At 70.5% G+C, this 54,802-nt stretch carries 62 protein-coding genes and 1 pseudogene (2 of these 63 only partly in view); 33 read left to right on the top strand and 30 right to left on the bottom strand.

All coding sequences use genetic code 11. The features are described 5' to 3' along the window. Positions 1–253 carry the start of a LysR family transcriptional regulator gene (locus AB0M56_RS28555; protein ID WP_364181423.1) on the bottom strand. The gene continues 602 nt to the left of window position 1, outside the view, so the window shows 253 of its 855 coding nt (coding positions 1–253); the start codon lies at positions 251–253; the stop codon falls past the left edge of the window. A 128-nt stretch (positions 254–381) separates the two neighbouring features. Here AB0M56_RS28555 and AB0M56_RS28560 point away from each other — a divergent pair, with 128 nt between their 5' ends. Both AB0M56_RS28560 and AB0M56_RS28565 read left to right on the top strand, forming a co-directional pair. Beyond that, positions 382–1,086 carry an SDR family oxidoreductase gene (locus AB0M56_RS28560; RefSeq protein WP_364181218.1) on the top strand — a complete coding sequence of 235 codons (705 nt, stop codon included), beginning with the start codon at positions 382–384 and terminating at the stop codon, positions 1,084–1,086. 63 nt (positions 1,087–1,149) lie between these two features. Then, positions 1,150–1,986 (top strand): alpha/beta hydrolase, encoded by an 837-nt coding sequence (locus AB0M56_RS28565; RefSeq protein ID WP_364181221.1) that lies wholly within the window; start codon positions 1,150–1,152, stop codon positions 1,984–1,986. Here AB0M56_RS28565 and AB0M56_RS28570 read toward each other — a convergent pair. From AB0M56_RS28570 to AB0M56_RS28580, 3 genes are all read right to left on the bottom strand, one after another. Further along, on the bottom strand, positions 1,973–2,452 hold the full coding sequence (locus AB0M56_RS28570) for a hypothetical protein (RefSeq protein WP_364181223.1): 480 nt from the start codon (positions 2,450–2,452) through the stop codon (positions 1,973–1,975). The two genes, AB0M56_RS28565 and AB0M56_RS28570, sit on opposite strands and share 14 nt — an antisense overlap. 84 nt (positions 2,453–2,536) lie before the next feature. Further along, complete coding sequence (locus AB0M56_RS28575) at positions 2,537–3,241, bottom strand: GNAT family N-acetyltransferase (RefSeq protein ID WP_364181226.1); 705 nt, start codon at positions 3,239–3,241, stop codon at positions 2,537–2,539. A 101-nt stretch (positions 3,242–3,342) separates the two neighbouring features. Further along, a complete protein-coding gene (locus AB0M56_RS28580; RefSeq protein WP_364181229.1) occupies positions 3,343–3,822 on the bottom strand; it encodes an SRPBCC family protein in 480 nt (159 codons plus the stop codon). A 116-nt stretch (positions 3,823–3,938) separates the two neighbouring features. Between AB0M56_RS28580 and AB0M56_RS28585 the strand changes: the two genes are divergently transcribed. Next, positions 3,939–4,667, top strand: coding sequence for a VOC family protein (locus tag AB0M56_RS28585; protein ID WP_364181232.1), 729 nt, complete (start codon positions 3,939–3,941; stop codon positions 4,665–4,667). Here AB0M56_RS28585 and AB0M56_RS28590 read toward each other — a convergent pair. After that, on the bottom strand, positions 4,645–5,589 hold the full coding sequence (locus tag AB0M56_RS28590; RefSeq protein ID WP_364181235.1) for a LysR family transcriptional regulator: 945 nt from the start codon (positions 5,587–5,589) through the stop codon (positions 4,645–4,647). The two genes, AB0M56_RS28585 and AB0M56_RS28590, sit on opposite strands and share 23 nt — an antisense overlap. Before the next feature lie 45 nt (positions 5,590–5,634). Further along, positions 5,635–7,356 (bottom strand): DUF6461 domain-containing protein, encoded by a 1,722-nt coding sequence (locus AB0M56_RS28595; protein WP_364181238.1) that lies wholly within the window; start codon positions 7,354–7,356, stop codon positions 5,635–5,637. 100 nt (positions 7,357–7,456) lie between these two features. On the opposite strand from AB0M56_RS28595, the gene AB0M56_RS28600 reads away from it, so the two are divergent. After that, a complete protein-coding gene (locus tag AB0M56_RS28600; RefSeq protein WP_364181241.1) occupies positions 7,457–7,927 on the top strand; it encodes a GNAT family N-acetyltransferase in 471 nt (156 codons plus the stop codon). A gap of 4 nt (positions 7,928–7,931) precedes the next feature. On the opposite strand, the gene AB0M56_RS28605 is transcribed toward AB0M56_RS28600, so the two are convergent. From AB0M56_RS28605 to AB0M56_RS28615, 3 genes are all read right to left on the bottom strand, one after another. Further along, positions 7,932–8,333, bottom strand: coding sequence for a hypothetical protein (locus tag AB0M56_RS28605; RefSeq protein ID WP_364181244.1), 402 nt, complete (start codon positions 8,331–8,333; stop codon positions 7,932–7,934). 102 nt (positions 8,334–8,435) lie between these two features. After that, complete coding sequence (locus AB0M56_RS28610) at positions 8,436–9,353, bottom strand: NADP-dependent oxidoreductase (protein ID WP_364181247.1); 918 nt, start codon at positions 9,351–9,353, stop codon at positions 8,436–8,438. After that, entirely contained in the window at positions 9,350–9,763 is a 414-nt protein-coding gene (locus AB0M56_RS28615) for a nuclear transport factor 2 family protein (protein WP_364181426.1), read from the bottom strand. The genes AB0M56_RS28610 and AB0M56_RS28615 overlap by 4 nt, the downstream gene beginning before the upstream one ends. 123 nt (positions 9,764–9,886) lie before the next feature. Between AB0M56_RS28615 and AB0M56_RS28620 the strand changes: the two genes are divergently transcribed. From AB0M56_RS28620 to AB0M56_RS28650, 7 genes are all read left to right on the top strand, one after another. Next, positions 9,887–10,714, top strand: coding sequence for a LysR family transcriptional regulator (locus AB0M56_RS28620; protein ID WP_364181249.1), 828 nt, complete (start codon positions 9,887–9,889; stop codon positions 10,712–10,714). 122 nt (positions 10,715–10,836) lie between these two features. Further along, positions 10,837–11,523, top strand: a complete 687-nt coding sequence (locus tag AB0M56_RS28625; protein ID WP_364181252.1) for an FCD domain-containing protein — start codon at positions 10,837–10,839, stop codon at positions 11,521–11,523. A gap of 14 nt (positions 11,524–11,537) precedes the next feature. Continuing rightward, the gene (locus AB0M56_RS28630; protein ID WP_364181255.1) at positions 11,538–12,365 is read left to right on the top strand and encodes a creatininase family protein; all 828 of its coding nucleotides are present in this window, start codon (positions 11,538–11,540) and stop codon (positions 12,363–12,365) included. Beyond that, the gene (locus AB0M56_RS28635; protein ID WP_285973110.1) at positions 12,362–13,219 is read left to right on the top strand and encodes a transporter substrate-binding domain-containing protein; all 858 of its coding nucleotides are present in this window, start codon (positions 12,362–12,364) and stop codon (positions 13,217–13,219) included. Before AB0M56_RS28630 ends, AB0M56_RS28635 begins: the two co-directional genes overlap by 4 nt. A 12-nt stretch (positions 13,220–13,231) precedes the next feature. After that, the gene (locus AB0M56_RS28640) at positions 13,232–13,987 is read left to right on the top strand and encodes an amino acid ABC transporter permease (protein WP_285973109.1); all 756 of its coding nucleotides are present in this window, start codon (positions 13,232–13,234) and stop codon (positions 13,985–13,987) included. Further along, the gene (locus AB0M56_RS28645; RefSeq protein WP_364181259.1) at positions 13,984–14,772 is read left to right on the top strand and encodes an amino acid ABC transporter ATP-binding protein; all 789 of its coding nucleotides are present in this window, start codon (positions 13,984–13,986) and stop codon (positions 14,770–14,772) included. Before AB0M56_RS28640 ends, AB0M56_RS28645 begins: the two co-directional genes overlap by 4 nt. Then, the gene (locus AB0M56_RS28650; RefSeq protein ID WP_364181262.1) at positions 14,773–15,738 is read left to right on the top strand and encodes a PHB depolymerase family esterase; all 966 of its coding nucleotides are present in this window, start codon (positions 14,773–14,775) and stop codon (positions 15,736–15,738) included. Positions 15,739–15,814: 76 nt separating this feature from the next. On the opposite strand, the gene AB0M56_RS28655 is transcribed toward AB0M56_RS28650, so the two are convergent. Then, the gene (locus tag AB0M56_RS28655) at positions 15,815–16,855 is read right to left on the bottom strand and encodes an Atu2307/SP_0267 family LLM class monooxygenase (RefSeq protein WP_364181264.1); all 1,041 of its coding nucleotides are present in this window, start codon (positions 16,853–16,855) and stop codon (positions 15,815–15,817) included. Positions 16,856–16,956: 101 nt separating this feature from the next. Here AB0M56_RS28655 and AB0M56_RS28660 point away from each other — a divergent pair, with 101 nt between their 5' ends. After that, the gene (locus tag AB0M56_RS28660) at positions 16,957–17,784 is read left to right on the top strand and encodes a helix-turn-helix transcriptional regulator (protein ID WP_364181267.1); all 828 of its coding nucleotides are present in this window, start codon (positions 16,957–16,959) and stop codon (positions 17,782–17,784) included. Here the strand turns inward: AB0M56_RS28660 and AB0M56_RS28665 are convergent. After that, the gene (locus tag AB0M56_RS28665) at positions 17,781–18,233 is read right to left on the bottom strand and encodes an Lrp/AsnC family transcriptional regulator (protein WP_255638377.1); all 453 of its coding nucleotides are present in this window, start codon (positions 18,231–18,233) and stop codon (positions 17,781–17,783) included. The two genes, AB0M56_RS28660 and AB0M56_RS28665, sit on opposite strands and share 4 nt — an antisense overlap. Positions 18,234–18,383: 150 nt before the next feature. Here AB0M56_RS28665 and pdhA point away from each other — a divergent pair, with 150 nt between their 5' ends. From pdhA to AB0M56_RS28680, 3 genes are read left to right on the top strand one after another with little or no spacing between them, the layout of a single operon-like run. Beyond that, positions 18,384–19,487 (top strand): pyruvate dehydrogenase (acetyl-transferring) E1 component subunit alpha, encoded by a 1,104-nt coding sequence (gene pdhA, locus AB0M56_RS28670; RefSeq protein ID WP_364181271.1) that lies wholly within the window; start codon positions 18,384–18,386, stop codon positions 19,485–19,487. Next, the gene (locus AB0M56_RS28675; RefSeq protein ID WP_364181273.1) at positions 19,484–20,530 is read left to right on the top strand and encodes an alpha-ketoacid dehydrogenase subunit beta; all 1,047 of its coding nucleotides are present in this window, start codon (positions 19,484–19,486) and stop codon (positions 20,528–20,530) included. The genes pdhA and AB0M56_RS28675 overlap by 4 nt, the downstream gene beginning before the upstream one ends. Continuing rightward, a complete protein-coding gene (locus AB0M56_RS28680; RefSeq protein ID WP_364181276.1) occupies positions 20,530–21,786 on the top strand; it encodes a dihydrolipoamide acetyltransferase family protein in 1,257 nt (418 codons plus the stop codon). The genes AB0M56_RS28675 and AB0M56_RS28680 overlap by 1 nt, the downstream gene beginning before the upstream one ends. A gap of 7 nt (positions 21,787–21,793) precedes the next feature. Here AB0M56_RS28680 and AB0M56_RS28685 read toward each other — a convergent pair whose 3' ends face one another. Next, positions 21,794–21,973 (bottom strand): hypothetical protein, encoded by a 180-nt coding sequence (locus AB0M56_RS28685; RefSeq protein WP_364181278.1) that lies wholly within the window; start codon positions 21,971–21,973, stop codon positions 21,794–21,796. A 255-nt stretch (positions 21,974–22,228) separates the two neighbouring features. Here AB0M56_RS28685 and AB0M56_RS28690 point away from each other — a divergent pair, with 255 nt between their 5' ends. Further along, a complete protein-coding gene (locus tag AB0M56_RS28690; protein ID WP_364181428.1) occupies positions 22,229–22,516 on the top strand; it encodes a MarR family transcriptional regulator in 288 nt (95 codons plus the stop codon). Positions 22,517–22,574: 58 nt separating this feature from the next. On the opposite strand, the gene AB0M56_RS28695 is transcribed toward AB0M56_RS28690, so the two are convergent. After that, positions 22,575–22,784: a TOBE domain-containing protein gene (locus AB0M56_RS28695; protein WP_364181281.1), complete on the bottom strand. Its 210-nt coding sequence runs from the start codon at positions 22,782–22,784 to the stop codon at positions 22,575–22,577. Positions 22,785–22,999: 215 nt separating this feature from the next. Here AB0M56_RS28695 and AB0M56_RS28700 point away from each other — a divergent pair, with 215 nt between their 5' ends. Then, the gene (locus AB0M56_RS28700; RefSeq protein WP_364181284.1) at positions 23,000–24,205 is read left to right on the top strand and encodes a crosslink repair DNA glycosylase YcaQ family protein; all 1,206 of its coding nucleotides are present in this window, start codon (positions 23,000–23,002) and stop codon (positions 24,203–24,205) included. Positions 24,206–24,454: 249 nt separating this feature from the next. Here AB0M56_RS28700 and AB0M56_RS28705 read toward each other — a convergent pair whose 3' ends face one another. Next, positions 24,455–25,957 (bottom strand): amidohydrolase family protein, encoded by a 1,503-nt coding sequence (locus AB0M56_RS28705; protein ID WP_364181287.1) that lies wholly within the window; start codon positions 25,955–25,957, stop codon positions 24,455–24,457. Positions 25,958–26,125: 168 nt separating this feature from the next. Here AB0M56_RS28705 and AB0M56_RS28710 point away from each other — a divergent pair, with 168 nt between their 5' ends. The 5 genes and pseudogenes from AB0M56_RS28710 (at position 26,126) to AB0M56_RS28730 (ending at position 29,199) form a co-directional block, all read left to right on the top strand. Beyond that, complete coding sequence (locus AB0M56_RS28710) at positions 26,126–26,686, top strand: NAD(P)H-dependent oxidoreductase (RefSeq protein WP_364181290.1); 561 nt, start codon at positions 26,126–26,128, stop codon at positions 26,684–26,686. 63 nt (positions 26,687–26,749) lie between these two features. Next, positions 26,750–26,926: a CsbD family protein gene (locus AB0M56_RS28715; RefSeq protein ID WP_364181293.1), complete on the top strand. Its 177-nt coding sequence runs from the start codon at positions 26,750–26,752 to the stop codon at positions 26,924–26,926. 106 nt (positions 26,927–27,032) lie between these two features. Beyond that, positions 27,033–27,644: a TetR family transcriptional regulator gene (locus AB0M56_RS28720; protein ID WP_364181296.1), complete on the top strand. Its 612-nt coding sequence runs from the start codon at positions 27,033–27,035 to the stop codon at positions 27,642–27,644. 83 nt (positions 27,645–27,727) lie between these two features. Next, a pseudogene (locus AB0M56_RS28725) lies at positions 27,728–28,692 on the top strand (FAD-dependent monooxygenase); the annotation flags it as partial. A 54-nt stretch (positions 28,693–28,746) separates the two neighbouring features. Next, positions 28,747–29,199, top strand: a complete 453-nt coding sequence (locus AB0M56_RS28730; RefSeq protein ID WP_364181431.1) for a hypothetical protein — start codon at positions 28,747–28,749, stop codon at positions 29,197–29,199. On the opposite strand, the gene AB0M56_RS28735 is transcribed toward AB0M56_RS28730, so the two are convergent. Genes AB0M56_RS28735 through AB0M56_RS28745 form a run of 3 tightly spaced genes read right to left on the bottom strand, consistent with a single transcriptional unit; the run spans position 29,183 to position 31,719 of the window. Beyond that, positions 29,183–29,995, bottom strand: coding sequence for a class I SAM-dependent methyltransferase (locus tag AB0M56_RS28735; protein ID WP_364181299.1), 813 nt, complete (start codon positions 29,993–29,995; stop codon positions 29,183–29,185). The genes AB0M56_RS28730 and AB0M56_RS28735 overlap by 17 nt on opposite strands. A 22-nt stretch (positions 29,996–30,017) precedes the next feature. Further along, positions 30,018–30,839, bottom strand: a complete 822-nt coding sequence (locus AB0M56_RS28740; RefSeq protein WP_364181302.1) for a class I SAM-dependent methyltransferase — start codon at positions 30,837–30,839, stop codon at positions 30,018–30,020. 10 nt (positions 30,840–30,849) lie between these two features. Beyond that, positions 30,850–31,719 (bottom strand): class I SAM-dependent methyltransferase, encoded by an 870-nt coding sequence (locus tag AB0M56_RS28745; protein WP_364181305.1) that lies wholly within the window; start codon positions 31,717–31,719, stop codon positions 30,850–30,852. Between the two features lie 164 nt (positions 31,720–31,883). On the opposite strand from AB0M56_RS28745, the gene AB0M56_RS28750 reads away from it, so the two are divergent. The 5 genes from AB0M56_RS28750 to infA all read left to right on the top strand — a co-directional run bounded on the left by AB0M56_RS28750 (position 31,884) and on the right by infA (position 35,298). After that, positions 31,884–33,311: an FGGY-family carbohydrate kinase gene (locus tag AB0M56_RS28750; protein ID WP_364181308.1), complete on the top strand. Its 1,428-nt coding sequence runs from the start codon at positions 31,884–31,886 to the stop codon at positions 33,309–33,311. Further along, positions 33,308–33,433: a hypothetical protein gene (locus tag AB0M56_RS28755; protein ID WP_364181311.1), complete on the top strand. Its 126-nt coding sequence runs from the start codon at positions 33,308–33,310 to the stop codon at positions 33,431–33,433. The genes AB0M56_RS28750 and AB0M56_RS28755 overlap by 4 nt, the downstream gene beginning before the upstream one ends. Beyond that, complete coding sequence (locus tag AB0M56_RS28760; protein WP_364181314.1) at positions 33,430–34,110, top strand: alpha/beta hydrolase; 681 nt, start codon at positions 33,430–33,432, stop codon at positions 34,108–34,110. The genes AB0M56_RS28755 and AB0M56_RS28760 overlap by 4 nt, the downstream gene beginning before the upstream one ends. A 188-nt stretch (positions 34,111–34,298) precedes the next feature. After that, positions 34,299–35,087, top strand: coding sequence for a GNAT family N-acetyltransferase (locus AB0M56_RS28765; protein WP_364181317.1), 789 nt, complete (start codon positions 34,299–34,301; stop codon positions 35,085–35,087). Next, positions 35,077–35,298: a translation initiation factor IF-1 gene (gene infA / locus AB0M56_RS28770; RefSeq protein WP_364181320.1), complete on the top strand. Its 222-nt coding sequence runs from the start codon at positions 35,077–35,079 to the stop codon at positions 35,296–35,298. The genes AB0M56_RS28765 and infA overlap by 11 nt, the downstream gene beginning before the upstream one ends. 124 nt (positions 35,299–35,422) lie before the next feature. On the opposite strand, the gene AB0M56_RS28775 is transcribed toward infA, so the two are convergent. The 3 genes from AB0M56_RS28775 to AB0M56_RS28785 all read right to left on the bottom strand — a co-directional run bounded on the left by AB0M56_RS28775 (position 35,423) and on the right by AB0M56_RS28785 (position 38,189). Next, on the bottom strand, positions 35,423–36,148 hold the full coding sequence (locus AB0M56_RS28775) for a zf-HC2 domain-containing protein (RefSeq protein ID WP_364181322.1): 726 nt from the start codon (positions 36,146–36,148) through the stop codon (positions 35,423–35,425). Beyond that, complete coding sequence (locus AB0M56_RS28780) at positions 36,149–36,688, bottom strand: sigma-70 family RNA polymerase sigma factor (RefSeq protein ID WP_220243543.1); 540 nt, start codon at positions 36,686–36,688, stop codon at positions 36,149–36,151. Between the two features lie 310 nt (positions 36,689–36,998). Continuing rightward, entirely contained in the window at positions 36,999–38,189 is a 1,191-nt protein-coding gene (locus AB0M56_RS28785) for a S1C family serine protease (RefSeq protein ID WP_364181324.1), read from the bottom strand. A gap of 356 nt (positions 38,190–38,545) precedes the next feature. On the opposite strand from AB0M56_RS28785, the gene AB0M56_RS28790 reads away from it, so the two are divergent. Together AB0M56_RS28790 and AB0M56_RS28795 are read left to right on the top strand one after the other, a co-directional pair. Next, positions 38,546–40,015, top strand: coding sequence for an aldehyde dehydrogenase (locus AB0M56_RS28790; protein ID WP_364181327.1), 1,470 nt, complete (start codon positions 38,546–38,548; stop codon positions 40,013–40,015). Positions 40,016–40,077: 62 nt separating this feature from the next. Beyond that, positions 40,078–41,310, top strand: a complete 1,233-nt coding sequence (locus AB0M56_RS28795) for a DUF3800 domain-containing protein (RefSeq protein WP_364181329.1) — start codon at positions 40,078–40,080, stop codon at positions 41,308–41,310. 798 nt (positions 41,311–42,108) lie between these two features. Here the strand turns inward: AB0M56_RS28795 and AB0M56_RS28800 are convergent. Then, positions 42,109–42,525, bottom strand: coding sequence for a DUF5709 domain-containing protein (locus tag AB0M56_RS28800; protein ID WP_364061123.1), 417 nt, complete (start codon positions 42,523–42,525; stop codon positions 42,109–42,111). A gap of 121 nt (positions 42,526–42,646) precedes the next feature. On the opposite strand from AB0M56_RS28800, the gene AB0M56_RS28805 reads away from it, so the two are divergent. From AB0M56_RS28805 to AB0M56_RS28815, 3 genes are all read left to right on the top strand, one after another. Then, positions 42,647–43,744 carry a VanZ family protein gene (locus AB0M56_RS28805; protein ID WP_364181332.1) on the top strand — a complete coding sequence of 366 codons (1,098 nt, stop codon included), beginning with the start codon at positions 42,647–42,649 and terminating at the stop codon, positions 43,742–43,744. Between the two features lie 50 nt (positions 43,745–43,794). Then, complete coding sequence (locus AB0M56_RS28810) at positions 43,795–44,202, top strand: hypothetical protein (protein WP_364181335.1); 408 nt, start codon at positions 43,795–43,797, stop codon at positions 44,200–44,202. Between the two features lie 387 nt (positions 44,203–44,589). Next, on the top strand, positions 44,590–44,931 hold the full coding sequence (locus tag AB0M56_RS28815; protein ID WP_364181338.1) for a hypothetical protein: 342 nt from the start codon (positions 44,590–44,592) through the stop codon (positions 44,929–44,931). Between the two features lie 198 nt (positions 44,932–45,129). Here the strand turns inward: AB0M56_RS28815 and AB0M56_RS28820 are convergent, their stop codons facing one another. From AB0M56_RS28820 to AB0M56_RS28830, 3 genes are all read right to left on the bottom strand, one after another. After that, positions 45,130–45,972 carry a hypothetical protein gene (locus tag AB0M56_RS28820; protein ID WP_364181341.1) on the bottom strand — a complete coding sequence of 281 codons (843 nt, stop codon included), beginning with the start codon at positions 45,970–45,972 and terminating at the stop codon, positions 45,130–45,132. A 13-nt stretch (positions 45,973–45,985) separates the two neighbouring features. Next, a complete protein-coding gene (locus tag AB0M56_RS28825; RefSeq protein WP_364181343.1) occupies positions 45,986–47,566 on the bottom strand; it encodes an alkaline phosphatase D family protein in 1,581 nt (526 codons plus the stop codon). 342 nt (positions 47,567–47,908) lie between these two features. After that, complete coding sequence (locus AB0M56_RS28830; RefSeq protein WP_364181346.1) at positions 47,909–48,292, bottom strand: peptidase inhibitor family I36 protein; 384 nt, start codon at positions 48,290–48,292, stop codon at positions 47,909–47,911. A 286-nt stretch (positions 48,293–48,578) separates the two neighbouring features. On the opposite strand from AB0M56_RS28830, the gene AB0M56_RS28835 reads away from it, so the two are divergent. Further along, positions 48,579–50,042: an AlkA N-terminal domain-containing protein gene (locus tag AB0M56_RS28835; protein ID WP_364181348.1), complete on the top strand. Its 1,464-nt coding sequence runs from the start codon at positions 48,579–48,581 to the stop codon at positions 50,040–50,042. A 6-nt stretch (positions 50,043–50,048) separates the two neighbouring features. Here AB0M56_RS28835 and AB0M56_RS28840 read toward each other — a convergent pair whose 3' ends face one another. The 6 genes from AB0M56_RS28840 to AB0M56_RS28865 form a co-directional block, all read right to left on the bottom strand. Next, positions 50,049–51,113, bottom strand: a complete 1,065-nt coding sequence (locus AB0M56_RS28840; RefSeq protein WP_364181351.1) for an alpha/beta hydrolase — start codon at positions 51,111–51,113, stop codon at positions 50,049–50,051. A gap of 919 nt (positions 51,114–52,032) precedes the next feature. After that, positions 52,033–52,857: an isocitrate lyase/phosphoenolpyruvate mutase family protein gene (locus AB0M56_RS28845; RefSeq protein ID WP_364181354.1), complete on the bottom strand. Its 825-nt coding sequence runs from the start codon at positions 52,855–52,857 to the stop codon at positions 52,033–52,035. A 61-nt stretch (positions 52,858–52,918) separates the two neighbouring features. Then, a complete protein-coding gene (locus AB0M56_RS28850) occupies positions 52,919–53,206 on the bottom strand; it encodes a hypothetical protein (RefSeq protein WP_364181357.1) in 288 nt (95 codons plus the stop codon). A gap of 38 nt (positions 53,207–53,244) precedes the next feature. Then, positions 53,245–53,610: a hypothetical protein gene (locus AB0M56_RS28855; RefSeq protein ID WP_364181359.1), complete on the bottom strand. Its 366-nt coding sequence runs from the start codon at positions 53,608–53,610 to the stop codon at positions 53,245–53,247. A gap of 1 nt (position 53,611) precedes the next feature. Then, the gene (locus AB0M56_RS28860) at positions 53,612–54,628 is read right to left on the bottom strand and encodes an alcohol dehydrogenase (RefSeq protein WP_364181362.1); all 1,017 of its coding nucleotides are present in this window, start codon (positions 54,626–54,628) and stop codon (positions 53,612–53,614) included. A 67-nt stretch (positions 54,629–54,695) separates the two neighbouring features. Next, a protein-coding gene (locus tag AB0M56_RS28865) for a peptide deformylase (protein WP_364181364.1) crosses the window boundary here: on the bottom strand, positions 54,696–54,802 show its final stretch. The gene runs 520 nt beyond the window's last position; only the last 107 of its 627 coding nucleotides appear in the window; its start codon lies off the right edge, out of view — the gene reads right to left on this strand; the stop codon is at positions 54,696–54,698.

Genomic DNA, 54,802 nt, shown 5'->3' on the forward strand with positions numbered 1-54,802 from the left:
CGGCTACCTCGGCGACCTCCGCGCGCAGCAGATCGACCTGCCGCACGGCCTCGCGCGCTCGCCGGACGGCGCGTTCGCCGGCTTCGGTGAGGGTGACGCCCGTGCGCTGGCGGGTGAGCAGCGGTGCGCCGAGCTCGGCTTCCAGCGCGGCGACCGAGCGGCTCACCGCGGGCTGCGCCATGCCGAGCCGCTCGCCCGCGGCCGTGAAGCCGCCGTGGTCGGCCACGGCCAGGAGCACCTTGAGCTGCTGCATCGTCGTCACGAGGACCTCCAGCCATGTTCGCCGCGGCATGCCGCCATAACGCGAAGGACATTTCCCACGGCTCATCCAGAACATTACCGTCATGGTGCAACCGAGTAACACAAGAGGAGTCACCAGTCATGCGAGTGCTGATCACCGGGGCGTCCAAGGGCATCGGCCGGACGGTCGTCGACCGGCTGGCCGCCGAGGGCCACCACCCGATCGGCCTGGCGCGCACCGCGCCGGCCGAGTTCCCCGGCAGCTTCCACGCCGTCGACCTCGGCGACCGCGACGCCACCGCCGCGACGCTCGACAAGGTCCTCGCGGAAGGTCCCGTCGACGCGGTGGTGAACAACGTCGGCTTCGCCAAGCTGGCGCCGCTCGGGTCGATCGACCTCGACGACGTCGCCCACGCCTACGACCTGAACTTCCGCACTGCGGTGCAGGTGACCCAGGCTGTGCTGCCCGGAATGCTCGCTGCCGGCCGGGGCCGGATCGTCAACGTCACCAGCATGGTCACGCTCGGTACCCCGCTTCGCACCACGTACGCGGGCTCGAAGGCGGCGCTCGAAACCGCCACCGCCATCTGGGCCGCGGAGCTCGGGCAGAGCGGTGTCACTGTGAACGCCGTCGCGCCCGGGCCGACGGAGACCGAACTGTTCCGTCGTGGCACGCCCGCCGGGTCCGAAGGCGAAGCCCGGTTCCTGGAGAAGCTGCCGGTCGGCCGGCTCGGGCGTCCGGCGGAGATCGCCCACGCCATCTGCTTCCTGCTCTCCGAGGACGCGGGGTTCATCACCGGCCAGATCCTGCGCGTCGACGGCGGAGGGAGCATCGCCGCGGCCTGAAATCCTCCGCGGACAGAGCAAAACCGCTACGGCGACCTGACCGATTCGGGCAGAATCGCCGAGATGGCGCCCACCTTCGTCCTCGTCCACGGTTCCAACGCCACCAGCCGCTGCTTCTCCGCGCTGCAGCGCGAGCTCGCGCTGCGCGGCCACCGCTCGCTCGCGGTCGACCTGCCCGGCCACGGCACGGCTGGGTTCTCGGCGGCGTACCAGGCACAGGACCTGGCGACGTTCGCCACCGAGCCGTCACCACTCGCGGGGGTCACCCACGCCGACGTGGTGGCGGCGGTGACGGACGTCGTGCGGCGGGCGCACGACCACGGTCCCGTGATCCTCGTCGGGCACAGCCGCGGCGGGCTCACCGTCACGAGCGTCGCCAACGCCGTGCCGGAGCTGCTGGACCGGACCGTCTATGTGTCGGCCTGGTGCTGCGTGGACGACACCCCCGCCGGCTACCTGCGGAACCCGGCGTACTCGTCGGCCGCGCTGGACGAAGCGGCGAAGGTCATGGTCGGCGATCCCGCACAGCTCGGCGTGATCCGCATGAATTGGCGGTCCGCCGACCCCGCCCACCTCGCCGCCCTGAAACAGGCGATGCTCGCCGACGGGACCGACGCCGAGCTGCTGTCGTTCCTCGCCGGCATGGACCCGGACGAGTCCCTCGACGCCGGCAACGACCGAGCCGACGCCGCCACGTGGGGCCGGGTGCCCCACACCTACGTGCGGCTCACCCGCGACGAAAGCATGCCGCTCGCGTTGCAGGACCGGTTCATCGAGGAGGCCGACGCGCTCACGCCGGCCTACCCGTTCGACGTCCGCTCGCTGGACGCCAGTCACGTCGGCCCGTTGGTGCGTGCCGCGGACCTCGCCGACGTCCTGGGGTGCCTCACACCCCGGTAGACGAACCCGGCCGCACGATCATCAGCACCGTGACCACGGCCCACAGCAGGTTGAACACCCCCGTCGTCATGGCCAGCCGCCCGGCGACGCGGGTGTCCAGCGCGGTCGCCACCGAAGACTCAGCAGACTCGGCCGGCACCGCACCGTCGCCCGAGGGCCCCGCCAACGCGGCCCGCTGACCCGGCAGCACGAACACCAGCAGCACGACCGCGGCCACCGCCGTCAGCGCGATCGAGACGAGGACCCACGTCTGGCCCGTCACCTTCATCGTCCCGGCGACGGCGAAGCCGAACACCGGCACGGCGATCGACACCCACGCGTACACACGGCAGATGCGGTGCAGCAACGCCAACGTCGAGCGATCACCCCGCTTCAGCGCGGCGGGGAACATACTGGCGGCCACGGCCACGGGCCCGATGGCGAGGATCGCCGCCAGCACGTGGATAGACAGGAAGACTTTGCTCACGGCGCTGACGCTAGCCCTCGCGTTTCACCGCCCGGAACCGGCTGGATCGCCGTGTTCCACCGGATTCTCGCCAGTCGCCGGAAACTAGCGCTTGTCCGCTTCGGGCACCTGCACCGCGAGGAACACCAACGTCCGGTTCAGCCGGAAGCCCAGGTGCTCGTACAGCCGGATCGCGCCGACGTTCGACGCGGCGGCGTGCAGGAACGGCAGCTCCCCGCGCTCACGAATGCCCGCCGCGACCGCGCGGATCAGCCGCGCCGCCAAGCCCTGGCCGCGGAACGCCGGGTCGGTGCAGACCGCGCTGATCTCCGTCCAGCCCGGCGGGTGGAAGCGTTCGCCGGCGATCGCGATGAGGGCGCCGTCGCGGCGGATGCCCAGGTAGGTGCCCAGTGAGATGGTGCGCGGCAGGAACGGGCCGGGCTGCGTGCGGGCGACGAGGTCGAGCATCTCGGGCACGTCGGCCTCGGTGAGGCGGACGGCTTCCGCGTCGGGCGCCACCGTCAGGCCGGTGCCCTCGAGCTGCACGCCCGGCGTTTCCCCGAGCACGGTCCAGCCCGCGGGCGCGGGACCCGTCGCGCCGGCGATCACGGCCGTGGCTCCGGGCCCGGCGAGGTCGCCGACGTCACGCCAGACGTGCTCGTCCGGCTGATCCGGCAGGGCCACGAACGGCGCGACGTCCGCTGGGTAGCGCAGGACCTGGCCCTTCTGCTCGGCCAAGTGCGCGTGCGGTCCGGTCAGCGCTGCCCACACCGGGTTGTCGAGCGGCGACGAGCTCATCCTGCCTGCCATTTCCTAGACTGAGCGACATTCCAGAGTGCGACGGCGGCCCGGCGATCTGCCACCCGTCCCCACCATCTGAGTCCGCCCGCCCCGAAATTATTCCCGCAGCGTTATTCCCGCAGCGCCTCGAACGACTCCTTCAGCGCCGGGTAGTAGTCGTCGAACGACGGGCGGGCGGTGTCGTCGCGCGCGGCGACCAGCAGGTCGAGGTAGTACTCCCAGCCGGGCCCGATCTCGCCGATGCCGTCGGTGCTCGTCAGGTGGTGCACCAGGCGCAGCTCCGTCCCGTCCTCCACTTCGGACACGAGCAGCTCCATCGGCCACCCGCCGGCGTCCTCCATGCCCAGCAACGCCAGCCGCCGCGGTGCCTCACACGCGTCGACGCGCATGTCGATCCACGGCTTGCCCTCCTCGAACACCATCCGCACGCGGACCGTTTTCCCGGGTGCGCCTTCGCCTTCCCACGGTCCGAACCACAGCGCCGTGCGGTGCGGCTGCGTCACGTCAGCCCACACTTCTTCGGGCGACGTCGCGAACGTGCGGCGCAACACGAGGTCGACCCCGCTGTCGGTGCGCACCAGCTCTGCCATGAGGGGACTCCTTCCGCTTCGAGGACGACAGGCTAGCCGCGAACCGGGCAAATCAGGCCGGAAACTGGCCGGATGGGGTTCTACCGTTCGGACACCACGACGTCGAAAGGATTCCGATGAGCCCCGTCGAGACCAATCAGCCGCTCGGCACGTCGACCTGGATCGACCTGGCCGTGCCCGACCTCGACCGCGCGCGGGCCTTCTACGGCGCCGTCTTCGGCTGGGACTTCGACGGCGGCGATTGCCTCGTGCGCGGCCTCCCCGTCGCCGGCCTGCACCACGCGGCCGACCCCACACCCGGCTGGCAGGTCCACCTCGCGACGGACGACTGCGCCGGCACCGCCGAAGCCGTCGCCGCGGCCGGCGGAACGCTGCGGCGCGAACCGCACGACGTCGGGGATCGCGGCCGCGCCACCCTCGCCGTGGACCCGTCCGGCGCCCTCTTCGGTCTGTGGGAGGGCCACGCGTTCCCCGGCGCCCGCCTGGTCAACGAGCCCGACACCCTGGTGCGCAACGATCTCGTCACCCCCGCCGCGGCCGACGCGCGCAAGTTCTACTGCACCGTCTTCGGCTTCACGCTCGACGGCAACGACGACCTGCCCGAGGCCGACTTCACCTTCCTGCGCCGCCCCGACGGCCACGAGGTCGGCGGCATTTTCAACCTCCGCGACGCCCCGGCCTCGGCCTGGGCCACCACCTTCGAAGTCGCCGACGCCGACACCTCGGCCACCAAGGTTCGCGACGCAGGCGGCACAGTCGCTTCAGTGGCGGGGACGCCGTACGGGCGGATGGCGACCGTGACGGATCCGTTCGGCACCGGCTTCACGATGATCGCGCCCCCCTGACCAGCTCGCGGCGCACGTGCTCCGGCACCCAGCTCGCGCCGGCCGGACTCGCCCACCCCTGCCGCACGAACGCCACCAGCTCGGCCAGCCCACGATGACCGGTCCCCGGGCGCCACACCAGTGACCACGGGTAACACGGCACCGGATCGACCACTGGAATGCGCTGCAGATCGTGCCGCTCGGGCCACGCGACGCGGATCTTCTCGCCGACGAACGTGAACAGGGTGCGCGACTCCGCCAGCGTGTCGAGCAGCGCTTCGAGCCCGAAGTTCGGCCCGTCCGGGTCGACGTCCACGCCGAACTCCGCCGACAGCTCCGCGTAGAAGCCCTCCCACTCACTGCCGCGCCGGATGCCGGGCACCCACGCGCGATGCTCGGCGACCTCGGCCAGGCGCACCTCCCGCCGCCCGGCCAGCGGATGCCCCGGCCCGACCACGATCTGCAACGGCTCTAGGTACGCGTACACGTGCTTCAGCCCGTCCGGCGGCTCGCGCAGGTACGTGAACCCGGCATCGACCGCGCCCGCGCGCAGCTCCCGCAACGTCTCGGCCGCGCCGCTGGAAGTGAGCATCTCCATCGGCACCTCGCGGTGCTCGCGGTGGAACTCCCGGAACAGCTCGGCGGCCGCCAGCCGCCGCCCCAGCACGTCCACGCGCAACGGCCGCGTCTCCCGCTGCACCGACTCCACCGCGTCGGCGACCGCGCTCAGCACCGCCTTCGCGCGCGGCAGGAACGTCCGCCCGTCCACCGTCAGCGACGCCCCCGCCGCGACCCGCTCGAACAGCGCGACACCCAGCTCGCCCTCGAGCCCCGCCACCCGCTTCGACACGGCCTGCTGGCTGATCCCCAGCCGCCCGGCCGCCAGCCGGAACTGCCCCTCCTCCGCGACCGCGACGAAGGCACGGAGTGCTTCGAAGTTCATGGCCTCCAGTGTCGCCTCACCCCGGCGGCGTGACCCGTCCGGCCGTCACCGGTCCGCCAAGGGATAACCCATGCCGGCATCCTCGATCTCGTCCAGGTCGTCCACCGTGAGTCCCCGACCGGTGAACCGCTCGACGGCCACCAGGCCCTTCGCATAACGGTCCCGCCAGTCGTCGAAGTCCAGCCCCTCGACGGCAGCGGTCACTTCCGGATCGGCGCCCAGCGGCCGGCCGAGTTCGTCCGAAGCGAGGAGTTCGCCGTCGCGAGCGAAGGAAAGCCGCGTGACGGCGTTGACGTTCCAGAACATGCTCGCGGCGCGACCGCCTCGCGACAGTTCGGCCAGCACCTCACGCTGCGCGCCGCGAACGCCGTTCTCCTCGACGGCCAGCACGAATCCGTCCACTTCGGACACTGTCACCCACGGGCCGAACTCGAGGTCGGAGTCGAGCAGGTCTTCGATCGGTTCCGGCTCCTGGATGTCCGCGCCGAACGCCTGCAACACCTCCCGCAGCGTCAACCCGACGACAACGGTCACCGTGGCCGCCTCCGACAGCGCGCTCTGGCAGATCCACCGATACGCCGCCTCGGGCAGGTCGGCCACCGCGGGCTCCGGCTCGCCGCGCAGCCGGTGGCCCAGCCGGTCGGCTCGCGCGTGGACCACAGTCGGCGCCGGCGGCGCTTCCCAGACGACCAGCTCGTAGGACTCGGTCTCGACATCGTCGCGGCCGTACGCGAACACCCGCACCCGCAAGTCACCCGGCCACGGCGGCGTCGCGATCCGGCGGTGGTTGTAGTGCTTCGGTCCCACGAAGGTCGCGTCGCCGAGGCGAGCCGGCCAGCTGACCTCGACGACCTCGTGCCAGCCCTGCGTGTCGATCTTCGCCGGCGGTTCGGCGAGCACCCGCATCCGGACTTCCTGTACCCCGGCTTCCCGCCTGGTCCGCACGAGCACCGCGCCTTCGACGACTTCGACCAGCCCGTTGTCGGCGAATTCCCCAGGCTCGGGGAGCGGCCCCTCGGCCAGCGCGAACACGTGCTCGCGCACCGCCACTTGCATGGAGCCGAAGGCCGGCAACCGGTACTCGACGCGTTTCTTGGCAAGTACCGGTTCCTCGTACACCACCGGCATGCTCCGGCGCCGCAGGAGAACCGACGCCACGCCCAACCCGAGCCCGACCTGCGCCGCGACCTTGTCGCACCCCGCGTCACCCAGCACCGCGGCCGCCGTCACCACGGCCACCGCGAGATACGCCGCCCCGTGCGCCGCGGCGGCTGCCTCTTCGTCTCCCACCGCATCGGCACCCAGCAACCCCGCGATGGCCTCCTCCCCGACCAGCCGCGACACCAGGCCGGCGATCACCTCGGCCGCACCCTGCCGACGAGCTTCGAAGGAGCGGGCTTCGCGCAACGCTTCGGCCTCGGTGGTCAAGGACGCGAAGGCGAACGTCCCGGCGACACCGCCACCCAGCCCCGCCGCGGCCCCCACCACGGGCGGCAACGAGCGCACGGTGAGCTCCAACGCCCCGTGCAAACGTTCCACCAGCCAGCCCGGCAGCTCCCGCAGCGTGCGGATCACATCGGGTTCCGCGGTTCCAGCCCGTGCGCGGTGTTCCTGCCCTCCACGCCACCGGCCGAGCGCGGCCGCCGCCGTCGCCGGAACCGCGGCCGCCACCTGCGGCGCCCGCTCGACGATGGCCTGGACCAAAGCCGGCTCTACCTCGTCTCGGTGAGCTGCCACGGCCGTGCGGTCGGAATCGTTGTGCCCCATGGCGCCCATCCTGCCCGAGAACAGTTCGTGGAGAGGCTTCTTTCTCGAATCCGGCTGAACTCGATTGCGCCGCCGGCCTCCCGACCGCTAAACAGGCATCGTGGACCTCAGCCTCCTCGAAGCGACCGCCGACGACGCCGCCGAATTGCTCGTGCTGCAACGGTGCTGCTGGGTGCAGGAAGCCCTGCTCAACAACACCCTGGAGATCCCCGCGCTGCACGAGACCCTCGACGAGGTCCGCGAGGGGATCCGTACCTGGCGGGTGTGGGTGCTGCGGCAGGGCCCGCGCCTGGTGGGTTCCGTGCGCGGGCGGCTCGAGGACGGCGCCTGGGAGGTCGGCCGCCTGATGGTCGCGCCCGACCTCGCCGGCCGCGGCCTGGGCCGGCGGCTGCTGGAGCACGTGGAGAGCCAGGCGCCCGCGTCGGCGGCCCGCTTCGAGCTCTTCACGGGCGCCGCGAGCAAGCGCAACATCGCGATGTACGAGCGGGCCGGATACCGGTTGACCGACCAGCCCGGCCCGGTCGAGGGCCACATCCGGCACGCGGTTTTCCTGGTCAAGCGCCGGACGTGATCGCTCACCCCGTGTGCAGGTGCGCCGCCAACCGGATCCGCAACCCGCGCACGTCGGCCAGCGCCACCGAGAACGTCTCCGCCGGCCGGTGTCCCGCGGTGTTGTTCCACCGTCCACACGGTCCGGTGACGTAGGTGAACCCGTTACGCGTCAGGGGAACCGACCAGATCTGCCCGCTCCCGCACCCCGCGCCGGAGCCCCGGAACCAGCAATGCCCATCACCACCCCGTTCACACGGGACTCCACCGCCGCCGAGCTGCTCGACGGCATCGATCTCGTCGGGCGCCGGGCCGTCCTCCACATCCTCGTCAACAACGCCGGCATCATGGCCCCACCCGAGCCACACCGAAGCACCGAAGCACCGAAGCACCGAAGCACCGAAGCCAAACCATTCGACCCGGCCCACGACAACACCCCGCCACGTTCCGGCGTCGCACCCGAAGCCCTCGACCCCGAAGCCGGGAGTCGGGAGTCCCTTATGGACGATCCCCGAACAGCTCATCGCAAGCTAAGGCACCAGCACAACCTTCCCCGGCACATGACCCTCCGCCAGCAACCGCTGCGCGTCAGCCGCCTGTGCCAGCGGGAAAGTCCGCGCCACGCGCACCGAGACTGTGCCCGCCTCGGCCAGTTCGACCAGCGTCAGCAGGTCCCGCTGGTCGAGGCGCGCGAACACCGGAACCGCTCCGGGGAAGGAAAACTCCACAATCGACGCCACCCGCACGCCCGGAGCCGCCAAGTCCGGAGTGGACGAAAGTGCACCCCGGCCGACAGTGTCGAGCGCCGCGTCGACGCCAGCTGGAACCAACGCACGAACCCGCGAAGCAAGACCGGAACCATAAGAAACCGGCAACGCGCCCAGTGACCGCAGGTACTCGTGATTGGCCTCCGAAGCCGTCCCGATCACCCGCACCCCACGCGAAACCGCCAGCTGCACCGCGAGCGAACCCACGCCACCTGCGGCCGCGTGCACCAGCAACGTCTCACCCGAGGACAATCCGAGAGCCCGAACCGCCTGCAACGCCGTCAGCCCACCGAGCGGCAACCCGGCCGCCTCGGCCCACGACAGCCGAGAAGGCTTGCGCACCAACGTTCGCACGTCGACGGCCACCTTCTCCGCATACCCGCCGTTGCGGTGTGCGACCTCGCCGCGGATGAACCCGATCACCTCGTCGCCCGGCGAGAACTCGGGCGCCGCCGGCCCTGCGCGTTCCACCACGCCGGCGACGTCCCACCCCGGCACCGCGGGAAAGTACGTCTCCTGGACCTCGGCCAGCGCGCCCGCCTGCAGGCCGAGATCCGCGGGGTTCAAGGCCGCCGCCTTCACCCGCACCAGCACCCCGTCGAGGTTCATCTTCGGATCGGGCAGCTCGACGAGCTCCAGCACCTCCGGACCACCGAACCGGTGGTGCACCACGGCTTTCACGACCGCAGCCCCGCCGGGAGGAAGTCGTTCAGCACGTCGTGGCGCGAGATCTTCCACTCGCCGCCGACGCGGCGCAGGTCGGTGTCGTAGTAGCCGGACTCGATCGGCCGCACAACGTGCTCGGGCAGCGTCTCGAACACCACGAACTGCGCCGACAGGTGCGCGCGCTCGCCGTCGACCTCGATCAAATGGTCCGACGTCACGTGGTGCCCGGTGCCGCCTTCGGGGTGCGGCGGCATGAACTGCTCCACCGCAAACCGCACCCCAGCGCCGCCGATCAGCGGTTCGCCGACAGGCTCGTATGTGCCAGGCCCGGTCCGGACGTGGATCCGGACCTCGGCGTCGTCGGTGAACAGTGCGCCCTGCGCGGCGCCGTCTCGCCGGTCGGTCGCTCGGACATAGCGGGCCAGGACTTCCTGACCGCGCGTTCGTCACTCACGGAAATGGCCTTTCTCTGGGGGAACGGCTCCAGGGAACCCCCAGGTGACCCGCGGAACGATGACGGTCCGGGCGACGATCATTACCCTGGAGGTATGGATCGCCTGGAGACGCGCGAGCTGGCCTACTTCGTCGCGGTGGCCGAGGAGCTGCACTTCGCCCGCGCCGCCGAGCGGCTCGGCATCGCGGCGCCGCCGCTGTCACGCGCGATCGCCCGCCTCGAGCGGCGCATCGGCGTGCGGCTGTTCGACCGCACGAGCCGCCGCGTCTCCCTCACCGAAGCCGGCAACGTCTTCCTCGCCGAAAGCCGCGCGGCGCTGGCCGCTGTGGACACCGCGGTGCGGCGAGCCCAGCGCGCGGCCCGACCGGCGCGGCTCGTGGTCGCCGTCCGCTCCGGCACCGGCGCGGGGCTGCTGTCCGACCTGCTCGAGGCCTACGCGCATCGCCCCGCCGCCGCGCCGGTCGAGCTGCTGTTCACCACCGACCAGACCCAGGCGCTGCGCGAAGGAGCCGCCGACATCGCCCTGCTCTGCGCGTCCGCCGACGCCACCGGGCTCACGACCACGGAGCTGGCCGTCGAGTCGCCGGTCGCGCTCCTGCCCGTGTCCCACCCGCTCGCGACACGCGCGGCCGTCCCCATCGAGGAGCTGCGCCGGGTCGACGCCTACCGCGCGACGTGCCCGCCGGTGTCACTCGACGAGATCGTCGACCGCGTCGCGCTCGGCCAGCTCGTGGTGGTCGTCGGCGAGAGCGCCGCGAGCCGGATCGGCGACGCCGTGGTGGCCGTTCCGGTCGTCGGGCAGGCCGGCACCACGCTGGTTCTGGGCCGCGCCGCGGGCACCCCGACGCCGGATCTGAAGGCCTTCGAGCGCACCGCGAAAGACGTCGCCGCGCGCCGCCTCGCCACCGCTGGCACCGCGTAGCCCGCACCGCCGAAGATCACCCCACATCCTCCGGACCTGCGCTTATGCACGTTCGTCGCGAAATCCTTGACTTCAAATTGAGCAAGTGATTTAGTCAATTCACTCGCAGAACGGAGTCACCGATGACCGAAGCGCACCCGAAACACGGGCTGTCCGAACAGCTCGTGGACGGGCTGCTGGAGCTGATCGCCGACGAGCGACTGGCGCCGGGCGACAGCCTGCCGACCGTGCGCGTGCTGGCCGAGCGGTTTTCCGTGACCACGCCGACGATCCGGGAAGCGCTGCGCCGGCTGCAGACCACCGACGCGGTGCGCATGCGCCACGGCTCGGGCATCTACGTGGGCGACGGCATCCACCGCACGCTCATGCCGAACCCGAACTCCGCGCCGATGAAGGACGAGCTGATCCTCCAGCTCGTCGACGCCAGGCTCACGATCGAGCCCGGCATCGCGGCGCTGACCGCCCTCAACCGCAGCGAGGAAAGCCTGCAGCGCCTGGAGCTCGCGCTCGACACGGCCAAGCGCGACAAGACCGACCACCGGCCGCACCTGAACTTCCACCGCGAGCTCGCCGGCGGTTCGGGCAACCAGGTGCTCTTCGAGGTCGTCGATTCACTGCTCGCCGCGCGTGGCCGGGAGCAGAAAGCCCTGCGTGCCCTCATCGAGGACCGCCGGCGCGACTACGAGGAGCACCTCGCCATCTTCGACGCCGTGCGCTCCGGCGACGCGGCCGCCGCGGAGGAACACACCCGCCACCACCTCGAACAACTCCGCACCGAAGTGGCCCGCCAGCTCGGGCGGGCCGAATGACCGGGAAAGACACCATGCCGATCGCACCACGTTCACACCGCCTCGCCGACCTCACCTGGCCCGAGATCGACGACCTGCGCCCGCACGCCCCCGTGGCGATCGTGCCGCTCGGAGCCACCGAGCAGCACGGCCACGGGCTCGCGCAGCGCACCGACACCACCCGGGCCGAAGTCGTCGCAGACCTTGTGGCGCAACACCTTTCACCGAAGGTCGTGGTGACGCCGGTGATCCCCGTCGGGGTCTCCGAGCACCACATGGCCTTCCCCGGCACGCTCACGCTGTCGCCGATCACGCTGCAGCAGGTGATCGTGGAACTCGTCACCAGCCTGCACCGCCACGGCTGGCGCAAGGTCTACGTGCTCACCGGCCACGGCGGCAACAACGCCACGGTCGAGGTCGCCGTCACGCGGCTGCGCACCGACCTGCCCGACCTGCACATCGCGTGGAGCGGGATCACACCCGTGGTCTCGGACCTCGTGTCCAAGCTGTCCGAAAGCCGCATCGGCGGCCACTCCAGCGAAATCGAGACCTCGCAGGCGATGTTCGCCGACCCGGACCTCGTGCTCCCCGAGCGGCTCACCCCCGGCAGCTCCACCTTCGACGACCTCGACCAGGCGGGCAAGCTCAGCCGCTCGCGGCCGGGGATCCACTTTCCACAGTCCTATCACGACCTGAGCAAGACTGGCACGCTCGGCGACGCCACCAAGTCGTCCGTCGAGATCGGTGCTCGGCTGGTGGAAGCCACCGTCGAGCGCATCAGCGGCTTCCTGCAGGAGTTCCTCGACCTGCCGGAACGCCAGTCCGCCCCCACCCTCACCAGCATTCCCCAGGAGACGCCATGACCGCCCCGACCCGACGCCGTCTCGGAGTGGCCACCCTCGTGCTCGCGGCCGGCCTCACGCTGACCGCCTGCGGTGGCAGCGACGACCAGGCCGCCAACCCGCTCGGCACCGCCACGCCCGGCAAGGTCCACTTCGCCTTCCGCTCCGACGACAAGCCGACGTCGTTCATCGACGGCGGCAAGCCCGCCGGCTTCCTCATCGAGCTCACTCAGGCGATGGCGCAGAAGATGAACTTGACCGCCGACTACACGGCGACCGACTTCGCGAGCATGCTGCCCAACATCCGCAACCACAAGTACGACTCCGCCGCGTTCGGCACGCTCGTCACGCCGCCGCGCCAGGAGGTCACCGACTTCACCACCGCGGTGAACTACGGGCAGGCGCAGCTGATCTCCCGCAAGAGCGCGCCACTGGCCACTGTGGACGCCTCAGGCGGCAAGACCATCGCGATCACCCGCGGCAGCGAGCTGATCCCGCTCGTGAAGAAGCGCGTGCCGACCGTGACGGTCAAGGAGTTCCCGAACATCGCGGCCAGCTCCAACGCGCTCACGGCCGGCCAGGTCGACGGGCTGTTCACCGGCGTCGCGACCACGAACGACCTCCTGGAGAAGCACCCGGACTACCAGGCCTCGCCGGCGATCACCAGCGGCATGACCGCGTTCCCCGTGGCCAAGGACAAGCCCGAGCTGAAGAAAGCGCTCGACGACGCGCTCAAGGCCGTGATCGCCGACGGCACGTACACGAAGCTGTTCGACAAGTGGAACCCCAAGGGCGTCGCGATCCCGTCGGACATGCTCAAGGCCTACCCTGGCATGCAGCAGCGCCCCGGCGTCACCGCCGCCGACGGGTCCTGAAAGGACAGCGCCATGGACGGTCTGAAACAAATCTGGGACACGTTCTTCGACCTCGACCTCATCGGCAGCACGCTCCCCACGCTGCTGAAGGAGGGGCTGCTGAACACGCTGTTCCTCACCGTGCTCGCGAGCGCGATCGGCCTCGTGGTCGGCATCTTCCTCGCCAGCGGCCTGATGTCGCGCTTCCGGGTGCTGCGCCTGCCGTGTCGCTGGTACGTCGACATCCTGCGCGGCCTGCCCCACATCCTGAGCATCTACCTCATCGGCCAGGGCCTGCCGCTGGCCGGGCTCACGATGTTCGGCAACTGGACCTACGGCTACGCGGCGCTCGCGATCGGGCTCATGGAAGGCGCTTACATGGCGGAGATCTTCCGCTCGGGCTTCCAGAGCGTCGACAAGGGCATCGTCGAAGCGTCGCGCAGCCTCGGGATGTCGCACACGAAAACCATGCGGCTCATCGTGATCCCGATCGGTTTCCGCCGCGTGCTGCCGGCGCTCACCGGCCAGTTCATCCTGGTCATCAAGAGCACGGCGCTGGTCTACCTGCTCGGCCTCGCCGCCGGGCAGCGGGAGATGTTCGCGATCGCCCAGGACACGTCCACCAACAACGCTTCGCTTTCGCCGCTGGTCGCCGCGGGCCTGTTCTACCTCGCGATCACCGTGCCGCTCACCTACGTGGTGAACAAGTGGGACAAGCGGATGCGCGAAGGCCGGCCCGCCGCGGCGACCGCGCCGGCGGCCGTGCGTACCGAGGAGGCACTGGTATGACACACGCGAGCACCGCGGCGGCCGACGCCGTGATCACCGGATCCCGTGAAAACCCGGGTACCACCGTGCGCTACGAGCACATCGACAAGACGTTCGGCAACACCCCGGTGCTGCACGACATCGTGCTCGAAGCCCCGGGCGGCACCACCACGTGCATCATCGGCCCGTCGGGCTCCGGCAAGTCGACGCTGCTGCGCTGCACCAACCTGCTGGAGATCCCGACGGCCGGGCGCATCTTCATCGGGGAGGAGGCCATCACCGACAAGGGCGCGGACGTCGACCGCATCCGCACCCGCGTCGGCATGGTGTTCCAGAACTTCCACCTGTTCCCGCACCACACGGTGCTCGACAACGTGACGCTCGCCCAGCAGCAGGTGCTCGGCGTGTCTCGCGACGAAGCTGTGGAGACCGCGCGGGCGAACCTCGCGGCGGTCGGGCTCGCGGCGTACGAGAACCGCCGGCCCTCCCAGCTTTCGGGCGGCCAGCAGCAGCGCGTGGCCATCGCGCGGTCGCTGGCGATGAACCCCGAGGTGATGTTGTTCGACGAAGCGACGTCCGCACTCGACCCCGAGCTCGTGAAAGGCGTGCTCGCCGTGATGCGCGACCTGGCTTCCCGCGGCATGACGATGATCGTGGTGACGCACGAAATGCGCTTCGCCCGTGAGGTCGCCGAGCAGGTCGTGTTCCTCGACCAAGGACGGCTCGTGGAAGCCGCCCACCCCACCGAGTTCTTCGAGTCCCCCCGCAGTGACCGGCTCCGGTCCTTCCTCGACGAGGTGCTCTGAATGAGATTCGCCAAGCTCGCCGCCGTCGCCGCGCTTGCGCTGACCGCCACGGCGGTCGTGCCGCAGACCGCGTCCGCGACCCCGTCCGTGCGCAACTACCCCAGGGTTTCGACGGGCTGCACCGCGCACTCGACCTCCCTGCCGCTCGGGCAGACGGTCACGCAGACCATCACCTCCGGCGGGCTTTCCCGCGACTACCTGATCCACCTGCCCGCGAATTACCAGCCCGGCCACCCGAAGCCCGTGGTCATGGCGTTCCACGGCCGCAAGGGCGACGGCAGCGACATCGAAGAGTTCTCCGGCATCGACGGCCTCGACACCATCGCCGTCTACCCGGTGGGCGCCAAGGGTCTCGACGACCAGCGCGCCTGGCAGAGCGCCCCGTACGCCGCGGAAGGCGTCGACGACGTCCGCTTCGTCGGCGACCTGCTCGACCACCTGCAGGCGACGCTCTGCGTGGACCCGCTGCGCATCTTCGCCACCGGCAAGTCCAACGGCGCCGGTTTCGTGTCGCTGCTGGCCTGCCGGCTGCCGATGCGCATCGCCGCCTTCGCCACGATCGCCGGTGCGTTCTACCCCGGCACCACGGTGGGCTGCTCGTCGAGCGTGCCCGCCCCGATCGTCGACTTCCACGGCACGGCCGACCCGACGATCGAGTACAACGGCGGCACCAGCCACAGCGAGCCCATCCCCTACCTCATGGACTGGGCCCAGAACTGGGCCAACCACAACCACTGCGCCGCGACACCCGTCGAGACCCCGATCGGCTCCGACGTGATCCAGTTCTCCTGGCAGAACTGCGCAGTGAACGCGTCGGTCACCCACTACCGCATCCTCGGTGCCGGCCACACCTGGCCCGGCGAACTCGTGGACAGCGGCCCGGGCTCGGCGACGCAGACGGTGAAGGCCCAGGATGTGATCTGGAGCTTCTTCAACGCCCACACACTGGGTTCCGGTCTGTTCTGAGTTGTCTGCGTCGGCTCCGCCGACGCGCGACGCCGGCTCGCTGGGGTGGTGGCCAGGCCGCCACCCCAGCGAAGGCTTACTCCTCCATCAGCTCCCGCACCATCGGCGCCACGCGCGTGCCGTACAGCTCGATGTTGCGCAGCACCGAGCCGCGCGGCAGGCCGGCCAGCCCGTACTTGAGGTCGAACCGCGTGGCCCCCACCGTCTTGAGCGACGCGGCGATCTTGCGCGCTACCGTCTCCGGCGAGCCGACGTGCCAGGCACCACGTTCGGAGACCTCCTCCAGGAACTGCTCCCGCGACGGCGGCCGGAACCCCCGCTCGCGCGCGACGCGGGTGAGCACGTCGACGTAGTGCGGGTACAGCTCCTCCAGCGCGTCCTCGTCGCTGTCGGCGATGTGGCCGGGCATGTGCAGCCCGATCGCCTTCTGCGGTTTGTCCAGGCGGCGGCGCACGTCGCGGAACAGGTCCGCGAACGGCTTGAACCGCGCGGCCGGACCGCCGATGATCGCGAGCATCAGCGACATCCCGTACTTCGCCGTCCGCAGCACGGACTCAGGGCTGCCGCCGACGCCGATCCACGCCGGGATCGGGCCCGTCTCCGTGTGCGGCACCACTTCCTGCCCGCTCAACGAGGGCCGCAGCCGGCCGGACCACGTCACGGGCTTCTCCTCCAGCAGGCGGGAGAACAGGTCCACCTTCTCGTCGAACAGCTCGTCGTAGTCGCCCAGGTCGTAGCCGAACAGCGGGAACGACTCGGTGCTCGACCCGCGCCCCAGGATCACCTCCGCCCGCCCGTGCGAGAGCGCGTCGAGCGTCGAGTAGCGCTGGAAGACGCGCACCGGGTCGTCGGAGCTCAGCACCGTGACGGCAGAGCCCAGCCGGATGCGCGACGTGCGCGCCGCCACCGCCGCCAGCACCACGTCGGGCGCCGAAAGCGGCATGTCCACCGTGTGGTGCTCGCCGATGCCGAAGAAGTCGAGGCCCACGTGGTCGGCGAGCACGCCGTGCTCGACCAGGCCGCGGATGGTCTCGGCGTGGCTGACGGGCGTGCCGCCGTCGTCGGAAAGCACGTCCCCGAACGTGTCGAGTCCGAGGGTGACCGAATACTTCGTCATTCCCCGATGTTGTAACCACCGCGGCAACCGCACCTCGCCACGCGCTGGGTACCCACGCGAGGGGACGGCAGCGGACGCGCCACCCGAGGAGAATCAACGGCATGAGCGAGCAGCGCAACACCGAGCTCGGAGACTTCCTGCGCGCCCGCAGGGCGGCGCTGACGCCCGCGGACACCGGGGTTCCGACCTACGGCACCCCGCGCCGCGTCCCCGGGCTGCGGCGGGAAGAGGTCGCGCAGCTCGCCGGCGTGAGCGTGAACTACTACACCCGCATCGAGCAGGGTGAGAGCCACCAGATGTCCGACTCGGTGATGGAGGCCATCGCCAACGCGCTGCGCCTCGACGACAGCGAGCGGATGCACCTGCTGCGCCTGGCCTGGCCCGCCCAGGTGATGCGGCGGGAGGCCGGTCCGGAAATGGTGCGTGACTCGGTTCTCGCGCTGGTCGAGAGCAACATCGACCAGGCGGCGATCATCGTCGGCCGGCGGACCGACCTGCTGGGCGGCAACCGGCTCGGTTTCGCGTTGCTCGGCATCGACCGCGACGCGCGGCCCAACCTGACCAAGCACATGTTCCTCGAGCCCGCCATGCGCGATCTCGTCGTCGATTGGGAGCGCCAGGCCCACAACGCGGCCTCTTACCTGCGGATGACCACCGGCGAGCAAACCGACGACCCGAAGATGGCCGAGCTGATCGGCGAGCTGAGCATCCAGAGCCCCGAGTTCGCGCGGATCTGGCCGTCGCACCCCGTGGCGGAGTGCCTGCACTCGGTGCGCGAGTACGACCACCCGCTCGTCGGGCGGCTCACCCTCAACGAGGAGAGCCTGCGGATGCCCGACGACTCCGGTCAGCGCATCATTTTCTCCGGCGCCGAACCCGGTTCGCCGTCGGCCGAGCGCCTGAAGCTGCTCGACTCGCTGGTGTCCTAGAGTTCGTCGAAGACCAGGACCGTGTGCGTCGAGAGCACGTCCTTCATCGCCTGAAGCCGTTCGAAGACCAGGTCGCGCAGGCTGTCGGCGTCGCTCGTGCGCACGAACAGGATGAGGTCGTTGTCCCCCGAGACGAGCCCGCCGTGCTCGATCTCGGGGATGCTCTTGAGCGCCGCGCTCACGGTGCGCCACGAGTTCTGCGTGACCTTGAGGTAGACGTACGCCGCGAGCCCCTGCCCCATCCGGCGCGGATCGGTCACGGCGGCGTACCCGGTGATCACCCCTTCGCGGTGCAGCCTCTCCACCCGCGTGTAACAGCCCGCTCGCGAAATGTGCACGCGCTCGGCCAGCGCGCGCATCGACGCGCGCCCGTCGGCCTTCAGCTCGGCGATGAGTTTCAGGTCGACCTCGTCCAGGGCCGCCGCCATTCGTCCACCCGGCTCGGACATCCCCGCACCTCCCGAAGCCAATTATCCGGCTCTTCTCGGTCGGATGAGCCATTGTTCCACACTTGCCGTCGATACCTGGAACCCTGATCGGCACGGAGCGAAGATCGGCGTTAGACGTCTTCCCCTGTCCCCCGTCGATCGGAGCTGCCGGTGACCACCACGGAACGCACCGCCGCGTCGTTCTTCCTCCCGAGCGACGAGCCCCTGGGCCTCATCACCGCCGACGGCGCGCCCGTCGCCGACGCCGCCCTGGAGATGCCTGCCGACGACGTGCTGCTGCGCCTGCACCGTGCGATGGTGTCGGGCCGCCGCTTCGACGCGCAGGCCACCGCCCTCACCAAGCAGGGCCGCCTCGCCGTGTACCCGTCCGCGCGCGGCCAGGAGGCCGGCGAGATCGGCTCGATCCTCGCGCTGCGTCCGCAGGACTGGCTCTTCCCGACCTACCGCGACTCGATGGCGGTCGTCGCGCGCGGCGTCGACCCGGTCGAGGTCCTCACGCTGCTGCGCGGCGACTGGCACTGCGGCTACGACCCGTACCGCGCCAACGTCGCGCCCCAGTGCACGCCGCTGGCCACGAACACGCTGCACGCTGTCGGGTTCGCGCACGCCGCCAAGACCAAGGGCGAAGACACCGTCGCGCTCGTGCTGCTCGGCGACGGCGCCACCAGCGAAGGCGACACCCACGAGGCGCTGAACTTCGCGGCCGTGTGGCAGTCGCCGGTGGTGTTCCTGGTGCAGAACAACGGTTACGCCATCAGCGTCCCGCTCTCGAAGCAGACCGCGGCGCCGTCGCTCGCGCACAAGGGCGTGGGCTACGGCATGCCGTCGGTGCTGGTGGACGGCAACGACGCGGCCGCCGTGCACGCCGTGGTGGAGCAGGCCGTCGCGCGCGCCGCTGCGGGTGGCGGGCCGACGTTGATCGAGGCCCTCACCTACCGCATCGAATCGCACACCAACGCCGACGACGCCTCCCGCTACCGCGACCGCGCCGAGGTCGAGACCTGGCTCACCCGCGACCCGATCGCCCGGCTCGAGCGTTACCTCACCGACCGCGGCCTGCTCGACGACTCGGCGCGCGAAGAGATCGCCGCGCGCGCCGAGGCCGAAGCCGCGTCGCTGCGCGAGCGCATGAACGTGGACACCGTGCTCGACCCGGCGGACCTGTTCCGCCACGTGTACGCCGAGCCCACGGCCGCGCTGCGCCGTCAGGCCGAAGACCTCACCGCCGAACTCTCCTTCGGAGCCGAAGAATGACCGTGACGTGCGAGTCCACTTCGGACGCTGACGTCGAACCGGACACCGTCACCATGGCGGGCGCACTCAACCGCGCTCTCGCCGACGCGCTGGCCGAGGACGAGCGCGTGCTCGTGTTCGGGGAGGACGTCGGCACACTCGGCGGCGTCTTCCGCGTCACCGACGGGCTCGCCGCCCGCTTCGGCGAGGCGCGCGTGTTCGACACCCCGCTCGCCGAGTCGGGCATCGTCGGCACGGCCATCGGCATGGCGATGAACGGCCTGCGGCCCGTGGTGGAGATGCAGTTCGACGCGTTCGCCTACCCCGCGTTCGAGCAGATCACCAGCCACCTCGCCAAGCTGCGCAACCGCACACGCGGCGCCGTCGAGCTGCCCATCGTGATCCGGATCCCCTACGGCGGTGGCATCGGCGGCGTCGAGCACCACTGCGACTCCTCCGAGGTCTACTACACGCACACGGCCGGCCTGCGCGTCGTCACGCCGGCTTCACCCGCCGACGCCTACGCGCTGCTGCGCCAGGCGATCGACAGCCCGGACCCGGTGATCTTCCTGGAGCCCGAGCGGCGCTACTGGGAGAAGGAGACGGTGCGGCTGGACCACCGATCGTCCACTCTGGACCGCGCGGTCGTCCGGCGCCCGGGCACCGACGTCACGCTGATCTCCTACGGTGGCGCCCTCGGCACCACGCTCGAAGCCGCCGCGGCGGCCGAGGAAGAGGGCTATAGCGCCGAGGTGATCGACCTGCGCAGCCTCGCGCCGTTCGACCTCGAGACGGTTGCCGCTTCGGTCCGGCGCACCGGGCGTGCGGTCGTGGTGCACGAGGCGAGCCGCTTCTGCGGCTATGGCGCCGAGGTCGCGGCCCAGCTGTCGGAGACGTGCTTCCACCACCTTGAGGCGCCCGTGCTGCGCGTCGGCGGGTTCGACATCCCGTATCCCGCCCCGAACCTGGAGAAGCACCACCTGCCGAACGTCGACCGAGTGCTCGACGCGATCGAGCGGCTGCAGTGGGACGACGCGGCCCCGCTCGCGGGCGGAGGTGCGTGATGGCCGTCTTCAAGCTGCCCGACCTGGGCGAGGGCCTGACGGAGGCCGAGATCGTCGCGTGGCACGTGATGGTGGGCGACACCGTGACCGTCGACCAGACGGTGGTGGAGGTCGAGACAGCCAAGGCGAGTGTCGAGGTGCCGGTGCCCTTCGCGGGGCGCGTCGCGACGCTGCACGGCGCGGCCGGCGACGTGCTGACCGTCGGCAGTCCGCTGATCACGGTGGAGGAGGCGCCGGCGTTTCTCGAGCCTGGAGTGGTGACGCCTACGGGAAGTACTTCCACGGAGGGCAGCGGCAATGTCCTGATCGGGTACGGCACCGGCACGGCTCAGGCGCGGCGAACCCGTCGTGCGCGCGGCACGCGGCGTCCCGAGGCTGCCGTGGTGTCCCCGCCGCGGCCGGTGAACGAGCGCGTGCGCGTGGTATCACCGCTGGTGCGGCAGCTCGCCAAACAGTCCGGTGTGGACATTCACGCGCTCGCCGGTTCGGGTACCGACGGGATCATCAGCCGGGCCGACGTCGAGCGAGCGATCGCGGGGACCGTCGAGCCTGTTGTTCCTGCCGCCGCTGATGAACGCCGGATCCCGTTGCGCGGCGTCCGCAAGACCGTCGCCGACAAGCTCACCCGCTCGCGCCGCGAGATCCCCGAGGCCACGGTGTGGGTCGACGTCGACGCGACGGCCCTGCTCGAAACCCGCGCCGCCCTCAACGCCGACGCCACCGCCCCGAAGATCAGCCTGCTCGCGTTGCTGGCCAAGTTCACCGTCGAAGGCCTTCGGCGTTTCCCCGAGCTCAACGCGCACCTCGACGGCGACGAGATCGTGATCCCCTCGGCCGTGCACCTCGGGTTCGCCGCGCAGACCGACCGCGGCCTCGTGGTCCCCGTCGTGCCCGGTGCGCACGCCCTGTCCGTGGAACAGCTCTCCGGCGCTCTCGCCGAACGCACCGAGCGCGCCCGCTCCGGCTCGCTCGCCCCCGCCGAGCTCACGGGCGGCACGTTCACCATCAACAACTACGGCGTGTTCGGCGTCGACGGTTCCGCCGCCATCATCAACCACCCCGAGGTCGCGATCCTCGGGATCGGCCGCATCATCGACCGTCCGTGGATCGTCGACGGCCAGGTCGTGCCGCGCAAGATCACCGAGCTGACGCTGGCGTTCGACCACCGCGTCTGCGACGGCGGCACGGCGGGCGGGTTCCTGCGGTTCATCGCGGACTGCGTGGAATCACCGCTGCGGCTCCTGCGCGGCCTGTAGCCGTTCCTCAGGCGAACGTGATCTCACCGAACTCGATCTCACTGAGGTCGATCGACACCAGCAACGGCTCCAGGACCGGCTTGCCGTCCTCGCCGACCGGGTGGACGCGACGCTTGGTCGGGACCACGATGCCGTCGACCTCGCGGTACTCCGAGGAGTAGTGCGCCGCGAGGCCGCCGGCGACCACTTCGGCGTCGTAGTCGTGACGGCGGATGAGGCCGTCCGTCGGCGTCGAAGTAGAACGTCTGCACCTTGTCGTGCGTGGTGAGGTCGTCGGGAAACTCCACGCGCAGGCGGCGCCACGTCTCGCCGTCCTCCTGCCACGGGCTCGAGCTCCTCGGCGCGGAAGCCGGGGCGCGTGAGCGTGAATGGCGTGGTCAGGTAGGTCCACATCGCGTAGCCCGCGAAGTACGGCCACCGCCGGATCTCGCGGCACCTCGACCTGACCCGGGTGCGCGTGCTGGGCACCGTCGCGGCGCGCCAACCCGTGCGGCCGAACGCGATCGCCGCCGAGCTGGGGCTGACGGCGTCGGCGACCAGCCGGCACCTGGCCGCGCTGGAGCGGGCCGGGCAGATCGCGGTGGAGCCGGACCCACGCCGTCTGAAGCCGGCCCCATTGCGACTCCAGCGTGTGGCCGGCGAAGGACGCGCGGGTGTTGTCGCGCTCCTCCACGACCTCGCCGGCCTCGTTCTCGATCGCCACGTGCTCACCGCGGAACGCCGTGCGTAGCCCGGGCCCGCCGAACGACCCGCTGGTCAGCGGGCCCGGGCCGGCAGCTACCGAAGGGTCACTCGACGCCGAGCATGACCTCGGTCGGCTTCACCAGCGCGGTCACCGGCTTGCCAACCTCGAGTTCCAGCTCCTCGGTGGCGTCCTTGGTGATCGAGGCGGTGACGGACTGGCCGCCGTCGAGCTGGACCGTGACCACGGTCATGACCGCGCCGGACTTCACGGCCGACACGGTGCCGACGAGCTGGTTGCGGGTTGACAGGCGCATGTGGACAGTCCTTTGTGCGGTGTGTGGAAGTGCGACAACGCCGCCACGGTAACCCTTTTCCTCCGGTTCCGCCGCCGCTCGGATCACCCGTCGAACCGGCCTGCGGCACCACTCATCCCCTTGACCCCGCACTTGCACGCCCACCGCCTCTGCCGAGCAGCACCCGCGCTCCCCGGTGATTTTCACCGCTCGCGTGTCGCGCTAGGTTTACCGGCGTGGAACTGCGCACCCGGGACGCCCGCCGCCTGGCCATCAGTAGCCAGCACCTCGACGGACCGGGAGCACGCGGCGTCGGCGAGGTCCTGAACACGCTGCGGTGCCTGCAACTCGACCCGATCACCGTGGTCGCGCACAGCCACCACCTGGTGCTGCGCAGCCGGTTGCGCACCTACGACCCCGCGGAACTCGACACCCTGCTCTGGGACGAGCGCCGGCTGTTCGAGTACTGGGCACACGCCGCGTCGATCGTGCTCACCGAGGACTACCCGCTGCACCAGGCGCTGATGCGCGGCTACCCGGCCGGGAAGTCGGCGTACGGGCGCCGGGTCGCGGAGTTCCTCCACGGCAACGGCGCCTTGCGCGAGCACGTCCTCGACCGGCTCCGCGACTCCGGCCCCCTGCCGGCCGGCGCGTTCGAGGACCGCTCGGCCGTCGGATGGGTCTCGGGCGGCTGGACGACTGGGCGCAACGTCGAGCGCATGCTCGACGTCCTGTGGTTCCGCGGCGAGATCATGGTCGCGTCGCGAACCGGCGGGAAACGCCTGTGGGACTTGACTTCCCGCTGTCTGCCCGCCGGCCTCGATCGCGCACCCCTGACCGAGACCGAGATCGTCACGCGCTCCGCGGAACACGCGTTGCGCGCCCTCGGCGTCGCGCGGCGAGCCGACATCGAGCAGCACTTCGTCCGCAACCGCTACCCCGGGCTGACGGAGGTGCTGGCGACACTCGTCGAGGCCGGCCGCGTGGTGCCCGTGACTCTGGAGAAGGACCCCACGCCGTGGTACGTCCACGCTGACCGGCTGCCGCTGCTGACAGCCATCACCGCCGGCGACTGGACGCCGCGCACGACGTTGCTCTCGCCGTTCGACAACCTCATCTGCGACCGCGCCCGCGCGCAACGGTTGTGGGACTTCGAGTTCCGCACGGAGATGTATGTGCCGAAGGCCAAGCGCCGCTACGGCTACTACGTGCTGCCCATCCTCCACGGCGACCGTCTGATCGGCCGCGTCGCCCCGCGAGCGGATCGCCGCCGCGGGGTGATCGAACTCGAAGGCGTCTACGCCGAACCCGGCGCCCCGGCCCGCGCGGGTACCGCCGTCCGGCGCGCGATCGCGGAACTCGCGGCGTTCACCGGCACCGAACGCGTCGAGTATTCCGGTGCCGTACCCGAACCGTGGCGGGCGGCGCTGATCAGGAATTGACGTTTTCCTTGCGCGACTTGATCATGCGCACAACACGCGGTCCGTCGTACGGTAAAGCTTAGCTTTGACAAGCATTACCGAGAGAAAGGACCACCCGCCATGTGGGCAACCCCTCACCGTTGCGCTGCTGATCGGCTTCTTCGCCGAACCTGACGCTGGACCGGACGGGGGCCGCGATCGTGTTCCTCGTGCTCGCGGCGGCCACGATCGCCACCACGGTGGTGCTGCGCAGGAACAAAGCCGCCTGAGTCAGGCGCGCACGGGCTTGCCCGGCAACGCGTCGGGCACGATGGAGCCGGCGCGGACCACCGGGGTGCCGTTCACGAACACGTGCTCGATCCCCACCGAGGGCCGCGTTCCGTCCACATAGGACGCCTGGTCGGCGATCCTCGCGGGGTCGAAGACCACCACGTCGGCGTCGCTGCCGGCGCGCAGGCGGCCCTTGCGCCGCAGGGCGGGCACGGCTTCGTCCAGGACCTGCGCCGGCAGCAGCGAGCAGCGCGCGACCGCCTCGGACAACGTCAGCTTTCCGCTTTCGCGGTAGAGCCGGCGGATGGCGCGCGAGAACGTGCCCGCGCCACGCGGATGGCCGAGTGCGCCCGGCGGCAGCGGCCACGTCAGGGGGTCCGGCCGCCCACCTGTCCAGGTCAGCGGCATGGCGTCGCTCGCGATGGCGGTGCCTTCGAAGAGCAGGGCGCGTTCCAGCGCCGGGTCATCCTCGTCGAGGAAGTGCAGCAGCGCGAGCGCGCCCGGCGTGCTCGCACGGACCTCGGCGAGGCGCGCGGCGTCCGCGATGCGCTCCCCCGTGCCGACGAGCACGAGCCAGTCGGGCCGGATGCCTTGGCGCGCCAGGACTTCCGGGGCCAGGAAGGCCGCGCCGATGGCCGTCGAGCCGGCGCCGTAGGGATAGGCTTCGGTCGTCACCTCGGCGCCTTCCATCCGGCAGCGCTCCACGAGCCCGAGCACGCGGTCGACCTGGCGCCCCGACGTGCTGTTCACGTGGCAGTAGTGCAGGTGCACGCCGGTCTGCCCCGCGACGCGCGCGATCTCCTCGGCGCCGTCGACGGGCACGTCCGGGTCGGCTTCCACGAGCGGGCGCGCGTGCGTGAACGCGGGCCGCCCGGCCTCGGCGGCCAGCTCCGCCACGGCGACGAACTCGGCCGGGTCGAGGTGCGGCGCGTAACCGGCGAGCACGCCGATGCCCAGCGCGCCGTCGGCCAGGTCCCGGGACAGGTGCTCGAAGATCCGCGCGTGCTCGGCCGTCGACGCCTCGGCGCGCCACGCGGGCACGCCCAGGTGCGTGAGCACCGTGTCGGGCGGGCCGTCGAGCGGCGCGCCCGCGAGCACAGCCATGCGCGCCAGCGCCCACGACGTCGAGTAGCCGTAGTTGATCGGCCGGCCCTCGGCCGCGGCCCGCGCGTACGCCGCGCCGACCGGTGTGATGCCGGCCTCCAGCTCCAGCGCCGTGGTGACGCCGTCGAGCGCCTGCAGCCGCTGCTCGGGAATCGCCTGGCCGTGGCTGTGCAGATCGACGAACCCCGGCGCGACGACGAGGCCGGTCGCGTCGATCGTCTGCTCGCCGCGAAGCGGTGTTGCGGACACCACACTTACGGTGCCACCGGTGATCCCGACGTCAGCCACCGCGTCGAAGCCGCTCTCCGGGTCGAGCACGCGTCCACCGCTGATCACGAGCGGAAAGCTGTCCTGTGAAGTGGTCACGATTCGCTCCTGGGAGTGGGCGACAGCACGCACAAGGTACTGCTGATTCACCCGGCCGTGGGAATGACCCTCACCCCCGGTTTGTTGACACGTCCGCAGAGCTGAGACTAAATTGCGGACGCGTCATCAAACACCTCTGGATCAAGCCCTGACCAGTGCGACTGACCCGATGACCGCCCCCTCGAACCAGGAAAGTCGGACATGACCAAGATTGCGATCATCCTCGGCAGCACCCGTCCGGGCCGCAACGGCGAAGCCGTGGCGAAGTGGGCCCTCGACATCGCGAAGCAGCGCGGCACCGCCGAGTACGAGCTCCTCGACCTCCTCGACTACGAGCTCCCGCACCTCGACGAGCCGCTGCCGCCGGCCATGGGCCAGTACGCGCAGGCACACACCAAGCGCTGGGCCGAGAAGATCGCCGAGTTCGACGGCTACGTTTTCGTGACCGCGGAGTACAACCACGCCATCCCGGGCCCGCTGAAGAACGCCATCGACTTCCTGGCCGCCGAGTGGAACAACAAGGCTGCCGGCTTCGTCGGTTACGGTTCCGTCGGCGCCGTCCGCGCGGTGGAGCAGCTGCGCCTCGTCCTGAGCAACCTGCAGGTCGCCCACGTGACGAGCCAGGTCGCGCTGTCGCTGTTCACCGACTTCGAGAACATGTCGACGTTCAAGCCGGCCGAGATGCACACCGGCTACCTCAACACCACGCTCGACCAGGTCGAGGCGTGGAGCAAGGCGCTCGCCACCCTTCGCAACGCCTGAGTCCCGTGTTTGACCTCCCCGCAGCCGGGTAGCCGGTGAGCAGCCGACAAGGGAGGCGACACGATGAACGACAAGGCCGAGAACAAGGCGGAAGAGCTCAAGGGCCGAGCCAAGGAGGCCGTCGGCGACGCCACCGGTAACGAGCAGTGGCAAGCCGAAGGCAAGTCGGAGCAGGGTAAGAGCAACTTGAAGCAGGCCGCCGACAAGGTCAAGGACGCCGTGAAGGGCGTCAAGGACTGAGTTCGGGAAAACCCAGGGTCACGTGACCCTGGGTTTTCTCGTGCCCACCGTACTTGCGCATCACGCAGACTTTGCGTGATGCGCAAACTTACGATAGCTTGGGAGCATGACCGAACGACCGAGCCTGCGCGAACGGCGCCGCCAGGAGACGCGCTCCGCGATCTCCTGGGCCGCGATCCGGCTCGCCGTCGAACGCGGTCTGGCGCACGTGACCATCGAGGACATCGCCACCGAGGCCGGCGTTTCGCCGCGCACCGTGAACAACTACTTCTCCAGCAAGGCCGAGGCCATCGCGGCCCGGCACCACGACCGCGCCCAGGGCATCGCCGACCTGCTGCGCACGCGGCCGGCCGACGAACCGCTGTGGACCGCCATCACCGAAGCCGCGCTCGCCCGGTTCGAGGCCGACGGCGCCGACCGCGCCGAGCGCACCCCGGATCCACTGTGGACGCAGGGTGTGCAGCTGATGGTGGCCGAACCCGCGTTGCAGGGCGAGTTCCAGAAGGCCAATGTGGCGGCCGAGATCGCACTCGCGCAGGCGATCGCCGACCGAACCGGCACCGACGTCGACCACGACCTCTACCCCGTGCTCGTCGCCACCGCCGCCGGCGGCGCGATCCGCGCGGCGACGGTCCACTGGCTGCAAGCCGAACCACCCGTTTCCTTCGGCTCGGTGCTGCGCGCCGCTTTGGGCGCGGTAACCGTCTCACTTCCCTGATCTCCCAGCTGTTCCGATCCGCCAAGGAGAAAACCATGCCCGCGATCGACGTGGTGATCGCCGGCGGTGGGCCCAATGGGCTCATGCTGGCGTGCGAACTCAGTCTGGCCGGCGTCCGGCCGATCGTCCTGGAACGGCTCACGGAACGCGGTGAGGAGCAGCGGGCCAATGGGCTCGTCGGCCAGGTCGTGCGGCTGCTGCACCGCCGTGGCCTCTACGATCGGCTCACCGGCCAGGCCGAGCCGGCACCCGCGCCGCAGTACATGTTCGGCGCGTTCCCCCTCGACCTTGCCCGGTTGCCGGTCAATCCCGTTTACATCCTGCCGATACCCCAGCGGGAGCTGGAACGCGCACTCGAGGAACGGGCGATCGAGCTGGGCGTGGGATCCGTCGCGGACACTCGGTGACCGGCTTCGAGCAGGACGGCTCGGTGCGCGTCACCGTCGCCGGCCCCGCCGGCGAGTACACTATGGACACCAGATTTCTGGTCGGCGCCGACGGCGGACGCAGCACCGTCCGCAAGCTCGCCGGCATCGATTTCCCCGGTGTCACAAGAGACAACGTCGTTTCGTACACCGGGCACGCGAGCGTGCCGGACTCCCTGCGCGACCCCGCGACAGGCGGACTGCGCCTCGACGGCGTCGGCGTTGTCCAGCCCTTCCGGCACTTCCGCACGGAGACGGGCCTGTTCGTGTTCGCCCCGTTTCCGAACGCGGCGCCGCTGATCGCTTCGTCCGAACGCGACCGTCCCAAAACACCCGACGAAGTACCGCCGACGCTCGACGAGCTTCGCGCCAGCGTCCGCCGAGTCCTCGGCGTCGATCTGCCGCTCGACACGCCGACCGGCCCCGGGCCGCACCAGCTGCGCCGGGTGTCCAGCGGCAACACGCGGCTGGCGTCGACGTTCCGCGCCGGCCGCGTGCTCCTGGTCGGCGACTCCGCCCACGTGCACTCCGCGATCGGCGGGCCGGGCCTGAACCTGGGGCTGCAGGACGCGGTGAACCTGGCGTGGAAACTCGCCGCCGAGGTCCGCGGCTGGGCACCGGCCGGCCTGCTCGACACCTACGACGCCGAGCGCCGGCCGGTCAGCCGCCGCGTCGTGATGCACACGCAGGCACAAGGCGCGCTGACCGCGCCGGGCCCGGAAGTCACGGCGCTGCGCGAGCTGTTCGGGGAACTCCTCGGCCACCAGGACGTGACCCAGCACCTCGCGGATTTGTTGTCCGGCGCGGACATCCGCTACGGAGACGACCCGCACCCGCTCGTCGGCCGCTGGGCACCGGACCTGCCTTCCGACGCCCTCGCCAAGGCGTACCTCGCGGCGCGGCCGGTCCTGGCCGACCTCACCGCGGACGCCTCGCTCGCCCCCGCCGTGACCGATTTTCAGGACCGCGTCGACACGGTGTCCCTGCCCGTCAGGTCGATCGAAGCGACCGCGTTGCTGATTCGCCCGGACGGCTACGTCGCTTGGGCCTCGTCCGATCCCGAACCGGACGTGGCCGGACTGCGGAAAGCGTTGGTCCGCTGGTTCGGCGCCGTCACCGCAACCGCGTGACGGCCACGTCGACACACGCCGACGCGGCCAGCCGGCCCTCGGGCGTCACCAGGCTGCGCGTGGCCACGGTGAACGCGGTGCGCAGGCCCTTCCGGTGCGTGTCGTCGAGGGTGACCATCTGGTAGTAGCTGTCGTGACAGGTCTGCCAGACCTCGTCGGGCGTGCCGCCGAAGTCGACGACCATCCGGTCCCACGCGACGGGTTCGAAGCCGGCAGGGCCGAGCAGCTCGTCCAGACCTTCGCGCGTGCGGGTCCGGGGGTCGCCGGCCGCCGGCACCCGGCGTTCCTCCGGCACCACGGCGAACAGCGGTCGCGCGACCTTGAGGAAGATCTCCATCGCCTCCCGCCCGCCACCACCGACGCCGATCGCCAGCGTGCCGCCCGGGGCCAGCACGCGCGCGACCTCGGCGACGACCTGCTCGACGTCGGCCATGAGAATCAACGCCATCAACGACACGACCGTATCGAACTCGCCGTCCTCGAACGGCAGCTCCTGCGCCCGCCCTTGGCGCAGATCGGCTTCGGCCAGCTCGGGCCGGCGCCCGGCCGACGCCAGCTGCCCGGGCGAAAGGTCCACGCCCGCCAGCTTCGGCACCCCGCGGCTGCCGAGTTCGGCGAGCAGCGCGCCGTCACCGCAGCCGAGGTCGAGCACGGCCTTGGCTGTGGTGACGCGGTCGGCGAACACCTCGTACACGGTCCGCCCGTCGCCCGTCACACGACCGCGCCCGGCCAGCTCGGACGCGGCGTCCGGGCGGGCGTCGTGGTAGCTGCGCAGGAACTCCTCGGCGGACGTCATGGCGAGACGTTAGCGCGGATCGTCACTCCGCCAGGCGCGTTCGGGCGATGTTGAGCCGCACGGCCGCGGGCAGGATCCCGTCGGCGGTCAGCAGCCCGCGCGTCGCCTCGCTGAACTCGGCGCGCAGTTCGGCGAGCTGCACGTCGTCCAGCGTCGAGGCGGGGTAGAGCGTCTCACAGCACGTGACCCACACTTGTTCCGGCGGTGCGGCGAAATCGACCACGATCTGTTCCCACGCAACGGGTTCGAACCCCACCGGCGCGAGGAACTCGTCGAACCCCTCGGCGCTGCGCGTCCGCCGGTCCCCGTCGATCGGCGGTTTGCGTTCTTCGGGCACCGCATCGAACCTCGGCTTGGCGAGCTCGAAGAACACCCCCGTGGCCCCGACGGCGCCACCCCCGCCCACCACCGCCGCGAACACCCCACGCGGCGCCAGCACCCGCGCCGCCTCCGCCACGACCTGCTCGAGGTCGGCCATGAGCATCAACGTCATGTGCGACACGACGGCGTCGAACGTTTTGTCCGCGAAGGGGAGTTCCTGTGCTCGCCCTTGCTTCAGCTGGGCTGCTCTGAGCTCCGGCCTTTGCGCGGCCAGCTCCAGCTCCCCCGCGGACAGATCGATCCCGGCCAGGCTTTCGGTTCCCTGCCTCGCGAACGTCGCCAGCAGCGCCCCGTCACCACACCCGAGATCCACCACCCTGCGCGCTTTCCCCACCCGCTCGGCGAACACGTCGTAACTCGTGCGCCCATCCCCGACCACCCGCCCGGCCTCGATCAGCACCGACTGCGAATCCGGCTTGCGGTCGTGGTACTCCCGCAGCCACAGCTCCCCCGGTGTCGTCATGCCCCCGACGTTAGCGCGGAAGATCTCGGTGCAGCCTCGTTTCGACGATCCGCATGTTCAGCCCTGCGCGCAATCGGCCGTTCTCCGCGAGTTGGCGGGTTTCTTTCAGGAACGCGGTTTCGAGCCGCTTCAGCTGCGTGGCGTCGAGGGTGTCGACCGGGTAGAACATCTCGCAGCAGCGCGTCCAGACGTCCGCTTCGGGCCCGCCGAAGTCGAGGTCGATCAGGTCCCACGAGACGGGCTCGAAGCCGGCCGCGCCGAGCAGCTCGTCGAGGCCTTCGCGGCGCCGCACGCGCGGATTGCCAGCGATGCGGACTCGGCGCTCTTCGGGAACCTCGTCGAACAGGGGGATCGCCAGCTCGATGAACACCTTCAGCGCTCCCGTGACCGCACCGGCGATGGCCGCGCCGAACACCCCACCCGGTGCCAGCACGCGAGCCGCTTCGGCGATGACCGCTTCGACGTCGGGGAAAAGCATCAGCACCATGTGCGACACGACGGCGTCGAACTCCCCGTCCCCGAACGGCAACTCCTGCACCCGAGCCAGCCGCAGGTCGGCTTTCCCAAGCTCCGGCCGGGCGCGCGCCACGTCGAGATGCGCCGCGGACAGATCAACGCCCGCCAAGACCTCCGCGCCGTTGATCGCGGCCAGCAGCGAACCGTCGCCACAGCCGAGGTCGAGCACGCGCCGTGCACCGGACAACCGCGCGGCGAGGACCTCGTAACTCGTCCGCCCGTCATCGACGACCCGGCACGAATCGATCAGATCGGACATCACATGGGGTTTCCGGTCGTGGTACGCGGCCATGAAGGCTTCGGCGGGTGTCGTCACCCCCGCGACCGTAGCGGGATTTAATCCATCTCTTCGCGTGAACGACAACCAGGTGGTGCTGCGACCGCGATGAAGGCAGCCCCGTTCGGAGTGGCCGGGGCGGACTATTCCGCCAACGCTGCGCTTACCTCGCAGCTGTCAACGACCAACCCCGAATCCTCCAACGAGTGTCCCCACCAGACGACCACAGCAGGATTTGATACATCTCTCCCATGAACGACAACCAGGTGGTCCTGGGCATCGACATCGGCACAACCGCCGTGAAAGTGGCCGCGTTCGGCACAGACGGCCGGGCGCGCGCGGTGCACAGCGTCGCTTACCCGATCACCCGGCCGCGGCCCGGCTGGGCGGAGCAGGACCCCGAGGACTGGTGGCGAGCCACCGTCACCGCGATCAACACCGTGCTCGCCGAACTGCCCGAAATCGTCATACGCGCGGCGGGGATCGTGAGCCAGGTCAACACTCATCTGCTCGTGAAGCAAGACCTGACCCCGCTGACGCCCGCCGTGATCTGGCAGGACCAGCGGTGCGCCGACATCGCGCGGGAGCTGGACACGCGGTTCACCCCCGAGGACAAGGTGCGGATCTGGGGCGGGCCGGTGGCGCTGGACGCGTCGTTCGTCGGGGCGCGGGCGGCGTGGTTCGCCGAGCACGAACCGGACAAGTGGGCCCGGGCGCGGTGGATCCTGAGCCCCAAGGACTTCATCGGCGCGCGCCTCACCGGCCGCGTGGCGACGGACAAGCTGTCGGGCGTCCGGATCGCGGGCGCGCGCGGCTATCTGCCCGAGGCTGTCGCCCTCGTCGACGGGCTGGGTGAGCGGCTGCCGGAGCTGCTGGAGCCCGAAACGCCGCTGGGGCCGGCAAAACAACTCGAAGGCGCGCCCGTCGTCGTGGGGACGATGGACGCGTTCGGCGCGGTTTTCGGAACGCGCACGACCGAGCCGGGCCGCGGCATGATCTCGTGCGGCACGTCGCTGGTCGTCGCGGGTGCGTCGCGTCACCGCGCCACCCAGCAGGGCATCGTGACGTTCCCGCCGCGCGGCGACCTCTACGTCCACGCCGGTCCGACGCAGGCCGCGGGCGAGGCCGTCAGGTGGTGGGCCCAGGCGTCGGGGCAGACCGTGCCCGAGGTGTTCACCACAGCGGCCGACGGTGCGGCCGGGATCGTGTTCACGCCGTACCTTCAGGGCGAACGCGCACCGCTGTGGGACGCCGACGTGCGCGGCAGCTTCCTCGGGCTGAGTTCGTCGGCGACCCGGGCGGACCTCTCGCGCGCAGTGCTGACGGGCGTCGCGTTCTCTGCGCGGCACGTGCTGGAGCAGGTGGAGCAGGCGTGCGGCTTCCGGCTGCCGACCCTCACGTTCTCCGGCGGCGGCGCGCGCAGCGACCTGTGGACGCAGCTGCACGCCGACGTGCTCGGCCGCCCCATCGAACGCCTCCGTGTGCACGACAGCGCCGCGCTCGGGGCCGCGCTGCTGGGGGCCGTCGGCGTGGGACTGCAGCCGGACGTCGAGACGGCGGCCGCCGCGACCGTCGCCGTGGAGCGCGTGTTCGAGCCGCAGACGGACGTGACGCGGCTGTACGAGGCGTACCGCGCTTCGTACGAGGGGCTCGCGAAGGTGCACGAACTGCTGCGGTGAACCAGCACCACACCGCGTCCGTGTCCTCCGGCATGGACGAAGAACAGCCGGCCCCGGACTACGACGTGCTCGCCGCGATCATCGGCTTCCCGCCCCGCGACCCTGATGTAATGGAGGAATGAGGACGATCCGCTACGGCGGCGAACCCAGCCAGTTCGTCGAGCTGCACGGCGACCACCCCGTGCGCGGCACGGCTTTCCTGCTTCACGGCGGCTGGTGGCGCGCCCAGCGCGACCTGCACCTGATGGACGCGCTCGCCGCCGACCTCGTCGCCGCCGGCTGGCTCGTCGCGAACCTCGAGTACCGCCGCATCGACGGCGACACCGGCGGCTGGCCCCAGACCCTCGACGACGTCCTCGCCGCCATGGCCGCGGTGCCCGTCGCCGAAGACCTGCCGACGATCGCGGTCGGCCACTCCGCCGGCGGCCACCTCGCCCTCCTCGCCGCTGCGTCCGTGAAACCGTCCGCCGTCATCGGCCTCGCCCCCGTCACCGACGTCCCGCGCAGCGCCGCCGAAGGCCTCGGCGAGGGCGCCGCCAGCCTGTTCCTGCCGTCCCCCGACCCGGCCGCCTCGCCCCTCACGTGCCTGCCGATCGGGGTGCCCCAGCTGATCCTCCACGGCGACGCCGACGTCCGCGTCCCCATCGACCACAGCCGCGTCTACGCCGAAGCCGCCCGTGCCGCGGGCGACGACGTCACCTTCACCGAACTCCCCGGCGTGGACCACTTCCGCGTGATCGATCCCGCCGACGACCCCTTGCAGCACGCCCGCACCTGGCTCACCACCCGCTTCGACTGAGCGGCGGAAAAATCGGTGGGCACGGCGACGCCCCACCGCTATCGTTCCGGGGACCGTGACTCGACACCGGGAGGTGAGACCCATGAACGCTGTTTCGATGTGGGTGCTCCCCTCGTCGTCACGGTCGGGCGACTGACGTAGGGGTTGCCGGGAGCGCCTTGATCAGGCACTCCCGAAAGGTGACCACCATGAACACTCTGCGCTTCACCGCGGGCGAACCCGCGGTGGAGATCACCCACGTCGCGCCGAGGCTGTGGCACGCGCTGGACGACGACCGGGTGACCGGCCGCGCCGAGGCCACCACGCGCCCCGACGGGCGGGTCTTCCTCAGCGTCGACGCCTGGCACCGCTCGGTTTTCGACCAGCTCGTCCGCACGATGCTCGAGACCCTGCCGGAACCGCTCCACACGGTGGTCGACGAAACCGACCACGAACTGCTGGCCGCCTGGCGCCAGGCCGGCCTGACGATCCGGCGGCGCGAGTGGGAGTACGTCGTGCCCACCGATCCGCGCGTCACCGGGCCGGCGCTGCCCCCACCGGGCGTCACCCTCGTGCCCGCCGGGACCGCCGAAGACGGCCTGCTACACGAGGTGGACCGCGCCGTCCGAGCCGAGGTCGAAGCGCGCGTCGGCTGGCAGGAAATGCCGGCCGAGGTGCTGGTCCGGCCCGGCGACACCATCATCGACCCGGCGAAGTACGCCGCTGCGGCCGAAGAAGGCGAGTACGTGGGGCTGGTCCGCGTGGTCCAGGTGACGCGGCTGCCCCGCATCGGGTTGGTCGCCGTCCGCGCCTCTCGACAGCGTCGCGGCATCGCCCGCGCGCTGCTGGTCCACTCGCTCGGCGTCCTGCACGAGGCGGGGATCGAAAGGGCGTCGGCCGAGGTGAACGAGGCCAACGAAGCGGCGACGGCGTTGTTCGAGGGCCTCGGCGCCCGGCGGGCCAACAGCACCCTGGAGCTGGTGCGCCATGGCCGGTAAGGACGGGATCGAAGTCGAGGGAACCGTGGTGGAGTGCCTGCGCGACGCCCGGTTCAAGGTCGAGCTGTCGAACGGGCACCACGTACTCGCCCACATCAGCGGCAAGATCAGGAAGAATTTCATCAAGATCGTGCCCTACGATCGGGTCCTGGTGGAGCTGAGCCCGTACGACCTGAGCCGGGGCCGGATCCTGTTCAGGTACCGGAACTAGCGCCGGTTCCCGTCGGCGGGCGGGCGCACCTGCCTGCGCCGCCCGCCACGGGACCGTCCGAAGTGGACCCCCACTCCCGGTTTGCCCGAACACACCACCTGCCGGGGCAGGAAGCGCCCGAAGGTCAGACGTTCGCTTCCACGAACTGGTGGCCCTCGGTATTCTCGACCACGATCGAAGCGACCTGAGAGGGGTCGACGAGGGCGGAACCGTTGAGGTCCGCACCGTCGTGGACAGCCTTCTGGGACACGAGCCAGCCACCGGCGATTTCGCGGTCGCCGTTCTTGCTGACCACGATCAGGCGGCACTTCTCGCCCGCCGGAATGCCCGTCACGGCCGCCTCGACGCGAACCCAGCCGGCGGCCGGGACGATGCTCGCGGTGAGCCGCGTTTCGCCCGAGGTGCCGCTGAGGAACTTGGTGCCGGGCACGGTGCTCGACGCGGTCGACGGCACCGGCGCGGGTGGCGGTGGAACGGCGACGGCCGGGCCCGCGGGCGAACCCGCCTTCCCCACCACGACACCGACGCCCATCGCGGCGGCGGCGACCACGACGGCGGCCGTTGCGGCCAGGAACCGGCCACGCCCGGCCGAGCTGCGCGCTTCCGAACGCACCTGGCGCAGCGTGCGCTGCAGCAGCAGGTCGCCGCCCTCGGGCGGGCCGTCGAGCAGCGCTTCGGGCGGCACTTCGCCCAGGAACTCCTGCATCTCGCGCAGCGACTCGACCTCCGCGCGGCAGTCCGCGCAGCCGGCGAGGTGCGTCTCGATCGTCTGCTTCTCCTGCGAGGAGACGTCACCGGCGACGTAGCCGGCGAGGTCCGCGTGATCGGGGAAGTCGCTGAACCCACTCATCTACGCCGCCCCCACCCGCTGATCCGCGAACTTCTCCCGCAATGCCCGTAAACCGTAGTACGAGCGGGATTTCACCGTGCCCGCCGGGATTCCCAGCTGCTCGGCGGCCTCGGTCACCGTACGACCGTGCAGGTACATCTGTTCCAGGACTTCGCGGTGCTCGGGCGAGAGGCCCTCGAGCGCCGACAGGACCACCATCGAGTCCACGACGTGGTCGGCGTGGTCGTGCTCCACCGGCACGGTCGTGGGCGACTCCGCGACCTCCGCCGGGCGCGCGTCACGCGCGCGGACCTTGTCGATCACCAGGTTGCGGACGACGGTCAGCAGCCAGCCGCGCACGGAACCCTTGCCGTTGACGAGGCTGTCCGGGTTGCGCCAGGCGCGCACCAGGGCCTCCTGCACCACGTCCTCGGCGGCCGCGCGGTCGTTGAGGAGTCTCGTGGCGTAGGCGAGCATCGCCTTTCCGTGTTCCTCGAACAACGAGCGGACGAGCGCCTCGTCGGCCACCTGCTGGCGGTGACGAGTCCTCAACCCGGCCATTCCGGACCACCCTCCCCGAACCGGCAAGATCACCCTTGCCCTGCTGCGCAGAACTGTAGGACAGCACCCGAGGCCGTCCGCACGAGGTGCGCGATCGGCGACCACCACCCACAGTGGCCGCTTCGCACCCCGCGACAGTCAACCCTTCCCCTGAACGGACGATTGCCATCACCGGGGGCAACCGACACCTTCGGCCACGGACGGTGCCCGTTCGTCCCCCTCGGACCCGGTTTGAGCGCTCTCGCCGACCTCACCACCACGCTCGGTGACGAAGACGTCCCGCACGTCCGGCCGGGCCCGGCCGCCGCACTCAGCCGATCGGACCACTCACCGGGACGAGTGTCACCGTGGCCGTTTTGCCGCCTTGACCGGCGACCGTGACGCGCAGTTTGTCGCCCGGATGGTGGGTGTCCATGAGCGCGATCAGCGCCGTCGCCGAGGTGACCGGTTTGTCGTCGATGCCCACCACGAGCAGGTTCGCCTTCAGGCCCAGCTTGGCCGCCGGCCCGCCCGCGACCACGGACTTGATGAGCGCGCCGGTGCCGTTGCCGCCGTCGACCACGGTGAGGCCGACGAACGCGCTGGGTCCGATGTGGATGGTCTCCGACGACTGACCCGCCAGGATGTGGTGCGCGATGTCGGTGGCCGTGGCGATGGGGATCGCGAAGCCCTCGTGCGGACGCAGGCCCTCGTCGAACACGTAGCCGGCGTTCGCGGCCGTGTCGACGCCGATCACGCGGCCCTGCTCATCGGCCAACGGCCCGCCGGAGTCGCCCGACTGGATGTCGGCGTCGACCTGCAGCAGGCCGGTGAGCGTCTCAGTGGCGCCGGTGATCTCGTCCGCCGCCGTGACCTGCCGCCCGAGCGCCGTGACCTTCCCCGGCGACGCACTCGGCGGCCCACCCAGGCCGCCCGCGTTGCCGATCGCCACCACCCCGTCGCCGATCTTCACCGCGCCGGACTCGCCCAGCGACGCCGTGACCAGGCCGGACGCGTCTTTCAGCTTGAGCAGGGCGATGTCGTGGCTGCGGTCGTAACCCAGCACGGTGGCGTCGTAGCCGCGGCCGTTGCCGACGTCGGTCACGTGCATCGAGGTGGCGCCCTCGACCACGTGGTTATTGGTGAGCACCAGGCCGTCGTCGCTCAGCACGATGCCCGTGCCCGCCGCGCCGCCGCCCTCGAGCCCCAGCTCCACATCGATGTCCACCACGGCGGGGCTGACCTTCGCGACCACCGACGCGACGTCGAACGCCGGCTGCGCCCGCACCTGCGCCACCGGCGGCGCAGGCGGCGTCTTCGGCCCCCACGCGTAGTGCCCGACGGCGACGCCGACGAGCGCCAGCAGCACCACCAGTCCGAGTGAGATCAGCACGGCACGCAGGGGCCGCTTGCGCTTCGGCGGCTCCTGGGGGTTCTGCGGCGGCGCCGGGACCTGCGGGAGTGCCTCTTGCTGCTGGTGCGCCCACGGCGCATCGAGGGGGGCGTCGGTGTTCTGGCTCATCTTCGGTTCCCTGCCGCTCGCATCGGACAGCACACGTGCATTGTTCACACCGCCTCGATCGGGGAACAGTACTGGCAGGCCCGCCGGGGTGTGGGTTACGTTCGAAGTGATCTTCCCAGCCTGCTCCTCTCACCAGGTCGGCACACGCCGGCGGCTGTGCACTGGGATCACCGCCTCCGGCGCCCGACCGCCCGGCCGTCGGGAGTGCGGTGTGTTCACCGCTCTCCCGACGGCCCTGGTCCGCAGCGCCCATTGCGTCCTTTGTGGACACTTTCGCCGATCCGCTGAATCCGCGGGTCTGGTGCCTCCTCGGGTGCGGACGTAACGTCCGAAGCGAGACCGAGGAGAGGTGGGTCATGCCCGAACACTTCAAGATGCTCATCGGCGGTCACGCCGCCGACGCGATCAGCGGCAAGACGTTCGAATCCCGCAACCCCTACACCGGCGAACCCTGGGCCGTGCTCCCCGACGGCGGACCCGAGGACGTCGACGCCGCCGTGCGCGCGGCCCGCGCCGCCCTCGACGGCGAGTGGGGCTCCGCGACGGGCTTCACCCGGGCCGCGCTGCTGCGCCGGCTGGGTGACCTGATCGGCGAGAACGCCGAACGGCTGGCCCGCCTCGAGGTCAACGACTCCGGCAAGCTCCTGCGCGAGATGCTCGGCCAGCTCACCGCCCTGGGCGGCTGGTACCACTACTTCGCGGGCCTGGCGGACAAGATCGAGGGGCGGCAGATCCCGTCGCCCAACCCGAACTACCTCGTGTACACGAAGCGTGAGCCGGTGGGGGTGGTCGCGGCGATCACTCCGTGGAACTCGCCGTTGTTGTTGCTGACGTGGAAGCTGGCGCCGGCACTGGCCGCTGGCTGCACCGTCGTGGTGAAGCCTTCGGAGCACGCGCCGGTGTCGACACTGGGGTTCGCTGCCTTGGTCACGGAGGCCGGTTTTCCACCCGGGGTGGTGAATGTCGTCACGGGTCTTTCGCGCGAGACGGGTGCCTCCCTGGCCGGCCACCCCGGCGTGGACAAGGTCGCGTTCACGGGATCGACGGCGACGGGCCGGGCGGTTGCCCGGGCGGCGGCCGAGAACCTGGTGAAGGTGACCTTGGAGCTGGGCGGGAAATCGCCTCAGGTCGTGTTCGCCGACGCGGACCTGGAGGCGGCTGCGAACGGGATCGTGGCGGGCGTTTTCGCGGCCACCGGGCAGACGTGCATGGCAGGCTCGCGGTTGATCGTGCACGCGGATGTCCACGACGAGCTGGTGCGGTTGGTGGCCCGGCGCGCCGCCGCGATTCGGCTGGGCGATCCGACGGCGGCGGAGACCGAGATGGGGCCGGTGGCCAATGAGCCGCAGTACGAGAAGGTTTTGTCGTACTTGGAAACCGCGCGAGCCGAGGGGGCGACGGTCGCGTACGGGGGTGTCGCGGATCCCGGCTTGGGCGGGTTGTTCGTGCAGCCGACGGTGCTGATCGGGGTCACACCCGAGTCGACGGTTTACCGGGAAGAGGTGTTCGGGCCCGTTTTGGCGGCATTGACGTTCACCGATGAGGACGAGGCGGTGAAGCTGGCCAACGACACGCCGTACGGGTTGGCGGGGGCGGTGTGGACCAAGGACGTGCACCGGGCGCATCGGGTCGCGGGGCGGATCCGGGCCGGGACGGTGTGGGTCAACGCCTACCGGGTGGTGGCTCCGTCGGTTCCGTTCGGGGGCTTCAAGAACTCCGGGCTGGGGCGGGAGAACGGGGTTCACGCGGTGGACGAGTACCTGGAGGAGAAGGCGGTCTGGGTGGAGCTGACCGGAGGGACGCGAGACCCGTTCACGCTCGGCTGAGTCCATTGTAGAGCCCCGAAAACCCGGTGCGCCGGCGACTCGGGCCTGGCAGGATCTTCGTGGTGTCCGGGACGATTGCGTGCGACGAGTCCGGTTCCGAGGGTGTGAACCTCATCGGGGCGAACACGGACGTCTTCGCGCACGCCGGCGTGCAGGTGGGCGTTGAGGCCGCCGCGGACTGCGTCGGGGAGCTTCGCGAACGAATCGGGTCACCGGCGCTGGAGTACAAGGCGAACCACCTGCTGCGGGCCAAGAACCGGGCGGCGCTGGTGTGGCTGCTCGGACCGTCCGGGCCACTTGCGGGGCGGGCCGGGGTCGTGCTGGTGGACAAGGCGTTGTTCGTCACCGGGAAGGTGGTGGACCTCCTCGTCGACCGGGTGCCTTACCCCGGCTGCCTCGCGCGCCGGCCGGACTCCCGGGCGCTGGCGCTGCACCACGACGGCCCGCGGCTTTTCGGGCCGCGGTGGAGTGAGTTCCTGCAGTCGTTCACCGCCCTGCTGCGAACCTCACAGCGGCGCGGCCCCGGGCTGGCGCCTTCGGAGTTCTTCGCCCAGCATGACGTGTTGAGTTCGCTTGCCCGGGTGCCGCAGTGCAGCGCTCACCTGCCAGCTGCCTCTTCGCCGGCGAAGCAGTGTTGGTCACACGATCTCGAGGACTTGCGGATCGGGCGGTGGGAGCAGCGGGGGTCGAGCCACCCGTCGATCGAGGCGCCGCAGCGGGGGTCAAGCCACCCCGAGCACCTGCGGGTCGAGTCGCGGGAGCAGCGCGAGTCAAGCCACCCCAAGCACCCGCACATCCAGCCCCAGCGGCAACGCGAGTCAAACCACCCGCCGATCGACCCGCAGCAGCAGCGCGACTCAAACCACCCCACGCACCCCCAGATCCGGCCGCCGCAGCAGCGCGAGTCAGTCCACCCGCGATTCGACCCAGCACCGGCGCGCGAGCACCTGACCGCGCTACGCGAGCAGCTGCGCGCAGACCCCTCGCTGGTACCACCACTCGACCCGCTGATGCCGGCCCTCGTCGACACGGTCACCCACTGGCACCCCACCACCGTCATCCACGACGAACAGCCCTCACTCACCCCCGCGCGCCTCGCCACCCTCCTCGGCCCCACCCGCGACATCCACTTCGTCGACTCCCGCGCCGACCCGCGCGTCCAACTCGCCGACTTCCTGGCCGGCGTCACCCGCCGCCTGGCCGAAGACGCCCTGCACCACCGCGGAGACCCCGAGCTCACCGCTCTGCTGCACCCCTACCTGCTCCCGACCTCAATCTGGGCCGGCCCGCTGTGAAGGGCAACGCGGTGGAGACTTTCGGACACTTCGCGAAGATCAGTCGGCCGACCCGTGTGCGAACAACACCCGCCGCTGCCGTCTCGGCGGCCCGGTCGAGCGGTCCCTTCACGACGCCGTCGACTACACAAAGTCACGTCCCTGCGCAACGCCCGCTCGGACTCCGCTCACCGACCCGAGCCCGTCGCGAAGGGTCTGCTCGCGACGGCCAAGACCAGCCCGCGAAATCGCCCCCGACCACCTGCCGAGACCGGCCAGCCACCCTGCCCGTCGCCAAGGGACCCCTCGCGGCTGCCAAGACCGGCCCGCGAAGCGACCCCGACGCCCGCCTAGCCCCGGCCAGCAACCCGAGCGCACCGCGAAGGGCCCGTTCGTGACAGCCAAGACCAGCTGCGGCACCCGACCACCTGCCGAGACCAGTCAGCAACCCGAGCGCATCGCGAAGGGACCGTTCGTGACAGCCAAGACCAGCCCGCGAAACCTCCCGACACCCGCCTAACCCGGCCAGCAACCCGAGTCCGTCTCAAACGGACCGATCGCGACAGCCAAGACCAGCCGCGGCACCCGACCACCTGCCGAGACCAGTCAGCAACCCGAGCCCGTCACGAAGGAACCGCTCGCGGCTGCCAACACCAGCCCGCGAAACCTCCCGACACCCGCCTAACCCAGCCAACAACCCGAGTCCGTCACAGAGGGACCGCTCGCAACAGCCAAGACCAGCCGCGAAGCCACCCCGGCCACCTGCCGAGACCAATCAGCGATCTGAGCCCGTCGTGACCGGTCCAGCCGCCACCCGGATCAGTCGCGCGGCGTGACGATGTGGACCGCGGCCTCTTCGGCGGACGCGGCGCCGCCGTCGATGCCGGCGTCGGAGGCGTAGAGCTCTTCGTCGGTGTCCGGGCCGAAGCCCGCGTCTTGGGCGACGAGGCGGCCCGCGCGCGCGTCGCCGACTTCGTCGTCGAGGAGCTCGCCGTCGGTGTCGGTGGTGTCGCCGAGGTCGTCGCCGTCGTCGTACGCCAGGTCCGGCAGCTCCCGCGCGAGGCGGCCCTCCCAGCTTTCGCCGGCGAGCTCCTCCGCGGCGGTCATGCCCCACTCGCGCACGGCCAGCGGCTTCTCGGGCGGCGAGTAGCCCTCGTCGTACGGATCGCCGTCCTCGAGGGTGTCTTCGGGGTCGAGCACGCCGGTGTCGGCGTTGTCCTCGATGTCGTCGTCCACGAACGGCTCCTCTCTCCGTACCCTCCGCGTGCAGATTACGCACCGCTGCCAGTGTCCCTCGACCGGTGGGTCCCGGCGAAGATCGCTACCCTCGGGCGCGCCTACGGAGGTGGAGGGGTCAGTGACAGAGTGGAGCGGGCCGACGTTGCTGGCCCTGTTCGCCGGGTTCGGGCTGGCGTTCGTGCTGGTGGTGCCCTACGCCGTGCTCAGCTACCGCCGCCGCGGCGAGTTCGGCCCGGGGCGCGCGATCGCGGCGCTGGGGTTCCTCGTCTATTGCTGCGCGCTGATCACGTACACACTCATACCGACGCCCGTCGTCGACGCCGCCTTCTGCGCGAGCCACGAGTCGCTGCGCCACCCCGTCGTGAACCCGCTGCAGTTCCTTTCGGACATGAAGCAGTTCCACACCGGAATGCTCAGCAACCCGGCGCTGCGGCAGGTCCTGTTCAACATCGCGCTGTTCGTGCCGTGGGGCGTGTTCATGCGCCGCCTGTACCGAAAGGGCCCGGCCTTCGCGATCGCCACCGGGTTCCTCGTGTCGCTCTTCATCGAGACCACGCAGCTTACGGGCGTCTGGTCCCTCGTCGAGTGCCCCTACCGCCTCTTCGACACGGGCGACCTCCTCTCCAACACCATCGGCGCCACGGTCGGCGCCCTGGCCGCCCCGGTGCTCGGCCGCCCCCACGAACGCCTCGACGCGAAGGCCCCGCGCCCCGTCCGCAGCGGGCGTCGCCTGTTCGGCATGCTGCTGGACCTCATCGCGGTGACGCTGCTGGGCGTGGCGCTGAACGTCGTCGTCGTCGCCGTCCAGCTGCTGCGCGACCCGGACAGCCTTCGCGGTCCTGGCAATCCCGTTGTCAACGCGGTGCTCGGCGAGTGGTTGCCCGCGTTGGTCCTGCTGTTGGTGGTGCCACTGGCGGGGAACGGCGCGACGCCCGGGCAGCGCGCGGTGCTCCTGACGGTGGTGAACTCTGCTGACGAGAAGCCCTCGGTGCTGCAGATGGTGGTGCGGTTCGTCTTCGGGTCGGGCGGTTATTTCGTCGCGCTGGGGGCCGCCACGGCCAGCGCGCAACCGTCGACGTTCACTGGCGTGTGGATCGTGGTGAGCGGCCTGTTCGCGATCTTCACCCGCGGGCATCGGGGTCTGACGGGGTTGTTGTCGGGGTTGCGGGTTGTGGATGCTCGGCGTGAGAGGGAACGGGAACGGGTTTCGGCCTGACTTCGACCGCGTGACACGGCTCCACCGCGATTCGGCGTAACCTCGCCCGCGTGGCGTGGCGCATCCTTCAACGACATGCCGACTTCCGCCGGCTCTTCCTGGGAAATTCGGTGTCGCTGCTGGGCTCGAGTGTCACCACCGTCGCGCTGCCACTGGCGGCCGTGCTGACGCCGCATGCCTCGTCCGTCTACATGGGACCCCTCGGCGCCGCGGCCCTCCTGCCGCACTTCCTGTTCGGTCTCCCCGCCGGCGTCTGGGTGGACCGCCTGCCGTACCGGCACCTCCTCGTGACGGCCGACATCACACAACTGGTGCTCGTCGCCTCGGTTCCCGTCGCGGCGGCATTCGGGGTCCTGACCTTGGTGCAGCTTCCTGGTTGTCGTGTTCCTCGCCGGGTCGCGAATCTCTTCGAAACCGTTGCCGCGCAATCATTCACGCAGAGGCTGGTGCCGCACTGATGTGTTTCCCACCAATCGGGCGCTGATGCTGAGCACCATCTCACAGCCGTCGCAGGCTCAGCCCTCAGTCGCGCGTTTCCGGCGCGGGAGTCGTTCGAGCCTGTGCGACGTAGCCGCCCCGGGGGGATTTCGAGACCTCACGTCAAGGGCACCCCCTCACTTGTCCACAGGCCGCTCGCCGTGGCCGTAGTTGTCCACAGATTCCACGCCGACCGATTTTTGAGGTCTGGCAACGATAGACTGGGATGGGGACGCCCCCCTTGGGAGGGCGGGGGTTTGTCTGGCGAGTCGCGGACGGGACTGCACATTGTAAGATTCCCCCGTTCGGCCGTTGCGGTTTGGCGGCAATAGCCGCACACAGCGCAAGACCGCGAAGTGGTTCGGCCGATGTGGGTGCAGTCGTCCGTGGCCGGATTTGCGCTCGCCAGTGCCGCCGGTCTGGTCAGCGCCGCGGGCGGGACCGTTGCCGGCCAGGCGCTGCGTGGCGCGGGGCCCTCGCTCTACGGCGCGAATCAGCAGCCACTCCGTCAAACCCTCATCGCACCCGAACTGCTCTCGCGCGCCACCGCGACGTGGCGTTTCCTCGTCTACGGCACGCAACCCCTGGGCGCCCTCGCCGGCGGGCTGCTCGGCGCGGTGAGTCTCCGCGCGACCTTGATCACCGGCGCGGCGGTGATGGCCCTCGCGACGGTGTCCGCCGCACGGTTGAGCCGGATCCGGGCGCTGTAATCGCCGACACAGCATCATCGCCCTTGCTTATCCGGCAGAGCTTCTCGGGCTCGCCGAGAAGTCCCGTCGAGTTCGCAAGATCGGGCCCCGCGTCTGTCTCGCCGAGTCCGGGCCGAGCGAGATCAATGTCTCGGCGCCGTGCGACAGGCCTCGCGACGGTGTGCGCCGTCCAGACAAGCCGGAGAGCTGTGGGAGCAGTCAGCTGGAGTAAGCCTCCAGTTCCACGATCCGCGAATACGCATGATCATTCGAATCCAACACCACGATCTGCACCCCATCAGCCTGCACCGCCGGGAACGTGGACGTCACCGACCCCGAAGTGTTGCCCCGCACCGAGGCCACCGTCACCCAGGCGCCGGCCACGTGGGCCTGGACGTCGAAGTCGCGGAGGCCGTACTTCGCGGCCGGGTATTTCGTGGAGTCCAGGGTGTCGGTGACGACGCGGCCGACCGCGGAAGGAGCGGGCAGGGTCACGGCGTAGTTGTCCGGGAAGGCCGACTTCGTGCCGTCGTTCCAGCCCGTGGTGGTGGACCAGTGGTCGCCGTCCGCGTCTCCGTCAACGGCGCCGCACGGAGAGAAGCTGCCGTTGGTTGACGACGGGGTGGCTTGTTCACCGAGGAGGAGGTTGTCGCCGGGGCCCTTGGGAGGTAAGGGAAGGACGTCGACCGGGACGGACAAGCGAGCGCGGTCGGAAGACAAGCCCAGCGTGTAGTGGCCGGGGCGGGCGGAACGCGGCACGGTCACGCCGACCCGAACCGAAACCGGCTGGCCGACCGGCAGCCAAGACGAGAAGACCCGCCGGTCGAGAGCCAGAGGCCGAGGTGCGGAAAGCTCCATGTCCGCGTACATCGGGCCGCTTCCGTTGTTCGTCATGCCGACGGTGAGGGCGCTCGGCAGGCAAGGCAGGCCGACGACTTGGATCTGCCCAGGGGTGGCGGACAGCGCCAGAGCGGACGTGGCCGGGCTGCTCTGGGCGGCGGTCGCCAGTGCCACGCCGAACACGACAGCGCCGGCGGCCACCGCGAGGTGACGTCGCTGCATGGGGGAACTCCTGTCAGTGGACGTGGATGGCGGGGACGCGGTCTTCGACGGTGAGCTTGGCGCGCGTGGTGACCTTGCCGTCGCGGATGGAGACCTTGTCGACCACGCGGTAGTCGGCGGTCCACTCGCGCGGGGTGACCTCGCAGCGCACGTAGCCGCGCTGAAAGTTGCCGAACTTGACGTGAGGGTTCTCGTCGAGGATCACCCTCCCGCCGGCGTCGAGGTCCATGCCGTCCTGGCCCGAGGTGATCGACGTGCCGACGAACTCCGTCGCCACCACCGGCGAGCCCGGGTCCGCGTAGTCCGGTCGCAGCTCCGAAGCGACGCTGCGGTGCAGGTCGCCGGCGATGCTCACCAGGTTGCGCACCTTGCGGTCCTGCGCGCCGCCGAGGATGCGTTTGCGGGAGGCGACGTAGCCGTCCCACGTGTCCATCGGCACGAGCACGGGCGGGCCCGCGGCGGTGTCGAGCTGCGCGATCGCGGTCTGGTGCGCGAGCACCTCCCAGCGCGCGGAGTGCTGGGCCATGCCGTCGAGTAGCCACTTCTCCTGCGCCGCACCGGTGATCGTGCGGTTCGGGTCGAGCGAGTCAGGGTTCGGGGCTTTGGTGCCGTCGCCCGCGGCCTGGTCGTCGCGGTACTGGCGGGTGTCGAGCACGTTGAAGCGGATCAGGTCGCCGTATTGGAACCGGCGGTACATCTGGATGTCCGGGCCGTTGGGCAGCTGCGTCGTGCGCACGGGCTGGTGCTCCCACCACGCGCGGAACGCGTTCGCGCGCCGCACGAGGAACTGCGCGACGGGGTCGTTGTTCTCGGAGATGTCACCGGCCCAGTTGTTCTCGACCTCGTGGTCGTCGATCGTGACGATCCACGGCGCGGCGGCGTGCGCGGCCTGCAGGTCGGGGTCGGTTTTGTAGAGGGCGTAGCGGCCGCGGTAGTCGTCGAGCGTCGTGGTCTCGCGCTGGAAGTCCACGGCCATGTCCTGCTTGCGCAGCCCGCCGTCGGCGCCGACGCCGTACTCGTAGATGTAATCGCCGAGGTGGAACACGACGTCGTGGTCCTTCGCCGCCATGTCGCGGTAGGCGGTGTAGAAGCCCTCGTACCAGGCCTGGCAGCTCGCGTACGCCAGCGAGACGGCGGGCACCGACTGATGCGCGGTCGGGGAAGTGCGAGTGCGGCCGACCGGGCTGGTGTGCCCGCCGACGTGGAAGCGGTAGAAGTAGTGCCGCCACGGCCGCAGCCCGCGCACGTCCACGTGCACGCTGTGCGACTCCTCGCGCCGGGCGAGCGCGTTGCCGGCGCGTACGACGCGGCGGAACCGCTCGTCCTCGGCGACCTCCCAGCGCACCGACACCGGGCGGTCGTTCATGCCGCCGAACGGTTCGAGCGGCTTCGGAGCCAGGCGCGTCCAGATCACGACCGCGTCCGGCAGCGGGTCGCCGGAGGCGATGCCGAGCGTGAACGGGTAGCCGGGCACGCGGTCGGTGTCCACGGTGGTGGCGCCGGAGGCGGTGATGCCGGGCAGCGTGCCGGCGAGCGCCAGCGCGGCGGCGGCTCCGGTGACGGTGAGGAACTTGCGTCGCGTCGGGTTTTCCACGTCGCTCCGATCCAGTGCGGTCCCGGCGGCGCTCGTGCCCGCGGGAGGGCGGACGGCCGCACGCGTGCGGCACGAGAGTTGTGCTCACCGTCGGCGGCTTCCCCAGTCGCTTCCTCGCCGGTGCAGCGGGTGTTGAAACGTATCAAGACGGGACGGTTCGTGCGTGGTTCGTCCCGCTCTGGGCACGTTATCCGGCCGTCGGCGCGCCGTGAACGATCACGGCGGTGAATTCGAGCTGAAGTCTGGGGAAGGTTGTCAGGGGTAGCGCTGAGTGACCATCGGAGACGACAAATAGTGCCACCGGAATTGTTATCCGGTGGCACTATTTTTGGTTCTGTCAGATCAGACGAACAACACGCAGCTGGCCTTGTTGTCGAAGCCGTTGTTCGAGAAGTCGGTGTCCACCGAGTTCTTCTTCGCCTCGTAGCCCTGGTCGCCCTTGCAGTTGCTCGAGTCGTAGAGCTTCACGACGTGGCTCGTGTTGTTCTTCATCGAACTGGCTCCGTTGGTGACGAATCCGTTGCCGCCCGCCCACTTGGTCTTGGACAGGTTGATCGCGCCCGCACGGTAGGCGAACTCGATGTGCTGGCCCTTGTAGTCGTCGTCCTCGAACAGGCAGAAGTGCCCGGAGGCGCAGGTTCCGGCCGCACCGGCGGGCGGGGCCAGTGCGAGCATCGAGCCGGCGCCCACGAGTACGCCGAGGACCAGCGAAATGTGCTTCTTCATTCAATCGCCTTTCGATTGAGAAACCCGACCAACAGGCCGGATCCGAACAGGCGGGAACGTCCCCAGACGCGTATGGCGAACTTCCCCAGAATTCCCGCCAGCGCGAAAACTATAGCGATCACTGTTCGGCGCACACCGCCGAAGTGGTGATCGTCACCGACCAGCCGGTATGGTGTTTCGGTGATTGGGAAAAAGTGACCCGTCGCCTTCGCCGAGCGTGACGCTCGGTGGGGTGGTGTCGCATTACCGCCAGGTTTTGTCGGTGCCGCCGGGCAGACTGGCGGGCGTGTACGAGGACATCGAACGCTGCGTGCGCGCGGTGCAGTCGAAGGACGCCCGGTTCGACGGGTGGTTCTTCACCGCCGTCGTCACCACCGGTATCTACTGCCGCCCGAGCTGCCCGGTCGTGCCGCCGAAGGTCGAGAACATGCGCTTCTACGGCAGCGCGGCGGCGGCGCAGGCGGCCGGGTTCCGCGCGTGCAAGCGCTGCCGGCCCGACGTCACGCCGGGTTCACCGCTGTGGAACGAGCGCGCCGACGTGGTCGCGCGCGCCATGCGGCTGATCGCCGACGGGGTGGTCGACCGCGAGGGCGTGGGCGGGCTCGCGGCGCGGCTCGGGTACAGCGTGCGGCAGGTCGAGCGGCAGGTTTACGCCGAGCTGGGCGCCGGCCCGCTGGCTCTCGCGCGAGCTCAGCGCGCCGAAACCGCGCGGCTGCTGGTGGAAACCACCGAGATGTCGATGGGCGACATCGCGCACGCCGCGGGGTTCTCGAGCATCCGGACGTTCAACGACACCGTGCGCCAGGTGTTCGCCCTGACGCCGAGCGAGCTGCGGTCGGGGGCGTCCGGCGCGCCGTCGTCACCGGGGGCGCTGTCGTTGCGCCTGCCGTTCCGCGCGCCGCTGTGCCCGGACAACCTCTTCGGCCACCTGGCGGCCACCGCCGTGCCGGGCGTCGAGGAATGGCGCGACGGCGCGTACCGGCGCACCCTGCGCCTGCCGCACGGCCACGGCATCGTCTCGCTGGCGCCGACACCCGACCACATCGCGTGCCGCCTCAGCCTCACCGACCTGCGCGACCTGTCGGCCGCCATCAGCCGCTGCCGGCGCCTCCTGGACCTCGACGCGGATCCCATCGCGGTCGACGCCCAGCTCTCTTCGGATCCGGCGCTGGCCCCGTTGGTCGCGAAGAACCCCGGGCGCCGGGTGCCGCGTACGACGGATCCGGAGGAGTTCGCGATCCGGGCGGTGCTGGGGCAGCAGGTGTCCACCGCCGCCGCCCGCACCCACGCCGCCCGCTTGGTCACGGCCCACGGCACACCCGTCGACGACCGTGAGGGCGGCCTGGGTTTTCTCTTTCCCACTCCGGCCGATCTTGCGGATCTGGATCCTTCGTCGCTGGCGATGCCGCAGTCTCGCCGTCGGACACTGTTGGGCCTCATCGCCGCCCTCGCCGCGGGCGACCTCGACCTTTCGCCGGGCGGGGACTGGGATCGCGCCCGGGCCGAGCTGTCGGCGCTACCGGGATTCGGGCCGTGGACGGTGGAGACCATCGCGATGCGGGCGCTGGGCGATCCGGATGCGTTCGTGCCCACGGACTTGGGGGTGAAACTGGCCGCTGCGGCGCTGGATCTGCCGACGCCGCCTACGGCGCTGACCCGGCACGCAGCTGCTTGGCAACCGTGGCGGGCCTACGCGGTGCAGTACCTGTGGGCGACGGGTGATCATCCGATCAACTATCTGCCGGCCTAGGAGTGCCTATGCCTGCGGGGCGAGGAAATCCAGGAGGGCCGTGGCGACGGCGCCGGGAGATTCGAGCCAGGGGACGTGGCCGACGCCCGGCAGCGTCACGCGCGTCGCCGTCGGGAGGGCGGCGTGCAGGGAGTCCACGGCCCAGCGGGGGCGGATGTCCTGGTCACCGTCGACGATGAGAGTGGGAGTGGGCAGGGCGCGGCAGGCCGCGATGAGCTCGGATTCGGTCGGGAAGTGGTGTTTTTCCTCGGTGTTGATGGCGGCGTTGCACTCGTAGTTGATCGGAAACCAGGGCGTGGCCATCCGCTCGGCGTGGGTGAGGGCGGTCGAGGGATCGGGGAAGTCGGCAGACCATTGCAGGACAGCCAATTCTCGGTCCTCGGCCGGGGTCCGGGCGCGGGAGTTCAGGTCCCTGAGCCGTGAAAGGTCCGGGCCGAGGCGGCCGGCGAGGTTGTGTTCATACGACGGATGCCAGGCGCGACCGAGGCCGGTTCCGGACACATAAACCAGCTTGGCGACGTGGGCCGGGTGGTCCAGGGCGTAGCGCAGTGCCAGCGTCGCTCCCCAGGAATGGCCCAGAACGGTGGCACGGGCCAGCCCGAAGTAGCGACGGACGGCGTCCAGATCGGCGATCGTCTGCGCGAGCGAGTACGGGCCGCGGCGTTCCGAGCGGCCGCACCCGCGCTGGTCCCAGCGGATCACGCGCAAGCGCGTGGCCAGCACGGCAGCGAGGTCGCCGAACATGTCCCACAGGCCCGGGCCGCCGTGGCACAGGATGAGCGGCTCGCCCCCGCCGATGACAGTCGTCCAGAGGCGACAGCCGTCATCCGCCGGGATCAGGTCCCCAGGGGGATCCGTGGGATTCAGTCTCGCGGGATCGATCTGGTTCGCGTCCGGATACTCCACGCCGGTCAGCCTCGCATCAACCGCTTGAATCGGCACCGGGTGAACCGCGCCGCTCAGCTCCGCATGGTCGATGCGATCCGAACCCGCACGATCCAGTCTCGCGTGACCGGCGCGATCCGAACCCGCACGATCCGGTACCTCGTGATCTACGCGGATTGAACTCACATGGTCCGCGCGATCCAGCCCTCGGGAATCCCCGCGGCTCAGGCCCTCACAATCCACACGACCCAGCTCCGCGGAACCCACACGGTCCGATCCCACGGGTCCGAGCGATCCAGCCTCCAGGAATCCCCGCGGCTCAGGCCCTCACAGTCCACACGACCCAGTCCCGCGGCACCCACACGGTCCGAACCCACGAGTCCGCGCGATACAGCCTCCAGGAATCCCCGCGGCTCAAGCCCCCACAGTCCACACGACCCAGCCCCGCGGAACCCACACGATCCGAACCCACGTCGCCCGCGCGGTCCGGCACCTCGTGGTCCATGCGGATCGAACCCACACCATCCGCGCGACCCAGCCCCGCGGCACCCACACGATCCGAACCCACCTCGCCCGCGCCGCTCAGCTCCGCATGGTCCATGCAATCCGGACCCGCACGGTCCAGTCTCGCGTGACCGGCGCGATCCGAACCCGCACGATCCGCGCGGTCCGGTCCCGCGCAACCCCACGCGATCCGAACCCACGTCGCCCGCGCGATCCGGCACCTCGTGATCCACCCGGACCGAACCCACACCATCCGCGCGACCCAGCCCCGCGCAACCCACGCGATCCAAACCGACGCGGTCTGCGCGGTCCAGCCCCCCGGCAAACCTCGCGGCTCAGGCCCTCGCAGTCCACACGTCCCAGCTCCGCGGAACCCACGCGGTGCGAACCCACGTCGCCCGCGCCGCTCAGCTCCGCATGGTCCGTGCAATCCGAACCCGCACGGTCCAGTCTCGCGTGACCGGCGCGATCCGAACCCGCATGATCCGCGCGGTCCGGTCCCCCAAGATCCACGCGGTGCAGTATCGCCCCCAGCCGCGCTGAGGCCGGTGGGGACAGAGCGAGGGTTACATGGCAGTCACCTCCACGCAGCCGAAGGCCCTCACTTGAACAAGCCGTTCAGAGCACCGAAATCCATCGCGGAGCCCAGTTCGCCGTAGGTGCCCGCGCCGAGCATTTCCTGGGCCGCGCGGAGGGCCACGGCGTAGGCGCCCTGGGCCAGCGCCGTGCCGACGGTGACGCGGCGGACGCCGGCGGCCGCGAAGTCCGACACGGAGGGCGCGCCCGGCCCGGCCATGGTGGCGACCGGGAGAGGGGAAGCGGCCGTCAATTCTCGAAGCACCGCCAGGTCCACCAAGCCCGGCACGAAGATGCTGTCCACGCCGGCCTCGGCGTATGCGTGGGCGCGCGCCATCACGTCGTCGAAGCGGGCCTCCGGCTCGCCGACGCCGAAGAGGTACACGTCCGTCCGGGCGTTGATCCACAGCTCCGGCAAGCCGGCCGACGCGGCGGCCGCACGGCCTGCCGCCAGACGTGCGGCCTGCACCTCCGGAGAGAACAGCGAGAGCGTGCCCGCCCGGGAGTCCTCCAGGTTGACGCCGACCGCGCCGGCGCCGATGACCTCCTCGACGGTCGCGGCGACGTCCGCGGGATCGGGGCCGTAGCCGCCTTCGATGTCGGCGGTCACCGGCACCGAGACGGCCCGGACGATCTGCCGCACCGCGGCCGTCATCTCAGAGCGCGTCAAACCCTGGCCGTCACTGCGACCGAGCGCCCACGAGACGCCGCCGCTCGTGGTGGCGATCGCCTGCGCGCCGGCGTGCTGGATGACGGCCGCGCTGCCGGCGTCCCAGGCGTTCGGCAGCACCACCATCGGCTGGGCGTGCAGCTCTCTGAACGCCTTTGCCTTGTCCTGCAACGAATCCATGCGATTCCTCCCAGTCGAATCCGAACAAGGGAGGACGCTAGCAGCGGGCACCGACAAAAACTCAGCTCAACGAGATCTCGCTCAGATCGATCGACACCATCACCGTCTCCTCCCGGTACGCGCGCCGCCGCGTCGGGAAGCTCAGACCCGAGAACACGGCGTGGTCGTACACGTACTGCACGCCGGGAAAACCGCCCGCCACGTCGACGTTGTAGTCGTGCCGGCGCAGCAGCCCGTCCGGCCCGAAGAAGAAGCGCTGCACCCGCGAGTGGCTCGCCACCGAGGCCGGGAACGTCGCCTCCAGCACGTGGCAGCGCTCACCGTCCACGACCACCGGCGCGGACTCCACGACCGAAAACCCCTCACCCGCCATAAGGAACGGTGTTGTCAGGCACGTCCACAACGCGTACCCGTTGAAGTACGCGCGGTGCAGCGGGTCCCACGGCGTGTCAGTCCGTGCCCCGCGAACGACTCGCGCGGGTTGTCGCGCGAAGCAACTACAGTGCCGTCCAGCTTCTCGATCGCGATGAGCCCCGGCTCGAAGCGCGTGCGCTGGTCGGGCGCGCCGAACGGGTGCAACGAGCCCTCCTCGCGCACCAGCGACACCGTCATCCGCCGCGGGTTCGGGTCCTGCACAAGGCCTTTCATCGCCCAGAACTCGCCGCCGGTCACGATCGTCGCGGTCAGCGAGGTGAACTGGCGCCAGCGGTCGAGGCCGCCGTGGGCGTCGAGGACGTCGTCGAGCAGCGCCACCTCAGGCCGCCAGGTCGAGGACGACGCGGAAACGCGCCTGGCCGGACAGCATGCGCTCGTACGCCTTCGGGGCGTCGGTCCACGGAACGATCTCGTTCATCGGCCGCACGCCGCGGGCCTCGGCGAACGCGAGGCTGTCCTCGTTCTCGACGGCCGAACCGGTGAGGCTGCCGGAGACCGTGCGCGTGCCGAAGATCAGGTCAGTGGTGCCGATCGACAGCGGGTCGGGCGCCGCGCCGACGACCACCAGCCGCCCGCGCGGCGCGAGCCCCGCGACCAGCGGCGACATGGACGCGCCGCTCGAGGCCGTCGCGACGATCGCCGCCGCGCCGCCCAGCTTCTGCAGCTGCGCGCCGGGGTCGGCGGCGGTGCTGTCGACGTACTCGTCCGCACCGAGACTCGTGGCAAGCTCGGCCTTGTCCGTGCCACGCGCGATCGCTGCGACGCGGTAGCCCAGCGCCTTCGCGTACTGCACGCCGAGGTGGCCCAGCCCGCCGATGCCCTGCACCGCGACCAGCGAGCCGGGGCGCGCGCCGAGGTTGCTCAGCGCGCCGTACGTGGTGATCCCCGCGCACAGCAGCGGCGCGGCATCCGAAGAGGACAGTCCACTCGGGACTCGGACCAGACCGGTCGTGCGGGCGTAGGCGTATTCGGCGTAACCGCCGTCGACGTGCGTGCCGGTCCACGGCTGGTCGGTGCAGTTGACGAAGTCGCCGCGCCGGCAGTACTCGCATTCGCCGCAGTGCCCGCCCAGGTAACCGATGCCCACGCGCTGACCCACGTGCCACGCCCGCACACCCTCGCCGACGGCGTCGATCACCCCGACGATCTCGTGGCCGGGCACCCGCGGCACGTCCGGATCGGCGCGCATCCCCTCGACCGCCAGCACGTCCGAGTGGCAGACGCCGCAGTACTCCACTTTGACCCGGACCTGCCCGTGCGACGGAGCGACGAGCTCCCGCTCACTGAGCGCGAACTGGCGGGTGCCGGTGACTTCCAGAGCTCGGTAAGTTGTCATGAGTTGAATATGACCGGTCGTCTTAGACACTGTCAAGGGCCGCACCCGAATCGAGCACCCACGTTTTTCAGGGCAGGTCGAAGCCCAGTTCCTTGGCGGCGTCGACCGGCGTCGGCTGCGCCCACCGCTGCGCGACGGACTGGTGCGTCGACAGCGAACGCAGCTCCGCACGGT

The organism is Amycolatopsis sp. NPDC051372, assembly GCF_040682095.1.
Classification (GTDB): Bacteria; Actinomycetota; Actinomycetes; order Mycobacteriales; family Pseudonocardiaceae; genus Amycolatopsis.

Coding starts and splice junctions, on each gene's coding strand:
- AB0M56_RS28645 (WP_364181259.1), top strand. CDS start 13,984: ATGACACACGCGAGCACCGCGGCGGCCGACGCCGTGATCACCGGATCC.
- AB0M56_RS28655 (WP_364181264.1), bottom strand. CDS start 16,855: ATGACGAAGTATTCGGTCACCCTCGGACTCGACACGTTCGGGGACGTG.
- AB0M56_RS28710 (WP_364181290.1), top strand. CDS start 26,126: ATGACCAAGATTGCGATCATCCTCGGCAGCACCCGTCCGGGCCGCAAC.
- AB0M56_RS28580 (WP_364181229.1), bottom strand. CDS start 3,822: ATGGCAGAGCTGGTGCGCACCGACAGCGGGGTCGACCTCGTGTTGCGC.
- AB0M56_RS28620 (WP_364181249.1), top strand. CDS start 9,887: ATGGATCGCCTGGAGACGCGCGAGCTGGCCTACTTCGTCGCGGTGGCC.
- AB0M56_RS28660 (WP_364181267.1), top strand. CDS start 16,957: ATGAGCGAGCAGCGCAACACCGAGCTCGGAGACTTCCTGCGCGCCCGC.
- AB0M56_RS28575 (WP_364181226.1), bottom strand. CDS start 3,241: ATGGCAGGCAGGATGAGCTCGTCGCCGCTCGACAACCCGGTGTGGGCA.
- AB0M56_RS28790 (WP_364181327.1), top strand. CDS start 38,546: ATGCCCGAACACTTCAAGATGCTCATCGGCGGTCACGCCGCCGACGCG.
- AB0M56_RS28765 (WP_364181317.1), top strand. CDS start 34,299: ATGAACACTCTGCGCTTCACCGCGGGCGAACCCGCGGTGGAGATCACC.
- AB0M56_RS28715 (WP_364181293.1), top strand. CDS start 26,750: ATGAACGACAAGGCCGAGAACAAGGCGGAAGAGCTCAAGGGCCGAGCC.
- AB0M56_RS28680 (WP_364181276.1), top strand. CDS start 20,530: ATGGCCGTCTTCAAGCTGCCCGACCTGGGCGAGGGCCTGACGGAGGCC.
- AB0M56_RS28640 (WP_285973109.1), top strand. CDS start 13,232: ATGGACGGTCTGAAACAAATCTGGGACACGTTCTTCGACCTCGACCTC.
- AB0M56_RS28820 (WP_364181341.1), bottom strand. CDS start 45,972: ATGCAGCGACGTCACCTCGCGGTGGCCGCCGGCGCTGTCGTGTTCGGC.
- AB0M56_RS28590 (WP_364181235.1), bottom strand. CDS start 5,589: ATGAACTTCGAAGCACTCCGTGCCTTCGTCGCGGTCGCGGAGGAGGGG.
- AB0M56_RS28735 (WP_364181299.1), bottom strand. CDS start 29,995: ATGACGTCCGCCGAGGAGTTCCTGCGCAGCTACCACGACGCCCGCCCG.
- AB0M56_RS28730 (WP_364181431.1), top strand. CDS start 28,747: ATGCACACGCAGGCACAAGGCGCGCTGACCGCGCCGGGCCCGGAAGTC.
- AB0M56_RS28560 (WP_364181218.1), top strand. CDS start 382: ATGCGAGTGCTGATCACCGGGGCGTCCAAGGGCATCGGCCGGACGGTC.
- AB0M56_RS28860 (WP_364181362.1), bottom strand. CDS start 54,628: ATGACAACTTACCGAGCTCTGGAAGTCACCGGCACCCGCCAGTTCGCG.
- AB0M56_RS28740 (WP_364181302.1), bottom strand. CDS start 30,839: ATGACGACACCGGGGGAGCTGTGGCTGCGGGAGTACCACGACCGCAAG.
- AB0M56_RS28760 (WP_364181314.1), top strand. CDS start 33,430: ATGAGGACGATCCGCTACGGCGGCGAACCCAGCCAGTTCGTCGAGCTG.
- AB0M56_RS28780 (WP_220243543.1), bottom strand. CDS start 36,688: ATGGCCGGGTTGAGGACTCGTCACCGCCAGCAGGTGGCCGACGAGGCG.
- AB0M56_RS28845 (WP_364181354.1), bottom strand. CDS start 52,857: ATGGATTCGTTGCAGGACAAGGCAAAGGCGTTCAGAGAGCTGCACGCC.
- AB0M56_RS28695 (WP_364181281.1), bottom strand. CDS start 22,784: ATGCGCCTGTCAACCCGCAACCAGCTCGTCGGCACCGTGTCGGCCGTG.
- AB0M56_RS28635 (WP_285973110.1), top strand. CDS start 12,362: ATGACCGCCCCGACCCGACGCCGTCTCGGAGTGGCCACCCTCGTGCTC.
- AB0M56_RS28595 (WP_364181238.1), bottom strand. CDS start 7,356: ATGGGGCACAACGATTCCGACCGCACGGCCGTGGCAGCTCACCGAGAC.
- AB0M56_RS28785 (WP_364181324.1), bottom strand. CDS start 38,189: ATGAGCCAGAACACCGACGCCCCCCTCGATGCGCCGTGGGCGCACCAG.
- AB0M56_RS28665 (WP_255638377.1), bottom strand. CDS start 18,233: ATGTCCGAGCCGGGTGGACGAATGGCGGCGGCCCTGGACGAGGTCGAC.
- AB0M56_RS28675 (WP_364181273.1), top strand. CDS start 19,484: ATGACCGTGACGTGCGAGTCCACTTCGGACGCTGACGTCGAACCGGAC.
- AB0M56_RS28775 (WP_364181322.1), bottom strand. CDS start 36,148: ATGAGTGGGTTCAGCGACTTCCCCGATCACGCGGACCTCGCCGGCTAC.
- AB0M56_RS28585 (WP_364181232.1), top strand. CDS start 3,939: ATGAGCCCCGTCGAGACCAATCAGCCGCTCGGCACGTCGACCTGGATC.
- AB0M56_RS28650 (WP_364181262.1), top strand. CDS start 14,773: ATGAGATTCGCCAAGCTCGCCGCCGTCGCCGCGCTTGCGCTGACCGCC.
- AB0M56_RS28830 (WP_364181346.1), bottom strand. CDS start 48,292: ATGAAGAAGCACATTTCGCTGGTCCTCGGCGTACTCGTGGGCGCCGGC.
- AB0M56_RS28630 (WP_364181255.1), top strand. CDS start 11,538: ATGCCGATCGCACCACGTTCACACCGCCTCGCCGACCTCACCTGGCCC.
- AB0M56_RS28565 (WP_364181221.1), top strand. CDS start 1,150: ATGGCGCCCACCTTCGTCCTCGTCCACGGTTCCAACGCCACCAGCCGC.
- AB0M56_RS28750 (WP_364181308.1), top strand. CDS start 31,884: ATGAACGACAACCAGGTGGTCCTGGGCATCGACATCGGCACAACCGCC.
- AB0M56_RS28720 (WP_364181296.1), top strand. CDS start 27,033: ATGACCGAACGACCGAGCCTGCGCGAACGGCGCCGCCAGGAGACGCGC.
- AB0M56_RS28815 (WP_364181338.1), top strand. CDS start 44,590: ATGTGGGTGCAGTCGTCCGTGGCCGGATTTGCGCTCGCCAGTGCCGCC.
- AB0M56_RS28625 (WP_364181252.1), top strand. CDS start 10,837: ATGACCGAAGCGCACCCGAAACACGGGCTGTCCGAACAGCTCGTGGAC.
- infA (WP_364181320.1), top strand. CDS start 35,077: ATGGCCGGTAAGGACGGGATCGAAGTCGAGGGAACCGTGGTGGAGTGC.